Source organism: Grimontia kaedaensis (genome assembly GCF_023746615.1).
In the GTDB taxonomy this organism is placed as follows: domain Bacteria; phylum Pseudomonadota; class Gammaproteobacteria; order Enterobacterales; family Vibrionaceae; genus Enterovibrio; species Enterovibrio kaedaensis.
Map to the genome: position 1 here is coordinate 1,151,057 of NZ_CP082275.1, position 56,724 is coordinate 1,207,780.

Below are 56,724 nucleotides of genomic sequence, written 5' to 3' on the forward strand. Positions count from 1 at the left end.
TTGGAATCGCTTCTTCTAAAAAATGTTGCCGAAACGCTACACGGCCCCCAACCGATACTCACGCGGCGGTTTCCCGTCTTCTGCTTAAACACCCTGCAAAAGTAATTGGTGTCTTTAAATCCACAGCGGTGGGCGATTTCGTGCACTTTAAAGTTGTACTTCTTAAGCATAAATTTGGCGCGGTCAAGTCGGACGTAGGTGACGTAATCGGCGTATTTCCCTTCTTCAGTGCGTTCACAATCAGTGCTGTGGTTGCTGCACCGATGATGACCGCGACGACATACATCATTCGACTTTCGACAACTGGGCGGACAATCAGACCACCCCATGGTGCGTGGTTCAGAACTCCCGCCATAAAGCCCAAGATGTTACCGACCATACCGCCCAGTACCGCACCCAGAATCGCTCTAGAAGCGCCAGCCATGGATTGCAGACCTTCGTTCATGAATGCCATGAATGCTGCTGATTGGTTGACCGATAACCCATACCACCAGTGCAGACACGATGAAGGTACCGCCGATAGGGATAATAAAGTAGGTAGACAGCGCTTTAAGCTTGTTGGAAAGAGGGATGCGCTTCAGTTGCAGAACGACGTAACCGGCGATGAAACCCACCACGATAGCGCCAAGGAAGCCAGCTTGAACCTGGTTAGCCAGGTAAGTACCAATCATACCCGGTGCCAGTGCCAGTGCAGAGTGGTCAGCGATAGAGTAAGCAATGTAGCCACCCAGAACCAGTACAAACAGGGTGAAACCTGCGATACCCATGTCCCACAGACCTTCCAGGAATACACCTTCTGGCACTGCACCTTTGCCGTTCAGCATCACTGACAGAGCCAGCAGAACAACACCTGCAACAACGAATGGAAGCATGTGGCTGGTGCCGGTGAGAAGGTGCCGTTTTAGTTCAGCAACATTCGTTTTCATGATTCAGACCTTTAAGTTCGAGTTATTAGATTTGTGTTTTGAGTTGGTCTGATTATGCTCCCGGCATTTTGCTTAATATATTGGACAAATAAGCCCTTTACTGGAGAAATGTTGCATCTTGATTCGACTGAGAAGGCAATCACATATCGCTATAGATCAGTATCTTACGAGGCTGAAAATGAGAGAGCGATAGCAGATAAGTCGCATGAAATATGCTCCCTAGGTAGAAAAACAAGTTAACCCTTTTTAAAACAATGTGCTCCATCACAGATGAAAGATGTGTGGCGGCCTTGCAATGTCATATGCAAAGGCTTTATGCCATAGTTGGCGTTCGATTTTCTTGGGGACTTCAGAACGTTATGACACTGCGCATCGCACTCATTGGTGAATGCATGGTAGAGCTTAGTCGCCAAGGCGATGCGCTTGTGCAAGGAATGGGTGGAGACACGCTGAATACCGCGGTTTACCTGAGTCGGTTGCTTCCAGAAGCGGACATTGCCTATCTCACTGGCTTAGGCTTAGATGCCTTCAGTGAAGAGTTGCTCGCACGCTGGAAAGCGGAAGGCATTAATACCCAATACGTTCATCGCAGCGCAACCAAACTTCCAGGCCTTTACAGTATTTCCACTGAACCAAATGGCGAGCGGCGTTTCCATTATTGGCGTAATGACTCCGCGGCAAAGTTTTGGCTAAATGAAACCGACACTGAGTCGCTTAAAGCCAGCCTGAAGGGCTTTGACCTCATCTATTTAAGCGGTATCAGTCTGGCTATTTTGCCGCGTGAAGCGCGACAGATACTGTTCTCTCTTCTTTCCGTTATCAAACCTCATTGCAGGGTGGTGTTCGACAATAACTTCCGGCCCGCGCTTTGGGATTCGTTTGATGAAGCTCAGGCTGCCTATCGAGAAATGTTAGCGCTTACTAACATTGCTATGCTGACATTTGATGATGAGCAGTCGCTCTGGGGAGATGAAACGGTAGAAGCGTCATTGCTGCGTACTCAAAGCCTTGGTGTCAGCGAAGTGGTTTATAAGCATGGTGCTAAACCTTGCGAAGTGTTCACCCACCAGAAACGCACAGAAGTCTCAGCAGAGAAAGTGATTCAGGTGGTCGATACGACAGCAGCGGGGGATTCTTTCAGTGCAGGGTATCTCGCTAAACGATTAACTGGCGGTGGCGTGGAAGCGGCCGCTCACGCTGGTCACAAGCTGGCTGGACAAGTGATTCAACATCATGGTGCAATCATTCCATTAAGCGCCATGCCCACGATTTAAGGTAGAACGATGACTGAAATTGAAAAGAAACTTGATGCCATCAAAGTGGTGCCAGTAATTGCTATCAGCGACGCATCAAAAGCGGCGAAGCTGGCAGAAGTGTTGATTGAAAACGGGTTGCCGTGCGCAGAAGTGACTTTCCGCACCGAGCAGGCGGCGCAGGCCATACGCAACATGAGAGATGCATTTCCTGACATGCTGATTGGTGCAGGTACCGTGCTCAACAAAGAGCAGGTCGATGCTGCTATCGAAGCGGGTGTCGATTTTGTGGTGAGTCCGGGCTTTAACCCGACCACGGTAAAGTACTGCCAGGAAAAAGGTATGGCGATTGTACCGGGCGTGAATAATCCAAGTCTGGTTGAACAGGCGATGGAAATGGGTTTGAAAACCTTGAAATTCTTCCCTGCTGAAGCCTCTGGCGGTGTTGCCATGCTGAAAGCCATGTCAGCAGTGTATCCAGTGAAGTTTATGCCGACTGGCGGCGTGAGCCCCAAGAATGTGAAGGACTACTTAGCGGTATCTTCCGTGATTGCTTGTGGCGGAACCTGGATGGTGCCAAATAACCTGATTGATGAGGCTCGCTGGGATGAATTGGCCGTGCTGGTTCGGGAAGTAGCTGGCATCATTGCTTAACCGATAATTGAATAAAAAACAGCGCCTGCGGGGCGCTGTTTTTGTCTCAACCAGAAACGAAGTAAGTGAGAAATCCACCTATCCCGAGCAGTATTGCCCCCGCACGTGTGTTCGACCGGAAGAACAGGGAAGTGGGCTGCAACTGGGATTGCCTTCCCGTAATCATCGCTGTTACCAATGATTGTCCTTTTGCACTGTATGTTGCGATGGCGGCTAGGTGCACACCAACTAATCCAATCAATAAATACGCGCCATAAAGGTGGAGAGCAGCCAGAAGGTCAATGTCATACAGCCAGCTTTCGTCGCTGATGTAATCATCAAAATACCCCGCTTGGGCCATCCCTATAAAACACTGAAACACCAACAATGACAGCATGATAATAACCATGAGTCCGCCGGCAGGGTTATGGCCGACGCCGTCATGCTCCTCTTTACCGAGGAGGTAGTTCACGGCTGAACGCGGTGATTTTACAAAATGCAGGAATTGACTGGTCTTGCTGCCTACTAAACCCCATAGGATTCGCCAAACCAGCAACGCAGCGAGTGCGAGGCCAATGGTCAGGTGTGGACCCTCTTGAAGAAATCCGGTTACACACATCGCCGTAAACAATACGGCTTGTAGCCAATGATAAATGCGAGTCGGTGCGTCCCATATCTTCATGATTTGTTCCTGATTTTCCCGGAAAATGTAGGCTTGGAGTTTAACGCGAAACGTTACAAATTTTCTGTCGAGTTTTAACAGAAATAGCCATAAAATTGTTAGGTTTTATGATGTTATTCGTCGATTCAACAGCATTACAGGGATAAAGTCGTGAAAAGAATTGCAACAAGAAGTAAAGCAATCGGGTTGGTCAGTGCTCTGCTGATGGTGGCTGGTGCAGCGATGGCGCAGGATTTTTCTGAAGTGATTGATAATCGCCAGCAAAACTTCCTCTCTATCGCAGACACATTCAAAAGCTTGAAGAAAGCCGAAGATGGCAGTGACTCGGATTGGGAAATCATCCGCAATCTGGCAATCAAAAACGCCGATACAGTCGGCGCGCTGAAAGGGATGTTCCCGGAAGGCAGTAGCTTTGACAGCCGCAGTAAGCCAGCTGTTTGGACGAAGTGGGATAAGTTTGAATCTGGTCTTGATGGTCTGCAAACCAGCTTTGTTTCGATGGCTGATGCAGCCGTAGCGCAAGATGATGATGCTTTGGAAGCGGCAATCAAAAGTGCTGACCGCTCTTGTAAAGCGTGTCACCGAGGTTTTCGTACTAAGCGTTAATCAGGTATAACGAACAGACAAAAACAGCGCCTTTTGGCGCTGTTTTTCTTTGAACCGAAGTGGTTAAGAAAGTGAGCTGATCGCAGCTTTCATTCTACGCACTGCCTCTTCCAGCGTTTTACGGGTACACCCGAAGTTCAGCCTGACGAACTTACGGTTACCAAAATCCAACCCAGGTGAAAGACCCACGCCTGCTTCCTCAAAGAAACGATGAGGATTGTCGACAGCCAATTCACTGCAATCAATCCAGGCAAGGTAAGTGGCTTCGATGTGCTCCAGCTTCATGCCGGGCAGGGCGTTTATTTCCTGCATCAGGTAATCGCGGTGGCCTGCCAGATAGCAAAGTTGCTCTTGAAGCCAGGCTTCGCCATGTTGATAAGCTGCTTCGGCAGCGGTGAAGGCCAATACGTTAACCCCCGGTACGATACCGCGCTTGATCTTACTAAAGCGCTGGCGAAGTTTCGCATTCGGAATAATGGCAATTGACGCACCAAGCCCAGCGATGTTGAAGGTTTTGCTCGGTGCCATGAGCGTCACGCTGCGCTGTTCGGCACTTTCACTAATGCTTGCGAATGGAATATGTTGCTTGCCTCCGTCGAGAATCAAGTCGCAATGGATTTCGTCTGAACACACAAACAAATCATGTTTCTCCGCAAACGCTAGCGTCGCTTCCAATTCCTTGCGTGTATACACCGTTCCACCCGGATTTAGCGGGTTACACATTTGAAGTAAGCCGCCTTTACCAGAGAGTTGCTCTCCAGCTTCTTCCAAATCCGGCATCCAGCGGCCATCTTTTAGCTTGACTGAGGCTTTCACTAACGGGCGCTCAGCAAACTTGGCGGAAGAGATGAAAGGTGGATAGATTGGACTAGGGCTGATGATGGTTTGGCCTTCATCTGTTAAAGCACGGGCGGCGATGTTAAGTCCGCAAACCAAACCGGGAAGGTAGACTACCCACTCAGGTTGAATGTCCCAGTTGTAGCGGGATTTCATGCGGTCGACGAAAATCTCAGTCAAGGTATCTGACGCATGGGTATAACCAAACACGCCGTGTGATACGCGCTCTTGGAGTGCATCGATGACCGCTGGTGGGGATTGGAAATCACTGTCAGCAACCCACATTGGAAGGATGTCCTGGCCTTTATATTTGTCCCATTTGTCGCTGTGGCTTTTTGTGCGGTCGACTTCTTTATCAAAATTAAATTGGTGGGTTGATGCGTCCATTCTCAGTGTTCCTTAGGGGTCAATAACCCTAGCTTACTGAAACTGGATGGAAATGGGAAAGGGCAGAGTTCGTCTGAAACAAAATCGGGCTGAAGCCCGATTGATGTATCTTTATTGAACTTAATGTCCTGGTGTGTAGGTGCCGGAAAAATTTTTCGCAGCGTAAGCGACACGCTCTTCTGGGGTGGTGAGATGCGCTGTTTCTCCCATGGCTTCGATATGACGAAGTCTTGGCAGCAGTCCACAACCATTGGCAATTTGAATCGCCAGACCAGGACGGGCATTGAGCTCCAGCACCATCGGGCCCTTTTCTTTGTCGAGCACCATATCCGTGCCGAGATAGCCAAGGCCTGTCATTTCCCATGCGCTTGCAGCGAGAGTCAGCAATAGCTCCCAGTGCGGGACATGGAGCTCACTCAGTAGACGACCTGTGTCAGGGTGATGCTCAATAGGGCGGTTGAACTGCACAGCACGCAACGCTTTGCCTGTGGCGATATCAATGCCCACGCCCACTGCACCTTGGTGAAGGTTAGCTTTACCATCGGAAGCGGCAGTAGAAAGACGCATCATCGCCATCACAGGGTAACCTTTGAATACGATAACGCGGATATCCGGCACACCTTCGTAGCTGAAACCATCAAACACGTCATCGAACTGAATAAGGTTTTCTACGACAGCGACGTCGTTCTTACCACCCAGCGAGAACAAACCCGCCAAAGTGTTGGTGATGTGGCGTTCTACTTCTTCTTTGCTGACCTCAGCGCCAGATGGCTTTTTGTAAACGCCATCTTTGTTTGAGGTTACCACCAGAATACCTTTACCACCTGAGCCCTGAGCGGGTTTTATCACAAATCCTGGCCAGTCTTTAACCATCTCGTGGATAGATGGCACATCGTGCTGTTCACTGATCACACCAATAAGCTCGGGTACCGTTGCACCGGCTCGCTGTGCAATCTGTTTGGTTTTCAGCTTGTTATCCACCAGAGGGAACAAACTACGCTTGTTGTATCGGCCGATATAGCTGATATTCCGGCGGTTCATTCCCATGATGCCTGCACTGTGTAGCTTAAAAGGCGATGTGTATTTCTTTAGGAAATCCAGCATGCCTTAATCCTTCACCAGTGGCTTGAATCGCTTCAATTCGCTCAGGCGGTAGCCAGTGTAGTTACCCAACATCAGGATCAGTGCAAGAATCACCAACTGAATACCAACGAAGTTAAAGGTAAGATGGCGCACGAAATCATTGGTCATTGCAAGGTAAACCAACACGGCAGTCAACAGCGAGCCACCACCTTGAATAAGCACTTGCTTCGCACCTTCTTCTTCCCAAAGGATCGACATACGCTCGATGGTCCAGGAAAGGATAATCATTGGGAAGAAGGTGATTGTCAGGCCTTCAACCAATCCAATCTTGAACGCGACGACCGTGAAGACAGAGATAATCATAATCACCGTGATAATCACGGCAGATATCCTCGCCACGAGCAGGAGGTTGAGTCTTGAGAGGTAACTTCGGATAACCAGACCCGTCCCGACAATCAGTAAGAAGCCCACCAGACCGGGTACCAACTGGGTTTGAACAAAGGCAACAGCGATCAGCACGGGCATGAAGGTACCTGAGGTTTTCAGACCCACCAGCACGCGAAGCAATACCACAATCAGGGCCCCGATTGGGATCAGCATGATGGTTTTGAACATTGCCTGTTCTTCAATAGGCAGACTGTGAATTGAAAAATTCAACAGGCTTTCGGCCTGTATTTTCTCGTCGGTTGCCTGTTGAGGGCTTATATCCTGCGCGATGATGGAGAAGCTGACCTGGCTGTTGGTGCCACCCATGACTTCAAGTAAAGGTGTGCCTTTTTGATTCCAGATCAATAGATTGTCGAAAGAATCTTCTGTTCCGGTATCTAGGTTAAACAGCTGCCACTCTTCATTATCCCAAATTTCGACCATTGGAATAACGCTTTGGCGACGACGTCCGTCTTCCAGTTGCAACGCCCCGACAACGCGGGCATGGATACCTTCCAAAGAAAGTATCGCGACAATAGCCTGAGCTTTGCTCATCTCTTTGGTGAGTAGGGCTGCGTTTTGGCTTTCTTTGTCGTTGAACTGTTTGATGAGCTCACGTGCGAGTGTCACATTGTCTGCGGAGCGTTGTCTTGCTTGTTCTAGAAGGGCATCTGCCGCCGTTTGTATAGGGCCATCAAGCACGGCAGGGGTGACTTCACCGAGAGGAGGCTCAGTAGGGTAGTTGGCATTTTCATCAACCAGCATTTGGTTTTTGAAATAGAGGATTTGTTGCCCGCTCGCTTCGCGCTTGCTCCACTCCGCTCTGCGTCCATCTTGGGTATTGATCAATGCAAACCCGTAGCCCGGTGAGCTGGTGTTTTCATTAATGAGGGTAAAGCCTTCCTGTGTATCCGGCGTTGCCAGTGATACTTTAACTGGCTCGCCTTTGGCTTCGAATTCAACGCGGGCTTCCACTTCCCACACTTGGTGTTTTTGTCCCGCTGTCCACGGCACACCGTAGACGTTATGGCGGTAGATACTCATGCTCATGCCGACAATGATCAGCAGGCTAATGAGTAAATAAAAAGGAACGCGTGAAGTCATTCTTTCCTCGTTAATGGCACTGTGGGTTGAAGTTCAGTGCGCTATTTCTTTTCGGCAACAAACTTTGGATGGATGTAAGACTGAGAGACGTCAACGACGGCTATGTCTTTAAAGAATTCGCGGCCCAGAAGAACCGGGAATTCCATGTGCGAACGGTCTGCCAGCGTAAATTGCGTTTTTTCATGCAGCTCACCCAGTCTGACACGCAGTTCTATAACCGGACGACGCTCCAGACCTTCAGTGGAAGCTTGACGGATCTTCACCCAGCGGGTCACCGGTGCTTCAATCGTTGCCAGCGGTTCGGACTCACCCTCGCCATTTTGGGTATGCGCAAGACTGAAGCGGACCCAAGTTTTACCGTCGCGTTCAAACTCCTGAATGTCAGTTGCATTCAGGGAAGACGTCGTTGCGCCGGTGTCTACACGGGCCTTGTAGTTGGATCCAGCTGCATCAATCCAAACCCATTCTTGCTCACCTAGCACAGCTTTATCGGATTTTTGTGGCACAGGCACTTCTTTCTCGACGTATACCACTTGCGGTTCAGCTCGGTTCGCAGCTTCGCGGGCTTGATTCTGACGCATGATTTTGAGTGTGTCAGACATATCAGCAACCTGTTGTTCAAGGGTTGCGATTTGTTCTTGCTGTGTTTGAACACTTTGGTTTAGCGACGAGTAGTCACTCTGAATGTTGGTCTCTAGGTTACTGATTGCATTCAGGGTTTGCTGGTGCTGTTCCTGAGATGTAATGCTGCAGCCAGAGAGGACAGCAGAGAAAAGAATCAGCAATCCGCCGCGAGTTAGCATGTGTAGCTCCGTGCTGGGTGGTTAAGGCGTTGAAAATAGGAGTGTAGTTTATCCCGAAAAAAACGAAGCGAGAAGGGAGATTTGTCATATCTGAGTCAGGATTGTCAATTATCGGAACATTCTGATTCGTGACGATTTTTCTACCATGTATGTATAGCAATCAGGTCAATTTAAAGCCGGATTTGTGAAGATTCATTGGACTTTTTGCGGTAATGAGACAGGCCTAGCAACAAAACACTGAGACTGATTTTCTGGACATCATGAATCTAGCAGGCAGTCATTGAGCTGCCTGTTAGATCCATGAAAAAAGCAGTCTCAGTCTGGGTTACGTGCAACCAAAATGGCGCGTTTTGGCGCTGGATAACCTTCAACAGTTTTTGTTGGATCATTCGGATCAAGATAATCGGGTAGCGAATTGTGCGTCATCCAATCTGTTGTGCGCTGCTCGTCAGTAGTGGTGACACACTCATCAACAATCCGAACGTCCACGAAGCCCACTTTCTCCAGCCACACTTTCAGTGCTTTCGCGGAAGGGAAGAAGTAGACATTGTGCATTTGTGCATATCGACTAAATGGCACCAGCACCGCGTTTTCATCGCCATCAATCACCAAGGTTTCTAATACAAGCTCGCCATTTTTCACCAATTGGTTTTTCAATTGGATTAAGTGATCAAGTGGTGAACGACGATGGTACAGCACGCCCATGCTGAATACGGTATCGAATGCTTTCAACTCAGGCAGCTTTTCAATACCCAGTGGAAGCAGGTGGGCTCGTTGGTCGTTGCCCATCATTCGGCGAATCGCTTCGAACTGAACGAGAAACAGCTCAGAAGGATCGATACCCACTGTCAGCTCCGCACCTTCACCCAGCATGCGCCACATGTGGTAGCCGTTGCCACAGCCGACATCCAACACATAGCGGCCTTTCAGTGGAGAGATATGCGGTAGCACGCGATCCCATTTCCAGTCCGAGCGCCACTCAGTATCTATATTGATGCCATGAACACTGTAAGGACCTTTGCGCCACGGGTGGAAAGCGCGCAGCAGGTTTTCAATCTTCGCGCGCTGTCCGGCCGGCAGTTCGTCTTCTGTACCAATGGTCACGCTGTCTTTCAGGTCAATCGTAGAAGGCGCATCCATTGGGATCTTCTTCAGCACGCGCATCCATTTTGGCAGATCACCATGTGGCTGGTTTTGCCACTCCGTCAACTGCGCTGGCAATACATTCAGCCAGTTCTGCAGACGGTTTTTTGCAATCAATTGGTAGAAGTCAGAAAAATCGAACATAGGTATCGTCTTTTGGTTTTTCGTGTTGCGCCAGCTTACCTAACGCGATGAGTTTGTTGAGCTAGGGTCAACAGACCCTAGTAGTTACTTGATGGCAAACATGGAGCCGAAATTAAAGCACTGGAACCACACCGCCACGCTACTGAAACCGATATCACTCAAGCGTTGCTTGTGGGTGTCGATGCTATCTGGCTTCATCACGTTCTCCAATGCGCTACGTTTTTGGCTGATTTCCAGCTCGCTGTAACCGTTAGCGCGTTTGAAATCATGGTGCAGGTCGATGAGTAGCTCGTTCGCGGTTTCGTCGGCAAAGTTGTATTTCTCAGAGAGAATAAGAATGCCGCCTGGCTTGAGGCCGGCGAAGATCTTCTCAAGAAGCGCCTGACGGTCCTCTGGGGTCAAAAACTGCAAGGTAAAGTTAAGCACAACCACAGAAGCGTTTTGGATATCGACATTACGGATATCGTCTTCGAGGATTTGTACATCAGTGTCTGAGCGGTAAGCATTCACGTGAAGTTTGCAGCGTTCGACCATTGCAGGAGAGTTATCAACGCCGATAATGGTGCAGTTTTGCGCTTTAATATGACGGCGCATAGACAGTGTTGCTGCGCCGAGTGAACAACCCAAGTCATAAACACGGCTACCATCAGTGGCGAAGCGTTCAGCCAGCATGCCAATTGCAGAAATGATGTTGCTGTAGCCCGGTACCGAGCGCTGAATCATATCCGGAAAAACTTCGGCGACGTTTTCGTCGAAGGTAAAGTCACCCAGTTTTTCGATTGGCGCAGCAAAAATATTGTCGCGATTTGCCATCTGAACCTGCCTAAAAAAGAACCGTTTACCGTCGATCTCTGTGTTCCTGAGATTCGGTATTACTACACTCGTTGACGCCAGTTTCCATCCAGCATCCAAAGGGCGCGTATTGTAGAGAATTTTGCCTCGCTTGTCTCTATCCCGCTAGTTCTGAGCTCAATGTATGGATTGCCGGACCATTGAATTTCGTCAAGTTGTCAGCTTTTAAATTCAGCGACCGTTTTCCGTTTTGTCATGTTCCATGCTATAAGTGAGCTGATCTTGTTCAGGAAGTGATTATGTTAGAGCAAACCATCGCTAGTCATATTTCGGCGCTGAAAGATATTGATGAATCAACGCTGACCCGCAAGCAACTGGCTATCCGCGATAGAGAAAAAGAGCTATTAGAAATTGCGCGTTCAATTGTTGCGCGGAAAGGCTTCGCCCACTTAACGATGGACAAGGTAGCTGCTGCTAGCCCTTACTCAAAGGGTACGGTATACAATCATTTCAACAGTAAAGAAGACTTGATTGCAGCGCTGGCGATAGAAGCATTGAGTCGTGAGCTTCCCATTTTGCGTGCGGGTTTAGATTTTAATGGCAGCACCCGTGAAAAGTGTGTCGCGATGCATGCGGGTTATTCCATTTTTTCGCGAATGGAGCCTATCCTCGCGATGTGTATATTGGTTAGCCGCACGCCAGCTGTGACTGAAAAAAGCGCGCCAGAACGATTGGCAAGGCTGAATGAACTTGAAGAAATCGCGGTGTCTATTGGCGATACGTTTATCGATATGGGCCTTGAGTCAGGTGATTTAGTTCTTCAGGAAGGTGTCACCACTGACACTATCGTGTTTGCAAACTGGGCTATGGGATTTGGCACTAATGCACTTGTTCACAACGCTCAGCACAGCACTTGTGTAGCGAGGCAGCTCTCTTCCAATGTAGTGCTTCAGAATGTTAATTTTCTGTTGGATGGAATGGGGTGGAAACCTCTTTCTTCAGAGTTCGATTATACAAAAACTTGGGATCGCGCCCTCAAAGAGCTCTATGCGGACGAAGTGGCTTCACTAAATTAACAACCGTTCACAGCCATCAACAGAATTCATTGTGACGATTCGTCAGAAAACACTTCACACAGCTTGAAAATTACCCTATATTGACGATGTGTCAAAAATGACACATCGTCATTTTTTAGCTGTATTTAAATGAACCGCGCTGATGCGCTTTTTTGTTAAAAACGATTTGACGAAACGTCAAATCTGTATCGTGATCTGTCAGAGTTGTATTTAGCCAAATGTTCCAGTGTGTATTTGGCTTTTTAAAGCAGATTTATTGACGAATCGTCACAAATGGAGTGTGTGATGAAAAGAGATCTGTCTAATTGGCCAACTGTGAGGCCGTGGCTGTTTTTAATCCTCAGTGTTTTGCTTTCTTTAATCGCTGCGTTTGGTGCATCCAATTTGTACTTTCGAGGTGATTATCAAATCTTTTTTGATGAAGGAAACCCTCAACTACAAACATTTAAAGAGCTGGAAGCCACTTTCAACAAAACCGATACCCTATCTATCGTAGTTGCACCTGCTAATGGTGATGTCTTCACCGAAGAAAATCTGTCACTGGTGAAGCAGTTGACGGATGAGGCGTGGCAAACCCCTTATGCCAGCCGCGTCGATTCCATTACCAACTATCAACATACGTCCGCCGAAGAAGATGACCTGCTTGTAGAAGATTTGGCGGCAGATTACATCGAGTTGGATGCTTCACGTCTCACTTACATGCGAGATGTCGCATTGAACGAGCCGCGACTCGTAGGTTCAAGTATTTCGAAAGATGGCAGTGTTGCTGTCGTGACGGTTACATTCCAACTTCCTGACGGTGACCAAAGTGTTGAAATCAATGAAATCTCTGTTTTTGCTGACCGCTTGCTCGACAGAGTTGGTCAAACGCATAGCGATGTAGAGTTCCATCTTGGTGGGATCATTGCGTTAAACAATGCTTTTGCTCTCGCTGCTATGGATGACGGCAATACATTGGTACCCATGATGTTCTTGGTGATTCTGGTCTTTCTGGGTTTCATGTTGCGTTCGTGGAAGTTTGTTTTCGCCACGCTGGTGGTCATCGTACTCACTATTGCCAGCACAATGGGATTACTTGGCTGGGTGGGGCACTACCTCAATAACGGCACCGTGAATGTACCAACTCTGATCATGACGTTGGCGGTGGCGGACTGTGTTCACCTGATCACATCTTATGTTCACGCGCTTCGTGAAGGGAAAGAAAAATCCGAGGCTATCAGGTATGCCTTGAAGCTAAACTTCCTTGCACTATTGATCACCTCGGTCACTACATCGATCGGTTTCCTGATGATGAATGCCTCAAATTCACCGGTACTGAGAGACATGGGTAACCTTGCGGCGGTTGGTGTGATGATTGCGTTCTTCCTCTCCGTTACCTTGCTACCTGCATTACTACAACTGATGCCTGTAAAAGTGAAGCAATCGCAAAGTTCGGGTAACAAGATTATGGGTTGGATTGCAGATTCAGTGATTCGATATCATAAGATGATTTTGCCTGTGAGCGCTGTGGTTGTTGTGCTGAGCGGTATGCTTATGGTTCAAAATCAGGTAAACGATAACTCGGTGGAATACTTTGGCCCTGAAAACACCTTCCGTCAGGCAGCTGATTTCATCGAAGAGAACATTAGCGGCACCAACGCAATCAGCGTTTCCATTAAATCTGGTCAACCTCAGGGAATTACGCAGCCTGAGTTTCTGGAAGCGGTGAGTCAGTTTACCGACTGGCTTCGTGCCCAGCCTGAAATCAAGCATGTCGCATCTATTTCTGATACGTTCCAGCGCCTGAATAAAAACATGCACAGTGATGATGACGCTTACTATCTGTTGCCGACCGATCCCGAGTTAGCCGCGCAATACCTGCTTCTCTATGAAATGTCGTTACCTTACGGCCTAGACCTGAACAATGAAGTCAATATTGATAAGTCGGCAGTGAAATTAATTCTGACAGTGGCCAATCTCGGTAGTGTGGAAATGATTGAGCTAGAGCAGCGAATGACTCGATGGTTCTCAAATAATGCGGGACCGTATGAGATGAGTCCTTCTGGTCCTAACCTGATGTTTGCCCACATTGGCGAAACCAATATGGAGAGTATGCTCAAGACCTTGCCGATAGCACTGGTGCTGATTTCTGGTCTGCTGGTCTTTGCGCTGCGTTCATGGCGACTGGGCGCGATCAGTCTTGTGCCTAACCTTGCTCCTGCCATTATCGGTTTTGGTTTGTGGGCTGTGATTTCAGGTGAAATCAATCTGGGACTTTCTATTGTCGTGACTCTTACGCTTGGCATCGTAGTGGATGACACGGTTCACTTCCTCTCCAAGTATCGCTATGCGCGCCTTCAAGGACGCAATGTAGAAGAAGGTATCCGTTACGCATTCAGCACTGTTGGCCGCGCACTTTGGATCACCACCGTGGTGCTGGTGGCAGGTTTTAGTGTGCTGGCGACTTCCGTATTCCGCTTGAACGCTGATATGGGCATGTTGAGTGCCATGGTCATCTTCATTGCACTGGTGGTCGATTTCATCCTTCTCCCTGCGTTATTGCTGGTTGCTGACCGTAAGCCTTACGCCTGTGAATCGGAAAACCTGGTGACACAACCCGCCCAATAGACGAACAGACAAAAGACAAAAAGAATCAAGGAGAGAACTATGAGTATGATGAAGAAGTTAAGTCAGGCGGTGTTGGTGTCATTAAGCCTGTTGAGCGTATCAATGCCGCTGATGGCGGATGAAGCTCGCGGTTTGGAAATTGCTCAAGAGCGCAAAAAGCGTGATGAAGGGTGGGGCGACAGCGCTTCTACCCTGACGATGGTGCTGCAAAACGCCAATGGTGATACCAGTGAGCGCAAACTGCGCATCAACACATTGGAAGTGGCAGATGACGGAGATAAAGGCCTGACGATTTTTGATGAGCCGCGCGATGTGCGTGGCACGGTATTCCTGAACTATTCACACGTGACAGGCCCGGATGACCAGTGGCTATATCTGCCAGCGCTTAAGCGCACTAAGCGAATTGCATCGCGCAACAAATCAGGTCCATTTATGGGCAGTGAGTTTGCCTATGAAGATCTGAGCTCATTTGAGCTGGAAAAGTACCGTTTCAATTACTTAGGTGATGAGTCTGTCGAAGGTCTGGATAGCTTTGTGTTAGAGCAAATTCCGACTGACAAATATTCAGGCTACACCCGTCAGAAAGTTTGGTTGGATAAAGAGCACTACCGCCCGTTGAAAATCGAGTTTTACGATCGTCGTGACACTTTACTGAAAACTCTGACCTTCGCTGATTACCAGAAGTATCTAGACCAGTATTGGCGTGCGCTTGAAATGGTGATGAAAAATCACCAGACCGGAAAAGTGACGACACTGACCACCAGCAAACTGGCGTTCAATACCGGTTTGGAAGAGAAAGACTTTTCCAAATCCAGCCTAAAACGTGCACGCTAGGAGGCTGGATGAAATCAGCAGTATTGGGGACAGCACTGGCGCTGACTGCGCTTCCCCTTTCTGCCTTCGAGCATTTTGAGGCAGAAGGCGAAATCTCATTCCAGCAACGTCAGTTTGCAGAAACCGGGTTGATGGGACAAAGCAAAAGCCAGACTTCGGTGGCAATAGAGCCAGAGCTTTATTGGGAAACCGAAGAGGGCAACTCGAGTTTTGTGTTCTCACCGTTTTTCCGTTGGGATTCAATGGATGACGACCGCACTCATGGTGATGTTCGCGAAGCCTTGTGGCGGCACTATGATAGCAATTATGAAATTCGTGCGGGTGTCGGCATTGTTTTCTGGGGCGTGACAGAATCACAACATTTAGTCGATGTGATTAACCAAACCGACGCAGTCGAAGCCATTGATGGTGAAGTAAAACTCGGGCAACCCATGGTGAGCATAGGTTGGGAGTTTGATGACGGCCTGCTCGATTTGTACCTGCTTCCGTACTTTCGGGAACGAACCTTCGCCAGCAATGATGGCAGACTGGCTTTCCCGGGATTGGGCGATACAGAAGCGCAATACGAATCGCGACATGAAGAGTGGTATCCGGATGTGGCGGGGCGTTACTCGCTAATGTGGGACCAATGGGACTTCGGTGTGAGTGCTTTTCATGGCACTAATCGTGACCCTTATTTCGTGCAGGGTTTGTCGAATACTGTGCAACCGTATTATGCCTTGATGAGTCAGGTTGGACTGGATGTACAGGCAATTTTCGGAGACTGGCTGTGGAAAGCAGAAGCTATTCGAAGATTCAGCTTAGACAATCACACGGCGTTTACTGGAGGCTTTGAATACACCCATGTTGGTGTAAACGACGGCATAACCGACCTTGGTTTTTTGGTGGAATACCTTTATGACAACCGAGGTGAAAAAGCACCAGTGGCAGGTCAGAATGATTTGTTTACGGGACTTCGTTGGGTGTTGAACGATTTAGACGGTACCGAGTTTCTGGTTGGTGGCACGCTGGATTTGGATAACTCTGATTCGGTCACCGTGAGGCTCGAATCCAGTGGGCGTTTCAGTAACGACTGGAGCTGGACAGTCACAGGTTGGATGTTTGATTCTGACACTCCATCTGACCCTGTTTACTCGCTCCGCAAAGACGATTTTCTGGAAGCGGAAATCAGTTGGTATTTTTGAACAGGTCCTAGGTTCTAGGAAGAGCGGGTCCTAGGAGAGCAATGCGGTTGATGTTTAGCCTAGGCCTCTAAAACGTGTGTAGAACCGATCTATAGCAAATTCATCTGGCTACTGTTAGGTTGCTCCGGTATTAAGGGTGCCAACGGTGGCAAGGTAATGTGCTCACACAGCTTTTCGTAATAACGCGCCGCTAACTGCGGCGCTTCGTCGTTGTTGGCGGTGTGGATAAAGAGATAAGGCGTTTTACCTTCATTTATCCAGACCGGGATCTTCTTCAGCCAGTTGGCGAAGAACTTATCGTTTCGCTCTAGGGTTGGGTCGCCGATAAAGCGCACCATGGGGGTTTCTGCCGTCGAAATGGCATGCACTGGCACTTTGGGTTTCTTCTGCTGGGCATCGACCAAGGCGTCGGTATCGGGTGGAACCGCGAAAACAGGGCGGCTGTCCATGATGATGCGGTTGGCGCCAAGCTCCATCAGCATCGCATTCAACGCGCGTTCTTCTTCACCTTTGGCAAAAAACGCGAGATGACGAACTTCCACACCCAGTTTAAAGCCTTTTGGCATTGCGCTCAGAAAACGTTTGAGGTCGGGCAAATTCTCAGGCCCAAATGCTGCAGGAAGCTGAATTTTCCAAAGGCCAATGCGCTCGTGGAGTGGCTGCATCAGAGTAATAAATTCTGAGACCATTTCATCGGAATGGCGCAGCATCATTTGGTGCGTCACGGGTTGGGGAAACTTAAAGGTAAAGCTGAATGCATCGCTGGTGGCCGCTTTCCAGTTCGCTACCGTGGCGTGGGAAGGACTCGCGTAAAAGGTGGTGTTTCCTTCCACTGAATTGAACACTTCTGCGTAACGGGCCAGTCGTTCGCCGCTTTTTGTGCCTGAAGGATAGAACACACGTTGCCATGAATTGTGTGACCATTGAGTCATACCAAGGCGGATTGGCGGTGAAGTCAGTTGGGAAAGCGGCGTTTGCAAACCTAAAGTCCTTTCTGTTGTTTGAACGGCTATTGTGGAATTAACTCTGGTGAGAGGTCAATCTTTGCTGCTTTTTTGCGCAGTTGCGACGATTTCCCTCCTTAGTCTGGTTACGATTTACCGCAGGCTCATTTTTTCCTTTATAATGCTCCGTCTTTTTGAAATATTTAGAGGTTCGCTGGTGCAGTTTTTCCAGCGGGCATCAGCAGTGAAAGCTGCAAACCCTCATTCGATACTTTGCGTCTTGTGGCGTAAAAGGACAGTAAGTAACAGATCGGGAAATTCATATGCGCACCCAATATTGTGGTCACCTGAACAAAGCCCTCGCAGGGCAAACTGTAGAACTATGCGGCTGGGTTAACCGTCGTCGCGATTTAGGCGGTCTTATCTTCATCGATATGCGAGATCGTGAAGGTATCGTTCAGGTAGTTGTAGACCCAGATATGAAAGATATCTTCGAGGTTGCTAACCAACTGCGTAACGAATTCTGTATCAAGATCACCGGTGAAGTGCGTCTGCGTCCTGACAGCCAAATCAACAAAGGTATGGCGACGGGTGAAGTAGAAGTGCTGGCGCGTGGCGTTGAGATCATCAACCGTGCAGCCCCACTTCCACTGGACTTCAACCAGAACAACTCTGAAGAACAGCGTCTGAAACACCGTTACCTTGACCTGCGTCGCCCTGAAATGAGTGACCGTATCAAGCTGCGCGCAAAAGCGTCGAGCTTTGTCCGTCGTTTCCTGGATGACAACGGCTTCCTAGACATCGAAACACCAGTACTGACCAAAGCGACCCCAGAAGGCGCGCGTGACTACTTGGTACCAAGCCGCGTTCACAAAGGTAGCTTCTACGCGCTGCCTCAGTCTCCACAGCTGTTCAAACAGCTGCTGATGATGTCTGGTTTTGACCGTTACTACCAAATCGTTAAGTGTTTCCGTGACGAAGACCTGCGTGCAGACCGTCAGCCAGAATTTACCCAAATCGATATCGAAACATCGTTCATGAACGCAGAACAAGTGCGCGAAGTGACTGAGCGAATGGTTCGCGACATGTGGCAAGAGCTGCTTAACGTTGATTTGGGCGCTTTCCCACAAATGACTTTCGCTGAAGCGATGCGTCGTTTCGGCTCTGACAAACCAGACCTGCGTAACCCGCTGGAAATGGTTGATGTGGCAGACCTGCTGAAAGACGTTGAATTCAAAGTTTTCTCTGGCCCTGCAAACGATCCGAAAGGCCGTGTTGCAGTTATCCGTGTACCGGGTGGTGCTGAGCTTTCTCGTAAGCAAATCGACGACTACACCAAGTTCGTTGGTATTTACGGCGCGAAAGGTCTGGCATGGATGAAAGTGAACGACCGTGCAGCAGGCTTTGAAGGTGTTCAGTCTCCGGTTGCCAAATTCCTGAACGAGGAAGTGGTTAACGCAATTCTTGACCGCACTGGCGCAGAGTCTGGAGATATCATCCTGTTCGGTGCTGACAGCAAGAAAGTGGTAACTGAAGCGATGGGTGCACTGCGTTTGAAGCTGGGTACTGACCTTGGTCTGACTGACACCAGCAAGTGGGCGCCACTGTGGGTTGTTGATTTCCCAATGTTCGAAGAAGACGACGAAGGTAACTTGCATGCGATGCACCACCCGTTCACGTCTCCACTGAATGTGTCTCCTGAAGAGCTGAAGGCAAACCCAGAGAGCGTAAATTCTAACGCTTACGACATGGTTCTGAATGGCTACGAAGTGGGCGGTGGTTCTGTTCGTATCCATAACCCTGAAATGCAAACAGCGGTATTCGACCTGCTGGGTATCGATGCGGAAGAGCAAAAAGTGAAGTTTGGCTTCCTGCTTGAAGCATTGAAGTACGGTACACCGCCACACGCGGGTCTGGCATTCGGCCTTGACCGTCTTGTTATGCTGCTATGTGGCACCGAAAACATCCGTGATGTTATCGCGTTCCCGAAAACCACTGCAGCAGCATGTCTGTTGACTGACGCACCAAGTGAAGCAAACCCGGCAGCACTGGAAGAGCTTGCGCTGGCAATCACTGCAGCAGCTAAGAAAGAAGAAAACGACGCATAAATCGTTACTCTTTAAGAACAATAAGGCCAGATTATCTGGCCTTATTTGTTTCTGAAACCAGGTTATAAAGCCAGCAGATATGGTCTTTCTCTCAGAAAGGTTTTATCTGTTTTGCTATAAAACCATGACTGAATAATAACGTCGGTGGTGTGTCGGCCATCGATAAAGGAGTGAAAAATGGCAGGTCATAGTAAGTTCGCCAACATCAAACACCGTAAAGCGGCGCAAGATGCCAAGCGCGGTAAAATTTTCACCAAGCTAATTCGTGAAATCGTGGTGGCGACTAAAGAAGGCGGTCCTGAGCCAGAGAACAACCCTCGTTTGCGCGCTGCGATTGATAAAGCGCTGTCAAACAACATGACCCGAGACACCGTTAACCGCGCTGTTACGCGTGGTGCGGGTGGTGAAGGCGAAGAGAACATGGAAACCGTGATCTATGAAGGTTACGGTCCTGCGGGTACTGCGGTCATGGTTGAATGTATGACAGACAACCGTAACCGCACCGTATCCGGTGTCCGTCATGCGTTCTCTAAAGCGGGCGGAAACCTCGGCACTGACGGAAGCGTGAGCTACCTGTTCGATAAAAAAGGCGTGATTTCTTATGCGCCAGGTCTGGATGAAGACTCAGTGATGGAAGCAGCATTGGAAGGTGGTGCGGATGACGTTGAGACTCATGAAGATGGCTCTATGGACGTTTACACAACGCCCGCGGAGTTTGGTGCGGTGAAAGATGCGTTGGATGCCGCTGGGTTTGAAGCGCAAAACGCAGAAGTTACGCTCGTTCCTTCAACTAAAGCAGATTTGGACGAATCCACAGCACCTAAACTGCTTCGTTTGATTGATGCACTTGAAGATCTTGATGACGTTCAAGAGGTCTACCACAACGGCGATATTTCTGACGAAGTCGCAGCAACACTGGAATAATCATACGTGGCTATTATTCTCGGGATTGACCCGGGTTCGCGGATCACTGGCTACGGCGTGATCCGCCATCAAGGCAGGCATCTGGAATATCTTGGCAGCGGTTGTATCCGAACAGATTCTGAAGATTTGGCCGGGCGATTAGGCCAGATTTATGCAGGTGTCAGCGAAGTGATTACCCAGTTTCAGCCGGATACGTTTGCCATCGAGCAGGTGTTTATGGCGCGCAACGCAGATTCGGCACTTAAGCTCGGTCAGGCACGCGGAAGCGCTATTGTTGCCGCGGTAAATGCGGGGTTACCTGTTTCTGAGTATGCTGCCCGTTTGATCAAGCAGGCCGTGGTCGGTAAAGGTAGTGCAGATAAGAAGCAGGTTCAGCACATGGTCGTCCATATGCTGAAACTGCCATCCACCCCTCAAGCCGATGCGGCGGACGCCCTGGCAGTAGCGATTTGTCATGCCCACACCAACCATACGCTGGTGGCTATGGCTGGGCAGGCGAAGAGCGCGAGGCGTGGCCGTTATCGCTAGCTCGAGAGTTCATTGTAGGAAGCAGCCACTTGGCTGCTTTTTTATTTGTCATTCACTACGAATGGCGAGCACCAAAAGCAGATGAAAATTGTCGTCAAGGCCTAATGTTTTATTGGATTGAACGTCTCAACCTTAGCATGAAATTGATTAGAGAAATTCCCGTTCTTTTCTATCGTTGTTAGTTGATATCAATGTTTTGAATAGGAACAAATATGAAATACCTCAAAACAGGCTTGTGTGTCTTTATCGCGTTTGTGTTTATTCAATCGCTGTTCTTTAAGTTCTCGGGCTCACCGGAAACGGAGTTTATCTTTGGCACTTTGGGTGAATGGTCTGGGCTAGCTTGGTTCGGTAAATACGGCGCTTATATGGTAGGTATCTTGGAATTGATAGCCTCTATCCTGCTGTTTACCCGTTTTCACGCATTGGGTGCTTTTTTAGCAGTTGGTACGATGACGGGCGCAATTTTCTTCCACTTGTTCACACCAATCGGTGTTGCGCAGCCAGCGTTTAATGAAGCAGGTGAGGTTGTTGGTAACGATGGCGGCACATTGTTTGTGATGGCATGTTTGGTCTGGCTGTCAGCGGCATTCTTGCTTTATCAAACAAGAAAAGGTGACCGTGAAGAAGTCGATTAATATCGGTTTACTCTCTCGCTGATAACCGCAACTTGCTGTAACGTGTTACGCAGTCAGCGAAAAAAGCGAGAGAGTGATTATCTTGTCCCAGCAAAATTCCCAGCAGTCTTCAAGTACCCGCTCAGTCCTTAAATGGATTGCTGCTTATCTTCTGCCTTATCGCAGTAAAGTCATTGCTGCTGTCTTCTTTCTTTTCCTTGGCTCTTTGAGCTGGCTGGCGCTTGGGCAGGCTGTGAAGCTTGTGGTTGATGAAGGCTTTCTCTCAGGCAATGCCACCGAGTTGAACAAACTGGTTCTGGTTATCCTCGGTATTACGGTGGTCAGTGGCTTTGCAACCTTCTGTCGTTTCTATCTGATGAGCTGGCTCGGCGAACGCGTCAGTGCGGATATCCGCATGACTGTGTATCACCATCTTCTCAAACTTTCACCTTCGTTTTATGCCAAAGAAAGAACCGGTGAAGTCATCAGTCGATTTACCGCAGACACGACGCTGCTTCAGACAGTCGTCGGCTCCAGTCTTTCAATGGCACTCCGCTCTGGCGTGTCCGTGATCGGCGGCTTAGTGATGATGGCGTTTACCAGCATTACGTTGACTGGACTTGTGTTGCTCGCGGTGCCAGTCGTCTTGGTGCCGATTTTCGTGTTGGGGCGAAAAGTGCGTCGATTGGCTCGTGTGAGTCAAGACCGGGTGGCCGATCTTGGCGCCCATGTGGATGAAACGCTACACGAAATTCGCACTGTCCAATCTTACAACCATGAAGAAGCTGACACGCATCATTTCAATGGTCGCGTAGAGTCGGTTATGGATGCTGCCAAAACGCGTATCCGCTACCGAGCGACCTTAATGGGCTCTGTGGTATTCCTCTCTATTGTGGCCATTGTGCTGGTCACTTGGGTTGGCGCATTGAGTGTTTTGGACGGCTCATTGACCGCAGGCCAGCTGTCAGCCTTTATGTTTTATGCCTTGTTAGTGGCGGGTGGTGTTGCCACCATTGGCGAAGTGATCGGGGACATTCAACGTGCAGCAGGTGCGACTGAACGCCTGATTGAATTATCCCAAATGGAGCAGGACATTCAGGAGCCACAGAGCCCCTGCCAGTTAACGGAACCCGTCTCAGGCTTCGTCCGTTTTGAACGTGTCTCTTTCTCCTATCCCGGTGACGAAAACCTTCCGGTATTTCATTCACTCTCTTTTGATGTGAAAGCGGGCGAGCGCATCGCGTTGGTTGGCCCAAGCGGAGCTGGGAAAAGTACTGTTTTTGCACTGCTTCAACGCTTTTTTGATGTTCAGGAAGGGCACATTGATATTGATGGCGTCAGCATTTCAGACCTCTCGATTGAAACCTTGAGAAAGCAATTTGCTCTGGTGCCGCAAGAGTCAGTGATTTTCGCGACCAATGTGCTTGAAAACGTGCGTTATGGTGCGCCGAAAGCCAGCGAAGAAGCCGTGATAGCTGCCTGTAAAGCGGCGAGAGCGCATGACTTTATCGTGGAGTTTCCTGATGGTTATCATACAGAATTGGGCGAACGTGGCGTGCGTTTATCGGGTGGTCAGAAGCAACGTATTTCAATCGCTCGCGCGATATTGGCAGACCGTCCAATACTATTGCTGGATGAGGCCACCAGTGCGCTGGATGCCGTGAGTGAACACAAGGTGAAGTCTGCACTTGATGAACTCATGTCGCACAAAACGTCGATAGTGATTGCTCACCGTCTGGCGACAGTGGTCAATGCAGACAAGATTCTGGTAATGGATAAAGGGCAAATTGTCGCCACAGGAACACATGATGAATTGATGGCTTCGTCGCCGCTTTATCGCGAATTTGCTGCGTTGCAGTTGGTGTCTGCTACTGAGGAAATACCAGCAAAAATTGTCGGCGAATGACGGGTGAATTCCGCAACTTATCTGAGTGACTTTACAGATTAGTCGTTAGTCTGATGCAGTGTTGAAAATAACTCGAAAGGATAGGATTCAAAGATGAAAAAGCTATTGGCTGTATTTGCAGTATTGTTTGTGATTGCTGGCTGTTCACCGGAAGTGGGCAGTGATGAGTGGTGCAAAGAGCTAAAAGAAAAACCAAAAGGCGACTGGTCGACCAACGAAGCGACTGATTTTGCAAAACACTGCATTTTCTAATGCGAAACACTAAGCCTCAACCTGACACTAAAAAGCGAGCGTGGTTCGCTTTTTTTTATTCCTATATTTGCTAAGTCGCCTCTGATGATGAATTCCCCATCAAAGTGATCTCAGTCGTACCATTTGACGTTCCTATTATGGTCACTCACGTTTAGTGGAGTTGGGTATGTCGGAGCTTGCCATAGACCTAGCGCGAATTCAGTTTGCGTTCACTGTGTCTTTTCACATCATATTCCCTGCCTTTTCTATCGGGCTTGCCAGCTATATCACTGTGCTGGAAGCATTACACCTGAAAACCAAGCAACATCAGTACCTTGAGCTTTCAAAGTATTGGACAAAGATCTTCGCCGTTACGTTCGGCATGGGTGTAGTGAGCGGTATCGTCATGAGTTACCAGTTCGGAACGAATTGGGGCGTATTCTCTGACAAGACAGGACCAGTGCTTGGACCTTTGATGGGTTATGAAGTGCTTACCGCATTTTTCCTTGAGGCGGGTTTCCTCGGCATCATGCTTTTCGGTCGCGAGCGAGTTGGTCCTAAACTCCATTTCCTGGCCGTCGCAGTCGTCGCATTCGGCACCTTGCTGTCCGCGACTTGGATACTGTCAGTAAACAGTTGGATGCAAACCCCAGCAGGTTTTGACTTCAATGACAAAGGCCAATTTATCGTCACAGACTGGTTCGAAGTCGTGTTCAATCCTTCCTTTCCGTATCGCCTCGTCCACATGGTCATTGCTGCGTACCTGACAACGGCTTTTATGGTGGCGGGTGTCGGCGCTTGGCATTTACTGCGCGCACCACACAATGAGCTGGGAAGGATAAGCCTTTCGATGGGCATGTGGATGGCGGTTTTGGTCACGCCGATTCAAATAGTCGCCGGTGACCTTCATGGGCTCAACACGCTTGAACACCAGCCGATGAAAGTAGCGGCGATGGAAGGACACTTCGAAACCCAGAAAGGCGCGCCACTTATCCTGTTTGGTATCCCAAATGAAGAGACCGAAACGGTCGACTACAAAGTCGAAATTCCAAAATTGGGCAGCATTATTCTTACCCATTCTATTGATGGCGAGATCAAAGGTCTCAAGTCTGTCCCGCCAGAAGAGAGGCCACCAGTTGCTACCGTGTTTTGGAGTTTCCGAATCATGGTGGGTATTGGTTTCTTGATGCTGGGCTTGGGGTTGGTGTCCCTGTGGCTACGTTACAAGAAAACCTTGTACGAAACGGCTTGGTTCCTAAGGACCTGCGTATATGCTGCACCTTGCGGCTTTATAGCGATATTGGCGGGATGGGTGACTACCGAAGTGGGACGTCAGCCATACACGGTATACGGATTACTCCGAACCTCAGAATCCGTGTCGCCGATTGATGCTAGTGCGGTCGGTGCTTCGCTCGCTGTGTTCGTGCTGGTCTACTTCGTGATATTTGGTGCGGGTATCTACTACCTACTTAAACTGATGAGAAAATCGCCGACCAAATACGAGCAGGACTTGGATGGGCGAATTGTCACCCGGCTTTCACATGGTAACTCAAGCAAAGATATTATCGTGAATCCAGAGCCCGCCTCAGGTAAGGAGTCATAATGGATTACGCACTTATCTGGGCGGTGATAATTGCTTTTGCAGTATTCGCCTATGTCATACTCGACGGCTTCGATCTCGGCGTCGGTATACTTTTTCCTTCATTAAATGATGATGAGAAAGATGCCGCGATGAACTCCATTGCACCCATTTGGGACGGTAATGAAACTTGGTTGGTTCTGGGTGGGGGCGGACTGTTTGCAGTCTTTCCGTTGGCGTATGCCATCATTATGCCTGCTGTCTACGCGCCTATTATTGCGATGTTAGTTGGTCTGATCTTTCGTGGTGTTGCGTTTGAATATCGATATCGTACCAAGAAGGGTCGCTACCTGTGGGACTGGTCTTTCGCGGGTGGTTCAATGGTGGCAACCTTTTCTCAGGGAATGATTCTCGGCACATTGTTGCAAGGAATCGAAGTTGCAGATAGACAATACGCTGGGGGCTGGTTTGACTGGCTGACGCCTTTTTCCCTCTTCTGCGGTCTTGCAGTAACAGCAGGATATACCTTGCTCGGTGGCTGCTGGCTGCTAATTAAGACTTCTGGGAGTATCGAAAAAAAACTCTTTCCAAAGTGCAAAAAACTCACCTTCCTGTTCCTCGGAGCCATCGGTGTGGTGAGTGTTTGGCTTCCGTTTATCTCCAGCGATATCGCCGCGAGATGGTTCACTTTCCCGAATGCCACGGGCTTTTTCCTTATTCCTGCCATTTCAGCGTTCGCGGCTTACCAACTTTGGTATGCCTTAAGTTTGCGTCGCGCTGGAGCAGCTTACTGCTGGACACTCATGATATATCTGATGGCATTTGCCGGTTTTGCCATCAGTATATTCCCTTACATGGTGCCAAGGGCAGTGACCCTTTGGGATGCGGCGGCACCAGACAATAGCCTTGCATTCTTGTTCGCTGGCGCTGTAGTTTTGCTGCCAATCATCATCATTTATTCTGCATATTCCTACTGGGTGTTCCGCGGAAAGGTCAGAGCTGACGAGGGGTATCATGAATAAACAGGGCAAAGCTTTTGCATGGTTTGTCGGCCTTTGGTTTGCGGGTGTGCTTGCTGTGACGGCACTTGCCTACTTCATTCGTTACACCATGCAGTGGGTTGGATTAGTCTGATCGTATAGCCATTTCAAGTACACGCTCGGCTTTAAAACTGGATATTTATCCAGTTGTTCATTATCCTAACCACAATTATTAGCAACAATTTGAGTTTTGATTGTGATTGGCCGATTACGCGGAATTTTGCTTGAAAAGCAACCCCCTGAAATCCTGCTGGAAGTTAATGGCGTTGGTTATGAAGTCAGCATGCCTATGAGCTGCTTCTATGAATTGCCAGAAGTGGGTGAAGAAGCGATTATTTACACTCACTTCGTCGTACGTGAAGACGCGCAACTCCTCTACGGGTTTAACACCACCATCGAACGTGCTTTATTCCGCGAAGTCATCAAAGCCAATGGCGTCGGTCCTAAACTGGGTCTGGCGATTCTTTCCGGTATGACGGCAACTCAATTTGTCGACAGTGTCGAACGTGAAGATGTCTCAACGCTGGTCAAAATCCCTGGGGTAGGTAAGAAAACCGCTGAGCGTCTGGTGATTGAAATGCGCGATCGCTTGAAAAACTGGCATGCATTCGACCTCTTCACACCGCATGCCGATGCGGCGGCCCGCCGTGCGTCAAGCAATGAAACTGTCGTTGCCGCATCGAATGCTCCGAAAGATGAAGCGATCAGCGCGCTTATCGCGCTGGGCTACAAAGCTGCACAGGCCGAGAAAGTGGTCAAGCAAGTGGCCGTTGATGGCATGAAGAGCGAAGCGATTATACGTGATGCGCTGCGTTCAATGGTCTAATAGGGTGATTTGGAATGATTGAAGCTGATCGACTGATGGGCACGGTACCCCCGAGCCGCGAAGACGACGTCATTGACCGCGCTATTCGCCCAAAGATGCTGTCGGATTATCAAGGTCAGGATCATGTCCGTGATCAGATGGAAATCTTTATTCATGCGGCGCGTAAACGTGAAGAAGCCCTCGACCATTTGCTGATCTTTGGGCCTCCAGGTCTGGGTAAAACCACTTTGGCAAATATTGTTGCCAACGAGATGGAAGTGAATATCCGCACAACCTCCGGGCCTGTGCTGGAAAAAGCCGGTGACTTGGCGGCGCTGCTGACCAATCTTGAACCAAACGATGTGCTTTTCATTGATGAAATTCACCGCTTGAGCCCTGTCGTGGAAGAAGTGTTGTATCCAGCGATGGAAGACTACCAACTGGATATCATGATTGGTGAAGGCCCGGCTGCGCGTTCTATTAAGATCGACTTGCCACCATTTACGCTAGTAGGCGCAACGACACGTGCTGGCTCATTGACCTCTCCACTGCGTGATCGTTTCGGCATCACTCAGCGCCTTGAGTACTACAATATTGCTGACCTCAAAGGCATTGTTAAACGCAGCGCGAATTGCCTGAATCTGGATATGGATGAAGAGGGGGCGTTTGAAATCGCTCGTCGTGCTCGTGGGACACCACGTATCGCGAACCGTCTGCTTCGCCGGGTCCGTGACTATGCGGAAGTCAAAGCTGATGGTCGTATCAATGCGGATGTGGCATCAAAAGCCTTGGATATGCTAGATGTTGACAATCAGGGCTTCGACTATATGGACCGCAAACTTCTCACGGCGATTATCGAGAAATTTGATGGTGGTCCGGTTGGTTTGGATAACCTCGCCGCGGCAATTGGTGAAGCCAAAGACACCATTGAAGATGTTCTTGAGCCTTATCTTATCCAACAAGGTTACCTGCAGCGTACTCCACGAGGTCGTATAGCAAGTCAGCGTGCTTATCTTCATTTTGGATTTGATATGCCTGAGTGAGCAAGCGCCACTATTTCCCTCTTTATCAAAGGCTGGCTTAGTGTCAGCCTTTGCTATTTTTCCTCTCTGAACAATACTTCTAGTGCAATATATCTGTGTTAGTAGCTCGCATGTCTTAGCACGTACTAATTAGCGTTTTGTTTTGATCTCGATCTTGAATACAAACGATTTGAACATCCGAAATTGATTATTTTGACAGCAATCAATGTGAGATTGCTCCAAATGCTTTGAAGCGCATCGCGAGAATGGTTAGTATTAGCTAGCGCTATATTAGGAGTTGCTTAACAAAATCCTAACCAGTGCGGCACATTCGTGCAACATAAAAAAGGATGGCTGTTTACACGGTCCTCGTAAGGAAGCTCAGTTAAGCGCGGGCTATAAGGCTCGCAGGTGATTAAGCATTTACTTAACGATACGTAAGTGTCGTGCGTCAGTCAGCCTGACGATGAAGGAGTTACTATGTTAACTGATATTGTTGATCTGTCGCGGTTCCAGTTTGCACTGACTGCGATGTATCACTTCTTGTTTGTCCCACTGACTCTGGGCATGGCGTTTTTGCTAGCCATTATGGAGTCTCTGTATGTGATGACCGATAAGCAAATCTACAAGGACATGACCAAGTTCTGGGGTAAGCTGTTTGGTATTAACTTCGCGTTGGGCGTCGCTACTGGCCTGACCATGGAGTTCCAGTTTGGTACTAACTGGGCATACTATTCTCACTATGTCGGCGATATTTTTGGTGCTCCTCTGGCTATCGAAGCGCTGATGGCCTTCTTCCTGGAATCTACTCTTGTCGGTATGTTCTTCTTCGGTTGGGACCGTCTCTCCAAGCGCCAACACCTTACTGTCACATGGCTAACCGCCATTGGCTCCAACTTTTCTGCGCTTTGGATTCTCGTCGCTAACGGCTGGATGCAAAACCCTGTGGGTGCAGAGTTCAACTTCGAAAGCATGCGAATGGAAATGGTGAGCTTTGCTGAAGTTGTACTTAACCCGGTTGCGCAGGTGAAATTTGTTCACACCGTGGCGGCAGGTTACACGACAGGTGCCATGTTCGTTCTGGGTATCAGTGCTTACTACCTGCTGAAAGGTCGTGACGTTGCGTTTGCACGACGCTCTTTCGCGATTGCTGCATCATTTGGTATGGCGGGCATTCTGTCTACTATTGTGCTGGGTGATGAATCTGGCTATGAGCTGGGCGACGTTCAGAAAGTCAAACTGGCCGCAATCGAAGCGGAATGGCATACAGAGCCGGCACCAGCTGCCTTCACCGTATTTGGTTTCCCTAATCAAGAAACCATGGAAACCGATTACGCGATTAAAATCCCATACGTGATGGGTATCATCGCGACTCGCTCTTTCGATAAGGAAGTAACAGGTCTACATGACATCATTGATGAGCACGAAGCTCGCATTCGTAACGGTATGATTGCTTACGGCTTGCTTGAGAAACTGCGTGCAGGTGAAAAAACCGCTGAAAATCTGGCTGCGTTTGACGACGTGAAGAAAGACCTTGGTTTCGGTCTGCTGCTGAAACAACAAACACCAAACGTTGTTGATGCTACAGAAGCGCAAATTAAGCAAGCGGCAAAAGACTCTATTCCACAAGTAGCACCGCTGTTCTGGAGCTTCCGCATAATGGTAGCGTGTGGCTTCGCCATGCTGTTCATCTTCGGTATGGCGTTCTATCAAACTTGTCGCCAGAAAATCGATGAAAAACCATGGCTTCTTAAGCTGGCGTTATTTGGTATTCCATTGCCATGGATCGCCTGTGAAGCGGGTTGGTTCGTTGCTGAGTACGGTCGTCAGCCTTGGGCGGTGGGTGAAATTCTGCCAGTACACATGGCAGCATCTAATCTTCCTGCGTCAGAAATCATCACTTCACTGGTTGCGATCGTTGCACTGTACACAGTGTTCCTAATTGCTGAAGTATACCTGATGGTTAAATTCGCGCGTTTAGGCCCTAGCAGTCTAAAAACAGGCCGTTATCACTTTGAAAAGCTAAAGAGCCCGGAAACGGATCTTGCGCGTCAAGTTGAAGCATAAGGAGAGCGTGAGACATGTTTGAATACGAGATTTTACGTCTGATATGGTGGGCACTGATTGGTGTGCTGCTGATCGGCTTCGCGATTACTGATGGCTTTGACATGGGTGTCGGCGCATTGGTGCCAGTTATTGGTAAAACCGATAACGAGCGTCGCGTGATGATTAACTCCATTGCGCCTCACTGGGATGGTAACCAGGTATGGTTGATCACCGCTGGTGGCGCGCTGTTCGCAGCGTGGCCTTTGGTGTATGCGGTGTCATTCTCAGGCTTTTATTTAGCGATGATTCTGACGCTAGCGGCATTGTGGCTCCGCCCAATTGGCTTCGACTACCGTTCAAAAATTGAAGACCCACGCTGGCGTAAAACCTGGGATAAAGGCATTTTTGTGGGTAGCTTCGTGCCGCCTATCATCTTCGGTGTTGCATTTGGTAACCTGCTGCAAGGTGTTCCGTTTGAACTGAACGAGTTCTTGATCCCAACTTACCGAGGCTCTCTCTTTGGCCTGCTGAATCCGTTTGCGATTCTATGTGGTTTGGTCAGCTTGTTCATGATCGTGACGCAAGGCGCGACTTATCTTCAGATGAAAACCACAGATGCGCTGCACGTTCGTGCACGTAACGTGGCACAGATCTCTGCGATTCTGACTGCGGTATGTTTTGCACTTGCTGGCTTCTGGGCTCAAAGCATTGAAGGCTATGTGATCACCAGCGAAATCATGACCAATGCAACGTCGAACCCATTGAATAAAGAAGTGATGACCCTAACCGGTGCACTGTTTAATAACTACGAAGCTTACCCACTACTATGGGCTGCACCGGCGTTGGCAGTATTCATGCCAATGTTGGTTGCCGTATGTGCGCGTTTCGAGCGTGACGGTTTTGCGTTCTTGTTCAACAGCTTTGCGATTGCGGGTGTGATTTTGACGGCTGGCTTTGCGATGTTTCCATTCGTAATGCCTTCTAGTTTGTTCCCATCGCACAGTCTTACGATGTGGGATGCGACGTCGAGCGAGTTGACGCTGAATATTATGACTGGCGTTGCGATTGTGATGGTGCCAATCATCCTGTCTTACACCGCGTGGTGTTACTACAAGATGTTCGGCCGTCTTGATGACAAGTTCATCGAAGAAAACAAAACCTCACTGTACTAAGAGAAGGAGTTAACCATGTGGTATTTCGCTTGGATTCTGGGTGTATTGCTGGCGTGCTCGTTCGGTATTATCAATGCGCTTTGGTTGGAACACACCGAAGCCATGGATCGTGACAGTGAAGAATAAGTTCACGACTATGCTAGACGGTCTGCATGACCGTCTCCATATCCGTGTGCTCATGCTGTTATCGCTGGCAATGGCGCTAACATGCGGCGGGTTAGTCATGTGGGATCCTCAGACTTTCGCAGATAAGATTGGTGGCTTCACTGTTGCCAATGGTCCTGCACTGATTTGGGCAACCTGTACCGGAATGATCCACGGTATGGCGTTCAAACCGCGATTCTGGCTTTGGCAGCTCGTTTTCTTTCCACCGTTTGCTTGGGTAGTTATGAGTTTTGTGCTTGTAAAAGCATTTCTATGACATCCCGTTGTAACACTCTGTTACCGACAGCCCGGCCTAAAACAGCTGGGCTGTTTTATTTTGCGCCATTCGTGACCAGCCTCGTCGCTTGGTGCTTTTATTACACTGAGTAAGTCAGTTATAGTATTTCGCTAAACCTTACTATGGATTTCAGGTAATTATCAGGATGAGGACTCTCCATCCGTTCTGCTGGCCTGTTCGCATCTACTACGAAGACACTGATACTGGTGGGATCGTCTATCATGCGAACTACCTCAAATACTTCGAGCGTGCGAGAACAGAACTTCTGCGCAGCATCGGTGTCCATCAACATACGTTATTTGAAGAACATACGGCGTTTGTCGTACGTCATATGGACATCGATTTCCTCAAAGGCGCAAGGCTTGACGAAGAACTTACCGTTCAAACAACGGTACCTGAAGTTCGTCGGGCGACCCTCACATTCTGTCAAGATTTGGTGAATTCAGAAGGCGATGTGTTGTGTCGTGCCACCGTTAAGGTAGCCTGTGTCGATTCTGAGAAAATGAAACCGAAATCCATCCCTAAATCGATTCAATCGGAGATTTTAAGTGAGCGCTGAACTTTCAATTCTTGATCTGTTCTTGCAGGCGAGTCTGCTGGTTAAAGCAGTCATGTTGGTTCTGCTAGGCATGTCTGTCGTGTCTTGGGCAATGATCATAAAGCGTTCGCAGGTGCTTTCAGAAGCGTCATCGAAAGCGGAGCGTTTTGAAGACCGATTCTGGTCCGGGATGGATTTGTCTCAACTGTTCCAGGAAGTGCAGGCGCGTAAAGACAATCTGTCAGGCAGTGAGCAAATCTTCTACTCTGGCTTTAAAGAATTTGCCCGTCTTCACCGTAGCAACGGCAAAGTGCCTGAAGCTGTGATGGAAGGCACCTCCCGTGCCATGCGCGTTTCTCTCTCTAAAGAAGTGGAATCGTTGGAAACCAATCTTCCATTCCTCGCAACGGTCGGTTCAATCACGCCATACATCGGCCTTTTTGGTACTGTGTGGGGCATCATGCACGCATTTATTGCGCTGGGCGCTGTTAAGCAAGCGACCCTTGCCATGGTTGCACCGGGTATCGCGGAAGCACTGGTTGCAACTGCAATGGGTCTGTTTGCTGCTATTCCAGCGGTGATGGCGTACAACCGATTTACTGCGAAAGTGGGCAAGCTTGAGAACAACTACATCAACTTCATGGAAGAGTTTTCGAGCATTCTTCACCGTCAGGCGTTTGCTTCACCGAAGGAGTAACGTATGCCTTACCAGCGTAAACGGCGGAAAATGAACGCCGAAATCAACGTGGTGCCATACATTGACGTGATGTTGGTACTCTTGATTATCTTCATGGTGACAGCGCCTTTTGTTACGCAGGGTGTAGATGTGGATCTTCCACAAACATCGAATGCTAAAACGGCGGCAGAGCTTGCAAAAGAAGAAGACAGCGGCGCATTTATTATCGTAGAAGTTGATCAGAACGGCGGTTTGGGACTTTCCGTGAATAACGGAGACATGCAACGCGGTCTGTCACTTCAGGATCTACTTATCCGCGTGAAGGCAGAGCTAGAAATTAACCCTAAATCACCTGTGCTTGTTGGTGGTGATGGGCGCGTGCCGTATTCAGAAATCATTCTCACCTTGGATACATTGAACCAAGCTGGGGTTTCATCAGTCGGCTTGATGACGGAACCGCTTGATTCATGAGAGATGGAATGAAGAAAACTCAGAAGTCGAGTTACACGGGCGCAACTTTCGTTTCTGTGTTGCTACATGCTGCATTATTTGGTGGCTTACTTTGGGGGGCGGACTTTACGAAAGTCTCGCACCAACCTGCAGGGCAGAGTATTGAAGCTGTTGTTATAGACCCAAGTGTGGTGAACGAGCAGGCGAGAAAAATTCGCCAGCAGCGCGATGAAGCCAAACGTCAGGAAGACGATCGTCTTCGTCGTTTGGAACAGCAAGCTGATTTACTTGAACAGCAGCGTGAGCAGGAAGAAAAACGCCTACGTGAGTTGCGAGCTGAAAAACTGGCTGCTGAAAAAGAGGCCCGTGAAGCGGAAGTCGAGCGCAAGCGTATTGCTGATGCCAAGCAAAAAGCCGCTGAAGAACAGCGCAAAGCCGAAGAAGCTACACGTATTGCTCAGGAAAAAGCGGCTGCAGCCGAAGCTGAGCGTGTTCGTCGCGTAGAGGAGCAACGCAAAGCGGAAGAAGCGGCGAAGAGAGCAGAGGCAGACCGCCAACGTGCCGTTGAAGAGCAGCGTAAAGCTGAGGAAGAGCGTCAACGTAAACTGGCTGAAAAGCAGCGTGCTGAAGAAGAAGCCCGCAAAGCTGAAGAAGAACGCCAGCGTAAGTTAGCCGAGAAGAAAAAAGCTGAAGAGGAAGCCCGCAAAGCTGAAGAGGAACGTAAAGCAGCAGAGCGAGCGGCTGAAGAAGCACGCCAGAAGCAACAGCAGCAGGAGGCTGCCCTTAACGAGCTTTTTAGCGGTCTCGAGTCGGAATCCGCCACGCGCGATACGGCTCGAGGACGTTTTGTGAATGATGAAGTTGCCCGCTATGGCTCCATCTACACACAAATGATTAAGCAAAATTTGCTGGTAGATGACAATCTCCGCGGGCAGGAATGTATCGTTAAAATGCGCATTTCTGGCACTGGTTTGTTACTGGACGTGTCTGAGGTGGGCGGTAATCGTTCACTCTGCCGTGCGACCAAAACTGCAGTTTTAAAAGTGTCATCTTTCCCAATGCCAGATGACAAAGATATCGCAGCTGAGCTCCAGAATATCGAGCTGACTGTGAAACCAGAGTAAGAGGGATCCTTCATGTTGAAACGAGTACTCTTCGGAGCAGTAGTGATGATGCTAGCCGTGATTCAACCTGCACATGCAGAGTTGAAGCTGGTCATCACCGAAGGGGTAAACTCCGCGCGCCCAATTGCCATTGTTCCTTTCAAATGGGAAGGTGAGGGCAAGCTTCCTACGGATGTTTCAGCGGTCGTGGCTTCGGATTTACAGCGAAGCGGCAAGTTTAGCCCAGTACCAACCGACAAAATGCCACAAACGCCATACAACGATGAGCAGGTGGACTTTAACGACTGGACTGCAATGGGTGTGGATGCGCTGGTTACAGGCACCATCAGCCCAACGGCGGATGGCAAATACCTGATCAATTATCAACTGATTGATATCGTTCGCGGCCAGTTAACCGGCGGTCAAAGCAAAGGGCTGTCTGCAACTGGCGAATTGGTGCTGACTAAAGATCACCTGCTGTTGAACAACCGCAAAGTGGTTAGTGATAAACAGCTTCGCCAATATGCCCACCGTATTTCCGATTTGGTTTATGAAAAGCTAACGGGCGAAAAAGGTGCATTCCTGACGCGCATTGCATACGTGGTTATCGACGACAAAGCTGAACACCCTTACCAACTTCGTATTGCGGACTACGATGGATACAACGAATTGCTGGTACTTCGTTCCAAACAGCCGTTGATGTCTCCAGCATGGTCTCCTGATGGCAAGCAATTGGCTTACGTGAGTTTCGAGAACGGTCAGGCGCAGATTTTCCTGATGAATATCTACACCGGTGAACGTGAAATGATTTCGTCATTCCCACGTCACAACGGTTCGCCACGCTTCTCTCCGGACGGCAGCAAACTGGCGATGGTACTGTCGAAAACTGGCAGCCTTCAGGTTTACGTGTTGGATTTGAAGACCCGCAAGATGGACCAGATTACCAAAGGCCGTGCGAATAACACCGAACCATTCTGGGATCCAGATGGGCAGTCTTTGATCTTTACCTCAGACCGGGGTGGTAAACCACAGATTTATCGAGTAAATTTAGCCGACGGTTCTACCAATAGGATTACTTGGCAAGGTAGCCAGAACCTCGGCGGTCAGCTTACCCCGGATGGTAGATACCTGGTGATGGTTCACCGCTCGGACTCAGGCTACAACATTGCAAAACAAGATTTGCAAACGGGTGCTGTTGAGATTCTAACGAAAACTATGTTGGATGAATCTCCAAGCCTGGCGCCAAATGGCAGTATGGTCATTTACAGCTCAGTTTACGGGCGTAATAACGTGCTTTCTTTGGTGTCCATTGATGGACGCTTCAAAGCAAGACTACCAGCTACCAATGGCCGGGTGAGAGCCCCAGCATGGTCCCCGTTCCAATAAATATTTGCGCTTATTTGATATAAGGAAAACAAGATGCAAGTTAATAAAGTACTTAAGGGTTTGGCTGTAGCGCTGCCTATGTTTACTCTGGCGGCATGTAGCTCAAGCGACAGCTCTACCGACAGCACTGGCACCGAAACTAACAGCGGTTCACAAACTACTGTTGTGACTCCAGTAGATGGCGGTCAAGGCGGCCTGACTGAGCAAGAGATCCGTAACAACGAATTGCGTCAGTCTCAAACTGTTTACTTCAGCTTCGACGACTACTCTGTTCTGCCACAGTTTGAAGATATGCTGGATGCACACGCAGAATTCCTGCGCGCTAACGCAGACATCAAAGTGGTTGTAGAAGGTCACGCTGATGAGCGTGGTACTCCTGAGTACAACATCGCGCTGGGCGAGCGTCGTGCAAATGCAGTGGCTAAGTACCTGCAAGCACTGGGCGTACCAGCATCTCAAATCTCTATCGTAAGCTACGGTGAAGAAAAGCCACTGGTTCTTGGCCAGGGTGAAGAAGCTTACGCGAAGAACCGTCGTGCGGTTCTGGTTTACTAATTAAAGGTAAATCTTATGAACAGTAACACTTTGCGTGCTCTATCGCTGGCGTTACTGGTGAGTGCGGCAGCCCCTGTGGCTGCCGCACCTGCTCCGGTGACTGAGTTGGGCGGTAGTGGTAGCTCTGTTGAGCGCTTGGAGCGAATGCTGGAAGCTCGAAACCAGATGCAAATCGACATGCAGCGCCAACTGGACCAGATGGCGAGCGAACTCGACGAGTTGCGTGGCACGGTCGAAAGAAACAATTACGAATTAAATCAGATGCTGGAACGTCAGCGCGATCTCTACCGTGAGATTGATTCGCTGAGAAATGCGAAACCTGCACCTGCTGTTGAAGCTAAGCCTCAAGAAAATGCTTCAACGGAGAATTACTCGGCGAATCAGTCTGAGAATGCGGAATATGATGCGGCAGTAAATCTCATCCTTAAAGAGAAGAACTACTCAGGCGCGACAGAGGCGTTCAACGCATTCCTAGCGAAATACCCTCAGTCAATTTACAAGCCAAACGCGCACTACTGGCTGGGACAGCTGTACTTCTCAAAAAGCCAGTTAGATGATGCGAAGAAAAACTTTACAGCAGTCAGCCAGTTTGCGAAATCAAGTAAACGTGCAGATGCACTGTTGAAGTTAGGTATCATTGCTCAGCGCCAGAAAGAAGCCGCAACGGCGAAAAGTCTTTTTGAACAAGTTGTGAAGGAATACCCCGGCACAACCACGGCAAAACAAGCTGAGAAGCAGTTGAGCCAATAAGTTCTAAAAGCGTCGCTTAAGAAAGCCAGCATGATTGCTGGCTTTCTTATATCTAAAAAGACGCATTTCGGCGTAAACGATCTGTCATAAAAGATGAAAACTCGATACCAAGCTGGGTATAATGATCGGATTGGAAGCCAAATCTGAGTAAGTTGATGAGCCAGATTATTAATACTGCAGAGACAGTATATCCTTTCCCTCCGAAGCCGGAGGCCTTGTCCGAGCAACAGAAAACTGACTACATCGCGAGCATCAAGCAACTGCTTAAGGAAAAAGATGCGGTGATGATTGCTCACTACTATACCGACCCTGAAATCCAGGCGCTGGCCGAAGAAACAGGTGGTTTCGTTGGTGACTCTCTGGAAATGGCGAAGTTTGGTAACAAGCACCCTGCCAAGATCCTTCTGGTTGCTGGCGTTCGCTTTATGGGCGAAAGCGCCAAAATCCTTACTCCGGAAAAGACCGTTCTGATGCCAACGCTTGAAGCAGAGTGTTCATTGGATTTGGGCTGCCCAGAAGATCGCTTCACCGAATTTTGCGATGCCCACCCTGACCATACTGTGGTGGTTTACGCCAATACTTCTGCAGCCGTTAAAGCTCGTGCGGATTGGGTGGTTACCTCATCTATTGCGTTGGAAATCGTTGAACATCTCGATGCTGAAGATAAGAAAATTATCTGGGGTCCTGACCGCCATTTAGGTTCATACATCGCCAATAAGACCGGGGCAGAAATGCTGCTTTGGCAAGGCGAGTGTGTGGTGCACGATGAATTCTCCGCAAAAGCGTTGAGAGACATGAAAGCTGTCTACCCAGACGCTGCGATTCTTGTTCACCCAGAATCCCCAGCCAGTGTTGTAGAGCTTGCAGACGCTGTCGGCTCGACCAGCCAGCTGATCAAAGCAGCGAAAGAGTTACCAAACAAGCAACTTGTTGTCGCCACAGACAAAGGCATCTTTTTCAAGATGCAGCAGATGGTGCCGGAAAAAGAGTTGATTGAAGCGCCAACCGCCGGTGCTGGTGCAACATGCCGAAGCTGTGCGCATTGCCCTTGGATGGCAATGAACGGCTTGAAGGCCATCGAACTGGCATTGCGTGAAGGTGGCGAAGAGCATGAAATCTTCGTTGACGAAGCGATCCGAGTGAAATCTCTGATTCCACTAAACCGTATGCTGGACTTTGCTGCTTCTCTACAATTGCAGGTTAAAGGCAACGCGTGAGGTCAAAGAGAATAGGCCTCTTAAGAAAAGAGCTGCCATTGGCAGCTCTTTTTGCTTTGTGTTTTCAAATTATAGCGTTGGCATAGAGAATGAAGTGCTCTCACGCACACTGGCCGAAGGCCAGCGCTGGGTGATAGTTTTGCGTCGGGTATAAAACTTCACGGAGTCTGGTCCATACGCGTGCAGGTCACCAAAGAGTGATTGCTTCCAACCGCCAAAGCTGTGATAAGCCACAGGAACGGGCAGGGGAATGTTGATCCCGACCATGCCCACTTTGATATGATCTGAGAAGTAACGCGCCGCTTCACCGTCACGGGTGAAAATACATGTGCCGTTGCCATATCTATGCTCGTTGATGAGTGTCATGGCTTCTTCCATGGAATTCACGCGAACGACCTGCAGCACTGGGCCAAAGATCTCTTCCTGATAGCTGACCATGTCTGGTCGAACATTGTCGATGAGTGTTGCACCGACGTAGAAGCCATTCTCATAGCCTTTCACTTCAGGGTTTCGTCCATCAACCACAAGTCTTGCGCCATCTTTCTCGGCAGAAGCGATATAAGCTTCGACTTTCTCTTTGTGCTCTTGAGTGATCACAGGGCCGAAATCGTTGTCGTTGTCGTAGAAGGGTCCAACGCGCAGTGATGAAAGCTTCTCTGCGAGACTACCGACCAATCTGTCAGCCGCATCATCACCGACTGCTACTGCCACAGACAGTGCCATACAGCGCTCTCCGCTAGAGCCAAATGCAGCACCAAGCAGCTGGTTCACTGCGTTTTCCATGTCGCAATCTGGCATGACAATCGCGTGGTTTTTCGCGCCGCCGAGAGCCTGACAGCGCTTGCCAGCCTGACTCGCCTTCTCGTAGATATATTGCGCAATCGGCGTGCTGCCAACAAAGCTGACGGCTTCTATGCCTTTACTTTCAAGCAGTCTGTCTACGACGGTTCTATCGCCTTGAATGACCTGCATGACACCGTCTGGCAATCCAGCTTCTTTTAGCAATTCAGCTATATATAGTGCTGCGCTAGGGTCGCGTTCAGACGGTTTCAGGATGAAGCAGTTACCGCAAACCAATGCCATAGGGAACATCCAAAGCGGTACCATGGCGGGGAAGTTGAAGGGGGTAATACCCGCAACGACACCGAGTGGCTGGTGCTCAGACCAAGAGTCGATACCTGCGCCGACGTTTTTGCTGAACTCACCTTTCAACAATTCAGTGGCGGAACAAGCATATTCGACATTTTCGATACCACGTTGAAGCTCGCCCATTGCGTCATGCTTAATTTTCCCATGCTCTTCACCAATTAATCGACAAATGGTTTCCTTGTTGTCTTCGAGCAACTGCTTGTATCGAAACATAATACGCGTGCGTTTAATGACTGGTGTGTTGCGCCACTCAGGGAACGCAGTGTTTGCGATGTCGACTGCCTCATCTACTAGCTCAACGGGCGCTAACAATACATCCTTTGCGTGCTCACCCGTTGCTGGGTTGTACACTGCTTGCTTTCTGGAACAAGTTTCTCTGATCTCTCCACTGATCAAATGCCCGATATCCGTCATTTATCTTTCTCCTATTTCCAGAGGCTGATGTAGAGTGTTTTCATCTCGTCTTCAGAAGGCACTCTTGGGTTATTCCCTGGAGAGCCGGATCCAAAAGCCTGCTGAATCATGGTGTCGAGCACGGCGTCAAAATCACCTTTTGCAACACCAAACTCTTCCAAAGAGGGGACTTTCAGTTCTTCATTGAGTGCCAGCAACTCTTGTTTCAGGCGGCTATTGGCTTCTTCAACACTGGCAGACTCATCAACCAATCCCATCGCTTTCGAGCACTGCGCGTAACGTTCAGGGCAAGCCGGAATGGAAAAGGCGGTAATACTTGGCAGCAACATGGCATTGGACAATCCATGTGGTACATGGAAAAACGCGCCAATAGGCCGACTCATACCGTGAACCAAGGCAACTGAGGCATTGGAGAAGGCAATGCCTGCGAGCGTGGAACCCATCATCATTTTCTGACGCGCATCAACGTTTTGGCCATCGTGATAGGCCTTGCGAAGGTTTGGAGCGATAAGGCGCATTGCCTCCAAGGCGTTGTAATCACTGAACGGGTTTCCTTTCTTACTCACGTAAGCTTCGATAGCATGAGTAAGTGCGTCTATCCCTGTATCCGCGGTAATACGAGGGGGCAGGGACATGGTCAATTTGTAGTCCACCAAAGCAGCGACAGGAAGAAAGCCCAGGCCAATACAGAGCATTTTTTCGTCGGTTTCTGAGTCCGTGATGATAGTGAACTTGGTCACTTCAGAGCCAGTACCCGCTGTGGTCGGAATTGCTACCACCGGAATACCGGTTTCATTGACGATGCGAGGGGCTTTGTAGTCACGCATAATGCCGCCGTGGCTGGCAAGCATACTAATCGCCTTGGCGCTGTCGATGGCGCTGCCGCCTCCAAGGGCGACAATACAGTCGGTTTGACTATCGCGTGTCACTGAGACCGCTTCTTCAATCGATTGTGAGGTTGGCTCCGGAATGGTATCAGCGTAGATATGGCTTTGAATCCCAGCTTCCGACAGCAGTTCTGTCACCATGGCGGCATAGCCCATCTGTACCATGGTTTTGTCTGTAAGGATCAGGACGCGAGATGCGTTAAATCCTTTCACGATATCCGGCAGCCGTTTGGTTGCGTCTTCGCCGAACTCCATCATCCGTGGCATAGCAACTGAAGTGCTCATTTTAAGGCTCCTACTGTATTGGTATCTGGTTTCCGGGTAATGGCGCTATATAGGGTCACCACTGGGAATGTAAGTGCGATGAAGATATTGCTTCCCTCTATAGAATTAAGTTCTGATCTGATTGCAATGCTCCTCTCTAAAACGCTAGCAAATTAATAAAAGCCATGGTTTTTATTAATTTTCCTTCTCTACGTTTTAAATTTACTTATTTGCGACTTATATATGTCGCATTTGGGTAAGTAGGACGTGTTTTACTTGAGGTAGTAACCTTTCACAATTCAATGCTTTCCATCAATTAATAAATTTATAGCCATTGGTATAAAAATAATTATGCATTAAAGCTGTGTGTCACTATTTTTACATTTTGACCATTTCTTTCTGTGTTGATTGGGTGTACATAGTGAATTTATAAAAATGAAAAGTCGGCACTTTTTGATGTCGGCAAGGTGGATTTTTCTCAAAAAAACCGGTTGGTTTTAACATGATGCAAGGAACACAACACATGAAGAAACGGCTACCTCCGCTGAACTGGCTTAGGTCGTTTGAAGCTGCGGCAAGGCATCTTAGCTTTACCCATGCCTCACAGGAATTACACATAACGCAGGCCGCTATGAGTCAGCAGATCAAAGCACTGGAAAGCCAGCTCGGTACTATGCTTTTCGTCAGGTTACCGAGAGGTTTAGAGTTGACTGAAGCAGGCGCGGCGTACTTACCTGTGCTTCATGAATCTATTGAGAAAATGAACGAGGTGACTGACGAGCTGTTTGGTAAAGGAAGAAATAAGCTACTGAATGTTAGAGTTAATCTTGTCTTTTTTGTTAACTGGCTCGCTCCGCGTTTGCCCGATTTTTATGAGCGGTATCCGGATATCAACCTGAAGATCACCAGCAATATCTGGGTGAACAGCCAACAGAAGGCGCCTGATTGTGATCTAGAGATTATCTACGGCAACGGCCGATGGCAGCAGTATGAAGCTCGCAGGCTTACATGGGATCTGCTCCAACCGGTTTGCAGCCCAAACTACGCTTCCCGTTTCCAACGAAAACCCGTTCCTGAAGATATCGTCAATGAAAATCTGATACACGTTATCGGTTACGAAGACGGCTGGAATAGATGGTTTCAGTCGATTGGTATGCCATACACCGAATTTAACCTTGGCAGTCAGTTTGATACTTTAATCAATGCCTTTGAAGTAGCGGCTAACGGCGGTGGTATAGTTTTGGGGAGGAGTAGTTTACTTCAAGGGTATTTCGAAAGTGAAAAGCTTATCTCCTTATTTGAACAGGAAGTTTTAACAACAGAAGCTTTCTATTTGGTTAATCACAAATCCCGTTTCTTACATCCTCATGCTGAAGCTTTTATTGACTGGGTGATGGAAGAGGTTAATAACGATGAAGTAAATAATATACATCGCCCACTTTATAACTAGTCATTCCTAGTTGCATTAAAAAATTTATGACGAGACTAAATTTAAATTAATGGTCGCTAAAGTTTAAAGTTATTAACATCCGGCAATGAATTCACCTTTCGGTGGTTCTCATTCAATGATTATGTCTCTTTAGCAAGGAGCGAGATAAATGAGAAATGCATTGCCGTTTTCAGGTCTAAATGTTGTCGATTTTGGTCAGTATGTTTCTGGCCCAGCCGTCGCTATGATCCTTGCCGACTTAGGGGCCAATGTGGTTCATATTGACCCGCCTAACGGACCACTTTGGAAACATTCGGCCAACGCTGTTCTTAATCGGAATAAAACCAATATTCGGCTGGACCTAAAATCTGGCTTGGATCTCGATAGGGCTTTGTCCTTGTGTTCACAGGCTGATGTAATCATTGAAAACTTCCGTCCTGGCACTATGAAGAAGCTGGGTATCGATTTAGACACCCTGCGTGAAACAAACCCCAGCTTGATTACGCTTTCTCTGCCTGGCTTCGCTTCCAATGACCAACTACGCAAACAATGGAAAGCAACGGAAGCTGTGATTGCTGCTTCTTCTGGCGCCTTTAACGATATGGGTTACAACCGGGTATTAATGGGGTGTGATCCGAGCTTTTCCCCACTCACGCTGGGTTCTGCATACGCTACCATGTTGGCGGCAAGTGGTGTTTCATTGGCACTGTTTGATAGAGAAAAAAGTGGCCAAGGAGATCATATTGAAGTGCCAGTGGCTGCTGCTCTGATGGAAGGCCTTTCTTACAACTCCATCAATATTGAGGGCATGCCAGAGCGCTACCACACGATGCGGGAAAAAGAGATTGCCCGTCGCCGCGACGCAGGGCTCCCTATGGACGTCTCCTACGATGAGCTTCAAGAGTACCTCGACCCCTTTTTTCGTACCTACAAATGCAAAGATGGCCGCTATTTCTATGTGGTCTGTCCGTCACACCGTAACCATGCCCGTCGCTGCCTTGAGCTTGCTGGCATTTATGATGAGCTGGTGGCTGAAGGTCTACCAGACGTCGAAAACCTCTATCTTCCGCATTCTCAATGGGAAGCTGAAACGTCCATTGGTGTTTACCCTTTACCTGCGAACTGGGCTGCCAAAATCTCTGAGAAAATGAAGCGTGTCTTCATCACCAAAACATCTGAAGAATGGGGCAAGCTCTTTGGCGAAGGGGGAATTCCAGGCGCACCGCACCGCTCGACGCAAGAGTGGGTCAATGCACCTTATTCGCTGGAAAGCGGCCTTATCGTAGAAGTGAATGATCCTGAATATGGAGTAATGAAACAGCCCGGCCCTCTGGTGTGGTTTGAAGAGTTGGGTGAAGAGCTATGCGAGATAGTCCCGCGGAAATTTGCTGAATATCACGATGCGGAAAGGCTTTTTAGCCAAGCTGGACTGCCCAAGAACTGCGGAGCTTCGCCCAATGTCGAACCCGACCGCCAATGGCTCAAGGGCGTTCGTGTTCTCGACCTGACAAACGTCATTGCAGGGCCACATTCCACTGCGTTTTTGTCGCGATTTGGGGCAGAAGTAATCAAACTGGATCCGACCAAGCCAATGTATGATCCGCTGATTGGTGTGTTCTTCAGTTATCTCTCCAATATCGGGAAGAAGAGCTTGCTGCTCGATATGCTGACTGACGAAGGCAAACCCATTTTCGAAGCTTTGGTGAAGACCTGCGATATCGTCGTTATCAATGCGCCTTCACGCCAGGTTGAACCACTAGGGTTGAACGAAGAGCGCTTAAAAGCGATTAACCCAGACGTGATTTTCTGCCGCTTGGATTGTCTTGGAGGGCCTAAGCGCGGAGAGAAAACGGATTACATTGGCTATGACGATATCATTCAAGCAAACAGTGGCATCATGACCCGCTTTGGCGGCGCGGAAACACCGGAAGAACATGCTCATATTGGAACGCTGGATGTGAATTGTGGTTTCGCTGCTGGGCTCGCGATGTCGGTTGCTTTGTATGTGCGGGCGAAAACAGGACAAGTACTGCGCCCCAGAACGTCACTGTCATCGACGACCAATTTGGCACAGATTAAATACAGTCATGATTACGAAGGTGCGCCGCCGCGCGATGAGCCATCTGGTCGTGAAGCATTGGGTTATGATGCCTTGTCACACTTTTATCAAACTCATGATGGCTGGCTATATCTTGATGCGACGGAAGCCGATATCAATAAACTCGAAATGCTTGAAGAGCTCAGAGGTATTTCTACGTGCGACGAGGCAGGGCGCAAGGCCATGCTTGCGAATCAATTCAAACGTAAACCTAATGATGTTTGGCTTAATAAACTATCCCAGTTAGATGTTGCGGCAGCGCAAACACGCAGCATTGAATGGCTCAGAAAGCGTTACAGCCGCCCACAAGATGGGCAGGTTGGGTTTGATTCTGGCAGTTATGCGTTTTCGACCCATGACGAACACCCTAGTGGCTATGTAACGACCATGGTTGATCACTATTCGATTCGCCCGAAAGAAGCAAAGATTATCGCAGCCCCGCAAACTGAACGTTTCGGGCGTTCTAGCCGGAGAGTTTTAGGTGAGCTTGGATTTGGTGAGTCAGATATCCAGAGTTTGATAGACAAAGGTATTTTGAGTGATGGCTGGTCAGAAGAATTCCTGCCAAGCTGATACTAAAGGTCAGCAGACCCTAGATACATATTAGAGAGACTAAAAAGCCGTCGTTAAGACGGCTTTTTTCAATTTATTGGGTTTAGCGAAGCTGCCAAACGCGGTAGGTTTTACCTTTGATTTTCCCGCTGGAGAGTTTCTTCAAGGCTTTCTTCGCCACGTTGCGCTCAACGGCAACATAAGAACGGTAATCGGTGACTTTAATTTTGCCGACTTGTTTACCTTCAATGCCATTTTCTCCGGTCAACGCGCCAAGAATATCACCGGGGCGAACCTTGCTTTTCTTACCACCGTCAATGTGCAGTGTCACCATGGCAGGAGTGCGCGGCACGTTGTTCAATACGCTGGAATCCGGCAACGCTGAAGGTTTGATATCGCGCTCAAGATGATCTTCCAGCAATGCAACACGGTAACCATCCTCATCACCGAAGAAGGTATACGCAGCACCTTCGCTGCCTGCACGACCCGTGCGGCCGATGCGGTGAATATGAACTTCGGTATCGAACGCCATGTGGTAGTTAATCACCGCATCTAATGCTTCGATGTCCAAACCACGTGCAGCAACATCCGTCGCCACCATGATGTTGGTGCTCTTGTTAGCAAACTTCAAAAGCATTTGGTCGCGGTCGCGTTGCTCTAAATCACCATGTAGCGCAACCACAGAGAAGCCTTCGTTATCCAGTACTGCAGCCACGTCTTTCACGTCGCGCTTGGTGTTACAGAACACCACCGCACTTTCAGGCTGATGCTTCAGCAGCAGAAGCTGAAGTGCTTCCATACGCTCGCGATTATTTGCACAGCGGTAGAAATGTTGGGTAATGCTGGTGTCATCATGGTTTGATTCCACTTTCACCATCACTGGGTTTGCCATGATTTGTTTGCTGATGCTTTGGATTTGCGCCGGATAAGTAGCACTGAACAGCAGCGTTTGGCGGTCAGAAGGTACCTGGTCAAAAATAGCATCGAGCGCAGGTTGGAAACCCATTTCCAGCATGCGGTCAGCTTCATCCAGAATCAGAGTGTTCACTTCTTCCAGAGATAGGCGGCCTTTTTCCATGTGGTCCAGAATACGGCCAGGTGTGCCTACAATAATGTGCGCACCATGTTCCAGTGAGCCAATTTGAGGGCCAATAGGAACACCGCCACACAGTGTCAGCACTTTGATGTTATGAATACCACGTGCCAGCTTGCGGATTTCAATGGCGACTTGATCGGCCAGCTCTCTGGTAGGGCAGAGCACGAGTGATTGAACGCGAAAACGTTTAACGTTGAGTCGGTTCAGCAATCCAAGACCAAAAGCTGCTGTTTTGCCTGAGCCTGTTTTTCCCTGACCGATGACATCTTTCCCATCAAGTATGGAAGGTAGGCTCTGGGCCTGAATTGGCGTCATGGTTTTGTAGCCAATGTCATTGAGTGTAGAAAGCAATTCATCTTTCAACGGAAGTGTTGAGAATACTTGATTCGTCACAGGGAGAGTCTCGTTGTCAGTGCCGTTTGAGCGGCGAGTATATTCAGGGGCGCGACTATATCAGGAATGGTTGAAAACTGCGCGAAAACTTTGAAATAAAAAAAGCGGTCATAGACCGCTTTTTAGTGATACTAAAGTAATGGCGGATTATTGCGTTTCAACCATCTGCATGGCGCGCATCATCAGGCCACAAAGCATCACAGGCATGCCATTGAATACTTCTTCAAACTGCGCAAGTTCCGCAGCACCTTGTTCTTCCATCACGGCTAATGCAGCCTCTGGATCAAACAGCAGACTGATAGAAAGCAGGACACCGCCCAGAAGCGCGTTTTCTTGCGAATCTTCAGGCATCAGCGTTTCCCAGTCATCACGGCACAGTGTCCAGCCCTGCAGCATGCCTTCACAGTATTCGCGTGTAGCATCATTAACAATCTCGCTTTCGCTCAGCGCACAAGCTTCAGGCCACTGCCATTCGTTTGAAAGCAAAGCACCACGCTGTTCGTTCCACATCTCTACGATGATGTTTGCGAATTGTTCGAGTTGTTCATGGCTACCGAACGGCGCTTCTTCTTCACCACCCCACATAAATGCAAGCCATTCACTTGGGTCGATAAGGTGCGGGGCTGCGGCCATTGCAGTCACAAAGCCTTCTGTTTGCGTGGCGGAAAGCAGTTTTGGCTCCAATCCGTTTTCGGTAATAAATTGTGATAGCGAGATAGACATGAAAGGCTCTCTTTTCCTATGGAGGCTGACATTCTAACAGTCTGAGCTAAAAACGGAGAAAGAAAAGCGGTGAGAGCTTGGAAATCACACAATGTCGCTTGAATCTTAAACACTTGCATGGTTTTTTCAGAAATCTTATTGACCTTAAATCCGTGCTTCCCTATAGTAGCGCTCCGTTGAGGCGATAAGCCCAACGACAATATGGTGAGGTGTCCGAGTGGCTGAAGGAGCACGCCTGGAAAGTGTGTATACGGCAACGTATCGAGGGTTCGAATCCCTCCCTCACCGCCATATTCAAAACCCAAGCAGAAATGCTTGGGTTTTCTCGTTTCTGGCTCATGAAAATATGCGAGGGAGGGTGAGAGCCCTCAACTAGGGTTCGCACAGCGGCGGAGCCGCGCAACATCGGCTTGCCGATGGCCCCGAAGGGGTGAGGAACGAAGTGACGAATAATCCCTCCCTCACCGCCATATTTAAAACCCGAGCAGAGATGCTCGGGTTTTCTCGTTTCTGGCTTATGAAAATATACGAGGGAGGGTGAGAACCCTCGACTAGGGTTCGCAAAGCGGCGAAGCCGCGCAACATTGGCTTGCCGATGGCCCCGAAGGGGTGAGGAACGAAGAGACGAGTAATCCCTCCCTCACCGCCACTTAACTGCTTGATATAGCAGTATCTTATTTTTCAAATTTCCTTATTGTGACCAGATTGTGACCGATTCCTTCAGTTACAGCTTCACTTGCTCATATGCCTAATTCTGCGATTTCCTTTTGTTCCGATCGGATCGGTCTCCGATGAGATGCCGCTGTTCGGGACTCAAGCTACGACAAATTCATTTTCAAACGGCGCGGTTCACTACATAGCGGCGGTTTAAAGCGTTTGGATTAACCGGTAGCGACTTTCTTTTCCCAGGTCGATCGAGCACCAAAACGCATTTAACCACGCGGCAATATGCTCGGATCGTTGATAGCTGGGTAGAGAGCATCTGCCTCGACAGTGCTGACTACGGTACACATACGATGAGGAGAACCAAGCCTACGCTCATCTACCAGCGGTCTGGCAATCTACGACCGGTTCAACTGTTACTGGGTCATAGCAAGTTGGATAGCACCATCCGGTATCTAGGGGTAGAAGTGGACGATGCCCTAGAACTGTCAGAAGAGACGGAGGTTTAAGGTGGGGGGGGGGGGCGCACCATCGTGAGCACAGTTCATGTTCAGGAGAGGTGCGCCCGGCATCTTACGGGGCTGCTTATGCGCCCATTTCTGACATCGAGAGCAGGTGCACTGGGTTTCTGCTGAAGCAGGTTAAATTCCGTAAACCAGACATGCTCACCCTTTGAGGGTCATCGTCTCAGAGTATTTTGGTGGAGCTGGTGTTTCTGCAACAACGTGGAAAGGATGTTCGTCCCTTTGTTTCCTTCAGGCTCGGCCATTGGCTGGAATCGGCTGAGTCACATCAGAGGTGAGTCGATTAATTCCTTACCCATCACATCAGCAGCTTGGTTTAGAAGCTCTACGCATTGGTCGACCAGTGGGCCGTCAAATCGGAAAATGAGCCCTGAAATACTAAGCGCTCCCTTGAGGACACCGTCTGGTGTCAGTACTGGCACGGCTATGGCTGCTAGGTCCGGGTTTCGCTCACCCTTCGATAGGTACCAACCCTGCTCTCTTATCGCTTCAAATGGTTGCCCTTCAGCACCGGTGTAGGCCAGTAGTACGCGGCCCGCAGCTCCTCTTTTGATCGGAATCTCCGATCCTTCATTGATGTTATGACAGACCTCTCTTTTGGCATTTTCCCGGTACAGGCAGATACGGCTGTCACCGCTCTTGATGTAGAACGCGGCTGTTTCGTTTACAGCATCCCGTAGCTTTTCGAGCATCGGGCGGATAACGGTCTCGCTGTCGAAGCTCTTTTGGTAGATCGAGCCAAGTCGCCAAAGGGAAGGGCCAAGGCGGTAGCGGCCATCCAGCTGCTTGGAGATAAAGCCAAAATGCTCAAGCGATCCTATTAGCCGGAGAATCGTGCTCTTGTATAGACCGGTTTTATCGGAAATCTCCTTCAGCGTCAGAACACTCTGCTTATCACTGAAAGCATTTAGAACCGCCAGGGCTCTCTCAACGGCTTCTACGCGATCTTTTGCCATAACTTGAACCTCAAAGATATCTCAGCTGATTTTAACAGAATAGAACGCTATTGCATCTAGCATAACTTGTGATGTAGGATAGAACGCAGTTCTACAGAAGAGAACGCTACTATACTGTTAACAACAAAAGCACTTAGGTGTGCTGGAGGAAAAACAATGAAGGCTACCTCTCTGAAGTCAGCTGCTGCCGCTGCACTTATCCTTGGTTCCACCTTTGCTGCTGTTAGCGCAAACGCAGCCGATTTGGTTGTCAATGCGGTTTCGCCGACTTCTGACGACTACGCACTTTCCGTTACCTGGTCGAATATTCTGGCGAAGTCTGGAAGTGACAGCAGCATGACCGTAGTCGATAACGGAACTGTCAAAGGCCTACGAAAGCTGGCCAAGGGCCAAGTTGATGTGGCTGTCATTGGTGCTCCTCACTATCAGGACGCTGTTAATCGTTCTGGTAAGTTCAAAGCGGATCCTGAATCTCTAGTGAGCAATTACAAGAACGTCCGTGCTCTGTTCGCTATCAAGACCAGCGCGGGGCAGTACGTTGCTCGCGATGATGCCGGCGTAAAACAGTTCGGCGATTTCGCGGGAAAATCACTGGCGATCGGCCGGCCAGGAGGGAATGCGGGTCGTGTGACCGCGGCGATGCTTTCCGCCCATGGATTGGATATAAAAGGTGGTGATGTAGATGGTCAGCACCTCAAATATGGTCCTGCGCTGGAGCAGATGGCTAACGGCTCCATGGATGGCACGTTTGTTTGGGGTGGCCTTCCCCATGCCGCAGTTGATAACGCCTCGCGTACCATGGATCTGCGTTTTGTATCTCCTGATCCGTCCAAGATGGACACTTTTCGCAAGGCCATCACCAACGGCAAGTACTACGTACTGAAGAAGGTACCCGCCAAGACCATTGCCAAAGCATACGACGGGCGGGTCAAGGCAGATTCTGATATCTATTTCTGGACCTTCCCGATGATGTATGTGGTGAACAAGGATCTGAGCAACGATGTGGCTTATGAGATCACTAAGGCGCTGTGGGAAAACATCAGCGAAGTGAATGAAGTAAGCCTGGCGCTTTCTCTGATCTCCATTGACGGTGCCACTGAAGCCCTCTCGGCCGATCTTCACCCAGGTGCGGCCCGCTACTTCAAAGAAAAAGGCTTGATCAACTAACAACCTTTTCTTTGGCTTTGTGAGGAGGGTCTCGCTATGGGTACTTTTGGACAGTCAGCCGGATCTCAAGGCTGCGTCGAGGGTGGGGCTCTCCCCACTCTTCAATCAGCACGGATGCTGCTTGGTCAGCTCTGCTGCGTTGCATTGGCGGTTTTTATCCTATGGACAACCGCCTTCGGAAAATTTCCAGCCCAGGTGCAGTATGGGGTAGCCCTGCTGCTGGGGCTGGTTGCCATTCTCGCCTTTAAACCATTCCGACTTGTCGGTGTTAAACAATTTGGCCTCTTGGATCAGCTAATCACCCTGTTCTTTATCGTCCTGGCTGTCTCCAGCGGTATCTACTTTCTCCTCAACTACGAGGCGATTGCCGATATGCGCGAGGGACTACCCAATAACGCCGATCTGATTTGCTACGGGGCCGGGACCCTGGTGGTGTTGGAAGGGGCTAGGCGTGCCGAAGGATGGATTTTGATCAGCGTTGTCTTGGTCGCGCTTGTTTATCTCTTTTTCGGCCAGTTTTTCCCTAGTGTACTCGAGCATCGTCCCATGGATCCGGAAGAGGTGCTGGAAGTCTCTTACAGCTACCAGGGTATCTATGGCGTTGCATTGGGTGCGGTCGTGGATGTTGTATACGTCTTTGTCATCCTCGGGGTTGCGTTGCGCATCACCGGGGCTGGGGATTTCTTCAACTACATCGCAATGCGCTTTACCCGCAAGTATAAGTCGGGGCCTGCTCAGTGCGCGATCTTTGCGTCTGCCATGTTTGGCTCCATCAATGGATCTGCCCCTGCCAACGTATCCGCGACCGGGGTGTTGACGATTCCGATGATGAAGCGGGCGGGCTTCCCCTCGGCATTCGCTGGTGGTGTGGAGTCCACTGCGTCTTGCGTGGGGCAGATCATGCCGCCGATCATGGGTGTGGGGGCCTTTATCATGTCGGAAATTACCGGCATCGCCTACACCGACATAATGATCGCGGCCTGTGTCCCGGCGTTTCTGTTTATTCTGTCATTGGTATGTGCCGTGGCTTTTGAGGGCGGGCGTATCGGCCTGAAGGAACGCCAGGACGATCAGGACCTGAGTTTCAACCAAGAGCGATTAGCACAAGGTTTGACCTTGGTTGTCGGCTTTGGGTCTCTGGTGACCATGCTGCTGATGGGGTACTCACCCACCTTCTGCGGTTTGACTGCCACCGGTATTGTTCTGGTGATGTCCAACCTGTTTACCGCGACTCGGATGCGCTTGGCCGACGCGAAAGCATTTCTTATCGATGGGGGGCGGGACGGTCTGTCCGTGCTCGTATCCTGCGCTGCCATCGGCATCATCATTGGAGCAGTATCGACAACTGGGTTGGGAATCAAGCTTAACCAAGTTATCGTGGCCCTCGGCTCCCATGACTTATTGCTGGCGCTGGTAGTGGCCGCCATCTGTTCCATTGTTCTTGGCATGGGTTTGCCGACAGCGGCTTCCTACCTGATGGTGGTCTTTGTAGCCGGGCCGGCGATTATGAAGCTGGGGGTGCCCGAACTTCAAACCCATCTATTTGTTTTCTATTACGCCGTTCTATCGGCCATAACACCGCCGGTCGCATTGGCAATATTTGCTGCTGCGGCGATCTGCGGTGCCGGACCTATGCAGGTGGCGGGGAAAGCGTTGAAGCTGTCAGCCGTGGCTTTCGTCATACCCGTGGCCTGGATCTATCACCCGGAAATTAATCTTCAGGACCTTTCTTCCGAAACGGCACTATCGACTCTTTCGTATGTGCTGGCGCTGATCATCGCTACGGTGGGAGTTTCCGCCGGCCTGATTGGCTATTTCCGGAGCCACCTATCCTGGCTGGAGCGGCTAGTCCTAGTTATAAGCGCCGGTCTGGTTATCAGTTCGGTATCTGAAATTATCTATCTTGGGACGGCGCTTCTAGTTGGCGTGCTTGTCTTCAATTTTTTGAGGAGCCCAAAACATGTGTAAAGCTCTAAAATCGATTCGCGTACTCGACATGACCAATGTGCTGGCTGGGCCCTACTGCTGCCATCAGCTCGCCCACATGGGGGCTGAGGTCATAAAGGTGGAGATGCCAAAGAGCGGGGATTTGGCTCGTCAGTTAGGGGCCGATGCTGAGCTGAATCGCCAGAAGATGGGGATCTCCTTCCTGGCTCAAAATGCCGGTAAGAAATCAATCACGCTCGATCTCAAGCAGAATAGAGGCAAAGCGATACTGCGCCAATTAGTGAAGACAGCTGACGTTCTGGTGGAGAACTTCCGGCCGGGGGTGATGGATCGACTGGGGCTGGGTTACGAGCAACTCAAAGAGGAAAACCAGAGGCTGATCTATTGTGCTATCTCCGGCTATGGAGCCGACGGTCCCATGAAGAAGCTTCCAGCCTACGACCAGATTATCCAGGGGATGTCTGGGGTGATGAGCATTACCGGTGCGCCGGAAAATGCGCCCTACCGGGTGGGCTATCCCATTGCAGATACCATCGGGGGGATGACCGCAGCCTTTGCCGTCTCGTCCGCCATTGCGGGGCGCGGTGAATCCGGCGAAGGCTGCTTTATCGACGTTTCCATGCTCGAGTCCACGCTGGCGACCATGGGTTGGGTTGTTTCCAACTACTTGGTTGGTGAGAAAACTCCCGCGCCAATGGGTAACGACAATTTCACCGCCAGCCCGTCAGGCACCTTCAAGACCCAGGACGGCCTGATCAACATGGCCGCCAACAAGCAGGAACAGTTCGAATCGGTCTGCCAAGTAATCGACCGGCCCGAGTTGATAACCGATCCTCGCTTCGCCACCCGTCAGGCGCGCCTGGACAATCGCAATGCACTCACTTCGTTCATTGAAGGTGAATTTGCGCGTAAGCCGGCCAGTGAATGGGATCTGTTGCTGAACGGCGCCGGGGTGCCCGCCGGTCGTGTTCTCAGCGTGCCGGAAGCTCTTTCATTGCCCCAGGTTCAACAACGTGAACTCCAGGGAAGCTTTGATAACGTCTCTGGCATCGAGCGGGAGATCAAGATTGTCAGGACCGGATTCAAAGTCGATGGCAAGCGTCCCAAAGTCGATAGCCCTCCGCCTTCTTTGGGTGAGCATACCGAGGCTATCCTGAGCGAGTTGGGTTATGACAAAGAGGCACAGTATTCGCTGGTGGCGGAGGGGGTGGTATGAGCATTTCGAGACCCTCAGAGGGGATTGGTCGGGAAGTGTCCGATTGGTGGAAGACCGACGTCATCGAGATGGAGCCGGGTGTCATCCGTTACCACGGCTATCCCATTGAACAGCTGATCGGCAATCTCAGTTTTGCACAGATGATCTGGCTGATGGTGAGGGGCGATGTGCCGAGTCAAGGGCAGGCTGAGCTGCTCGATGCAGCCCTGATGTCTGCCGTCGATCATGGTCCTCAGGCGCCCAGTATCGCCATTGCCCGCATGGCGGCTACCTGTGGCGTCGGACTCAACAACGCGATGGCATCTGCCGTGAACGTGTTGGGCGATGTGCATGGGGGGGCCGGTGAGCAGGCCGTAGATATTTATCAAAACGTAGCGAAGCGCCTGGATCAGGGGGCGCGCCTGGAAGACGCGGTTTGCGCAGAGTTGGATCTATATATCGAACATCACGGAAAGTTTATCCCGGGATTTGGCCACCGCTTTCATCCTGTCGATCCCCGGGCTCCCCGGCTAATGGAGATCGTGCGTCAGGCCGCCGAAAAGAGCGTGGTCAGTGGACGTTTTGCAGCTATCGCCGATCGTATCGAGACGGAGCTGGCCGTGCGCAAAGGCAAACGTATTCCCATGAATATCGACGGGGCTACAGCTGTGATCTACGCTGAGCTCGATATGCCTGCGCCGCTTGCCCGGGGACTGTTTTGCCTTTCTCGTTCGGTGGGCATTTTGGCCCATGCCTGGGAGCAGACTGGTCAGGGTGGGCGCAATAAGGGGCCCATTCCGAGAAACTTGCTTTGGAGCTACACCGGACCCGAGAAACGGGATCTGATCCAGAATTAGAAGGGGTATATTGCATGAGTCTGTACGCGCCTCCCAAAGATCTATCGACGGCCATTTTCAGCGAAGTTCCCGAACGTTTCCGGCAGCCGGATAAACCCTCAGACTGGGTCGCTGCCAACAAACCCGGGCAACAGGTCCACAGCTTTCTCGAAGGTCCTTCCTTCGACCGGCAGGGGAATCTCTACGTAACCGATATCCCTTACGGCCGAATTTTTAGAGTCACCCCGGGCGGAGAGTGGGAACTGGTTGTCGAGTATGATGGCTGGCCCAATGGGCTAAAGATCCATCGGGATGGTCGTATCTTCGTCGCGGACTACAAAAACGGCATCCTGCTCTTGGATCCAGAGTCACGTGCGATATCGCCCTTTCTCACCCACAATCGCAGCGAGAGCTTTAAAGGGGTAAACGACCTGATCTTCGATTCGAAGGGGACCCTCTATTTTACCGACCAGGGTCAGACCGGTATGCACGACCCCACGGGTCGGGTGTTTCTCTACTGCTTCGAAACAGAGCAGCTGACGACATTGATCTCCAATGGGCCAAGCCCCAACGGCCTGGTGCTGAGTCCGGACGAGAAAACTCTCTATGTTGCGATGACCCGCGGTAACGCAGTTTGGCGTCTTCCCATGCTGCCGGGTGGGACGACGTCTAAAGCAGGTGTCTTCACCGCAATGGCGGGTGGCGTTAGTGGTGCCGATGGCATGGCGGTCGATTCTGAAGGCAACCTATTTGTATGTGATGCGGGGAATGGATGCGTATGGGCCTTCTCCCGATTTGGAGAACCTCTGTACCGTATCCGCAGTTGTACCGAGGGGCGCACCATTACCAACCTGGCCTTTGGCGGTGAAAAGAATAGTTCGCTATTTATCACCGATTCCTCAACCGGGACTATTCTGCGGGCGGATCTAGATCTCCCAGGGCAGCCGATGTACTCCCATATGGCGGATGAGTAAAAGGGTTCGGGTAGATGCCACGAATTGCAGTTGTTTCGAATAATCCCTCCCTCACCGCCATATTCAAAACCCGAGCAGAGATGCTCGGGTTTTCTCGTTTCTGGCTTGTGGGCGTTCTATTCAGCGCATTAAGGCTAGGTAACTTCCATACACTTCATAGAGAAACCGCAAAGCGAAACCACCTTCGTAGACACCTGTAATATGAAGGGGGGCCCAAAGCATACCTGCTATGGCAATCACGCCGAGAAACTTCCAGCTCGGAGGTTCTTTGAAAGAAGCATTTCCTGAGATGATCGACAACAGTAAAATACATGTCATCGAGAATATATGCATGCTAAGCCAGCGACCCCAATCAATACCTACGAAGTAGAGTGGCGCAAAGGGAAGACCGCTTATCAGTGCTAAATATAAATACTTCCTTTCGTTTAGTCTAAATAGCAGCATCAGTAAGGGGAGTGCTGCTCCAATGTATGCGAGCGGGAAAATGACAGCCATATCTATCACGGATATTGTACTGAAGCGTGTTTTTACGTCGCCAAGATCTTTGTTGAGCCAATTGATAGACCCCTCGCAAACGTGGTTTGACACGCCTCTTTCAAGCAATGGTGCACAAACGCGTGCAACGTCATCAACCTCTTTGTTGGATAGGTGGTAGTACAAAGCATGGCAAGCTAGTAACGCTGACAAAATGGCTAGCACTAGTAGAAATTTGGGTTGAGCTGAGGTGCGATACCAGATGGAAAGACAAAGTAGAACCAAGGGAAGGAAAAGCACATTTACTTCATGACCATACACGGCCAACGAAAACAGCAAAGTCCCTAACATTGCCCAGGCAACGCTATTTACTCTAAAAGCATAGAGAAGGGTGAGTAGGGCAGTGAAAGCGACAAGCTCTTTT

The 56,724-nt window shown here is 49.5% G+C and carries 52 protein-coding genes, 1 tRNA gene, 2 other RNA genes and 2 pseudogenes (1 of these 57 running past the window's edge); 41 read left to right on the forward strand and 16 right to left on the reverse strand.

Going from position 1 to position 56,724, the window contains the following annotated elements; genetic code table 11:
* Positions 1 to 36: 36 nt before the first annotated feature.
* Positions 37 to 212: pseudogene (locus K6Q96_RS05495) on the reverse strand (helix-turn-helix transcriptional regulator); the annotation flags it as partial.
* Positions 213 to 407: 195 nt separating this feature from the next.
* Positions 408 to 926 (reverse strand): PTS sugar transporter subunit IIC, encoded by a 519-nt coding sequence (locus tag K6Q96_RS05500; RefSeq protein WP_251878468.1) that lies wholly within the window; start codon positions 924 to 926, stop codon positions 408 to 410.
* Between the two features lie 359 nt (positions 927 to 1,285).
* On the opposite strand from K6Q96_RS05500, the gene kdgK reads away from it, so the two are divergent.
* Both kdgK and K6Q96_RS05510 read left to right on the forward strand, forming a co-directional pair.
* On the forward strand, positions 1,286 to 2,200 hold the full coding sequence (gene kdgK, locus K6Q96_RS05505; protein ID WP_251878470.1) for a 2-dehydro-3-deoxygluconokinase: 915 nt from the start codon (positions 1,286 to 1,288) through the stop codon (positions 2,198 to 2,200).
* 9 nt (positions 2,201 to 2,209) lie between these two features.
* Positions 2,210 to 2,833: a bifunctional 4-hydroxy-2-oxoglutarate aldolase/2-dehydro-3-deoxy-phosphogluconate aldolase gene (locus tag K6Q96_RS05510; protein ID WP_062662438.1), complete on the forward strand. Its 624-nt coding sequence runs from the start codon at positions 2,210 to 2,212 to the stop codon at positions 2,831 to 2,833.
* 46 nt (positions 2,834 to 2,879) lie between these two features.
* Here K6Q96_RS05510 and K6Q96_RS05515 read toward each other — a convergent pair whose 3' ends face one another.
* A complete protein-coding gene (locus K6Q96_RS05515) occupies positions 2,880 to 3,494 on the reverse strand; it encodes a cytochrome b/b6 domain-containing protein (protein WP_251878472.1) in 615 nt (204 codons plus the stop codon).
* Positions 3,495 to 3,644: 150 nt separating this feature from the next.
* Here K6Q96_RS05515 and K6Q96_RS05520 point away from each other — a divergent pair, with 150 nt between their 5' ends.
* Positions 3,645 to 4,100, forward strand: a complete 456-nt coding sequence (locus K6Q96_RS05520; RefSeq protein WP_251878474.1) for a c-type cytochrome — start codon at positions 3,645 to 3,647, stop codon at positions 4,098 to 4,100.
* A gap of 63 nt (positions 4,101 to 4,163) precedes the next feature.
* Here the strand turns inward: K6Q96_RS05520 and K6Q96_RS05525 are convergent, their stop codons facing one another.
* From K6Q96_RS05525 to cmoA, 6 genes are all read right to left on the reverse strand, one after another.
* On the reverse strand, positions 4,164 to 5,324 hold the full coding sequence (locus K6Q96_RS05525; protein ID WP_251878475.1) for a MalY/PatB family protein: 1,161 nt from the start codon (positions 5,322 to 5,324) through the stop codon (positions 4,164 to 4,166).
* Between the two features lie 120 nt (positions 5,325 to 5,444).
* Positions 5,445 to 6,428, reverse strand: coding sequence for an alpha-L-glutamate ligase-like protein (locus tag K6Q96_RS05530; protein WP_251878477.1), 984 nt, complete (start codon positions 6,426 to 6,428; stop codon positions 5,445 to 5,447).
* A 3-nt stretch (positions 6,429 to 6,431) separates the two neighbouring features.
* Positions 6,432 to 7,937, reverse strand: coding sequence for an inactive transglutaminase family protein (locus K6Q96_RS05535; RefSeq protein ID WP_251878479.1), 1,506 nt, complete (start codon positions 7,935 to 7,937; stop codon positions 6,432 to 6,434).
* Between the two features lie 41 nt (positions 7,938 to 7,978).
* A complete protein-coding gene (locus tag K6Q96_RS05540; RefSeq protein WP_251878480.1) occupies positions 7,979 to 8,740 on the reverse strand; it encodes an ATP-dependent zinc protease family protein in 762 nt (253 codons plus the stop codon).
* A gap of 315 nt (positions 8,741 to 9,055) precedes the next feature.
* Positions 9,056 to 10,027, reverse strand: coding sequence for a tRNA 5-methoxyuridine(34)/uridine 5-oxyacetic acid(34) synthase CmoB (gene cmoB / locus K6Q96_RS05545; protein ID WP_251878482.1), 972 nt, complete (start codon positions 10,025 to 10,027; stop codon positions 9,056 to 9,058).
* Between the two features lie 84 nt (positions 10,028 to 10,111).
* Complete coding sequence (gene cmoA / locus K6Q96_RS05550; RefSeq protein WP_251878484.1) at positions 10,112 to 10,840, reverse strand: carboxy-S-adenosyl-L-methionine synthase CmoA; 729 nt, start codon at positions 10,838 to 10,840, stop codon at positions 10,112 to 10,114.
* A 278-nt stretch (positions 10,841 to 11,118) separates the two neighbouring features.
* Between cmoA and K6Q96_RS05555 the strand changes: the two genes are divergently transcribed.
* From K6Q96_RS05555 to K6Q96_RS05570, 4 genes are all read left to right on the forward strand, one after another.
* On the forward strand, positions 11,119 to 11,895 hold the full coding sequence (locus K6Q96_RS05555) for a TetR/AcrR family transcriptional regulator (protein WP_251878485.1): 777 nt from the start codon (positions 11,119 to 11,121) through the stop codon (positions 11,893 to 11,895).
* Positions 11,896 to 12,168: 273 nt separating this feature from the next.
* Positions 12,169 to 14,502 carry an efflux RND transporter permease subunit gene (locus K6Q96_RS05560; protein WP_434802160.1) on the forward strand — a complete coding sequence of 778 codons (2,334 nt, stop codon included), beginning with the start codon at positions 12,169 to 12,171 and terminating at the stop codon, positions 14,500 to 14,502.
* Positions 14,503 to 14,541: 39 nt separating this feature from the next.
* The gene (locus K6Q96_RS05565; RefSeq protein ID WP_251878489.1) at positions 14,542 to 15,336 is read left to right on the forward strand and encodes an outer membrane lipoprotein-sorting protein; all 795 of its coding nucleotides are present in this window, start codon (positions 14,542 to 14,544) and stop codon (positions 15,334 to 15,336) included.
* An 8-nt stretch (positions 15,337 to 15,344) separates the two neighbouring features.
* A complete protein-coding gene (locus tag K6Q96_RS05570; protein WP_251878491.1) occupies positions 15,345 to 16,520 on the forward strand; it encodes a hypothetical protein in 1,176 nt (391 codons plus the stop codon).
* 89 nt (positions 16,521 to 16,609) lie between these two features.
* Here the strand turns inward: K6Q96_RS05570 and K6Q96_RS05575 are convergent, their stop codons facing one another.
* A complete protein-coding gene (locus K6Q96_RS05575; protein WP_251879601.1) occupies positions 16,610 to 17,452 on the reverse strand; it encodes a DUF72 domain-containing protein in 843 nt (280 codons plus the stop codon).
* 335 nt (positions 17,453 to 17,787) lie between these two features.
* On the opposite strand from K6Q96_RS05575, the gene aspS reads away from it, so the two are divergent.
* The 23 genes from aspS to nadA all read left to right on the forward strand — a co-directional run bounded on the left by aspS (position 17,788) and on the right by nadA (position 38,559).
* Entirely contained in the window at positions 17,788 to 19,572 is a 1,785-nt protein-coding gene (aspS, locus tag K6Q96_RS05580; protein ID WP_251878493.1) for an aspartate--tRNA ligase, read from the forward strand.
* 177 nt (positions 19,573 to 19,749) lie between these two features.
* Positions 19,750 to 20,496, forward strand: a complete 747-nt coding sequence (locus K6Q96_RS05585) for a YebC/PmpR family DNA-binding transcriptional regulator (RefSeq protein WP_062662412.1) — start codon at positions 19,750 to 19,752, stop codon at positions 20,494 to 20,496.
* 6 nt (positions 20,497 to 20,502) lie between these two features.
* A complete protein-coding gene (ruvC, locus tag K6Q96_RS05590; RefSeq protein ID WP_002538460.1) occupies positions 20,503 to 21,024 on the forward strand; it encodes a crossover junction endodeoxyribonuclease RuvC in 522 nt (173 codons plus the stop codon).
* A 212-nt stretch (positions 21,025 to 21,236) separates the two neighbouring features.
* On the forward strand, positions 21,237 to 21,662 hold the full coding sequence (locus K6Q96_RS05595) for a hypothetical protein (protein ID WP_251878495.1): 426 nt from the start codon (positions 21,237 to 21,239) through the stop codon (positions 21,660 to 21,662).
* A gap of 73 nt (positions 21,663 to 21,735) precedes the next feature.
* Positions 21,736 to 23,547, forward strand: a complete 1,812-nt coding sequence (locus K6Q96_RS05600) for an ABC transporter transmembrane domain-containing protein (protein ID WP_251878497.1) — start codon at positions 21,736 to 21,738, stop codon at positions 23,545 to 23,547.
* Positions 23,548 to 23,640: 93 nt separating this feature from the next.
* A complete protein-coding gene (locus tag K6Q96_RS05605) occupies positions 23,641 to 23,799 on the forward strand; it encodes a DUF3012 domain-containing protein (protein WP_251878499.1) in 159 nt (52 codons plus the stop codon).
* Between the two features lie 166 nt (positions 23,800 to 23,965).
* Positions 23,966 to 25,381 (forward strand): cytochrome ubiquinol oxidase subunit I, encoded by a 1,416-nt coding sequence (locus tag K6Q96_RS05610; RefSeq protein ID WP_251878501.1) that lies wholly within the window; start codon positions 23,966 to 23,968, stop codon positions 25,379 to 25,381.
* Entirely contained in the window at positions 25,381 to 26,379 is a 999-nt protein-coding gene (gene cydB, locus K6Q96_RS05615; protein ID WP_251878502.1) for a cytochrome d ubiquinol oxidase subunit II, read from the forward strand. The genes K6Q96_RS05610 and cydB (K6Q96_RS05615) overlap by 1 nt, the downstream gene beginning before the upstream one ends.
* Positions 26,372 to 26,491: a DUF2474 family protein gene (locus K6Q96_RS05620; RefSeq protein ID WP_251878504.1), complete on the forward strand. Its 120-nt coding sequence runs from the start codon at positions 26,372 to 26,374 to the stop codon at positions 26,489 to 26,491. Before cydB (K6Q96_RS05615) ends, K6Q96_RS05620 begins: the two co-directional genes overlap by 8 nt.
* 102 nt (positions 26,492 to 26,593) lie before the next feature.
* Complete coding sequence (ruvA, locus tag K6Q96_RS05625; protein WP_251878506.1) at positions 26,594 to 27,223, forward strand: Holliday junction branch migration protein RuvA; 630 nt, start codon at positions 26,594 to 26,596, stop codon at positions 27,221 to 27,223.
* A 14-nt stretch (positions 27,224 to 27,237) separates the two neighbouring features.
* Positions 27,238 to 28,245, forward strand: coding sequence for a Holliday junction branch migration DNA helicase RuvB (ruvB, locus tag K6Q96_RS05630; protein WP_251878508.1), 1,008 nt, complete (start codon positions 27,238 to 27,240; stop codon positions 28,243 to 28,245).
* A 459-nt stretch (positions 28,246 to 28,704) separates the two neighbouring features.
* Positions 28,705 to 30,291 carry a cytochrome ubiquinol oxidase subunit I gene (gene cydA / locus K6Q96_RS05635; RefSeq protein WP_251878510.1) on the forward strand — a complete coding sequence of 529 codons (1,587 nt, stop codon included), beginning with the start codon at positions 28,705 to 28,707 and terminating at the stop codon, positions 30,289 to 30,291.
* Between the two features lie 14 nt (positions 30,292 to 30,305).
* Positions 30,306 to 31,442, forward strand: coding sequence for a cytochrome d ubiquinol oxidase subunit II (gene cydB / locus K6Q96_RS05640; RefSeq protein WP_251878512.1), 1,137 nt, complete (start codon positions 30,306 to 30,308; stop codon positions 31,440 to 31,442).
* A gap of 15 nt (positions 31,443 to 31,457) precedes the next feature.
* On the forward strand, positions 31,458 to 31,568 hold the full coding sequence (cydX, locus tag K6Q96_RS05645; RefSeq protein WP_039849945.1) for a cytochrome bd-I oxidase subunit CydX: 111 nt from the start codon (positions 31,458 to 31,460) through the stop codon (positions 31,566 to 31,568).
* Positions 31,569 to 31,578: 10 nt separating this feature from the next.
* Positions 31,579 to 31,863: a cyd operon YbgE family protein gene (locus K6Q96_RS05650; protein ID WP_002538444.1), complete on the forward strand. Its 285-nt coding sequence runs from the start codon at positions 31,579 to 31,581 to the stop codon at positions 31,861 to 31,863.
* Positions 31,864 to 32,029: 166 nt separating this feature from the next.
* A complete protein-coding gene (ybgC, locus tag K6Q96_RS05655; protein WP_062662388.1) occupies positions 32,030 to 32,443 on the forward strand; it encodes a tol-pal system-associated acyl-CoA thioesterase in 414 nt (137 codons plus the stop codon).
* On the forward strand, positions 32,433 to 33,119 hold the full coding sequence (gene tolQ, locus K6Q96_RS05660; RefSeq protein ID WP_046306749.1) for a protein TolQ: 687 nt from the start codon (positions 32,433 to 32,435) through the stop codon (positions 33,117 to 33,119). Before ybgC ends, tolQ begins: the two co-directional genes overlap by 11 nt.
* 3 nt (positions 33,120 to 33,122) lie before the next feature.
* Entirely contained in the window at positions 33,123 to 33,569 is a 447-nt protein-coding gene (gene tolR / locus K6Q96_RS05665) for a protein TolR (protein ID WP_251878514.1), read from the forward strand.
* An 8-nt stretch (positions 33,570 to 33,577) separates the two neighbouring features.
* On the forward strand, positions 33,578 to 34,672 hold the full coding sequence (tolA, locus tag K6Q96_RS05670) for a cell envelope integrity protein TolA (RefSeq protein ID WP_251878516.1): 1,095 nt from the start codon (positions 33,578 to 33,580) through the stop codon (positions 34,670 to 34,672).
* Positions 34,673 to 34,684: 12 nt separating this feature from the next.
* Entirely contained in the window at positions 34,685 to 36,037 is a 1,353-nt protein-coding gene (tolB, locus tag K6Q96_RS05675; protein ID WP_251878518.1) for a Tol-Pal system beta propeller repeat protein TolB, read from the forward strand.
* 33 nt (positions 36,038 to 36,070) lie between these two features.
* Positions 36,071 to 36,592, forward strand: a complete 522-nt coding sequence (gene pal / locus K6Q96_RS05680) for a peptidoglycan-associated lipoprotein Pal (protein ID WP_251878520.1) — start codon at positions 36,071 to 36,073, stop codon at positions 36,590 to 36,592.
* A 15-nt stretch (positions 36,593 to 36,607) separates the two neighbouring features.
* Positions 36,608 to 37,342 carry a tol-pal system protein YbgF gene (gene ybgF, locus K6Q96_RS05685; protein WP_251878522.1) on the forward strand — a complete coding sequence of 245 codons (735 nt, stop codon included), beginning with the start codon at positions 36,608 to 36,610 and terminating at the stop codon, positions 37,340 to 37,342.
* A gap of 155 nt (positions 37,343 to 37,497) precedes the next feature.
* Positions 37,498 to 38,559 carry a quinolinate synthase NadA gene (nadA, locus tag K6Q96_RS05690; RefSeq protein WP_251878524.1) on the forward strand — a complete coding sequence of 354 codons (1,062 nt, stop codon included), beginning with the start codon at positions 37,498 to 37,500 and terminating at the stop codon, positions 38,557 to 38,559.
* 69 nt (positions 38,560 to 38,628) lie between these two features.
* On the opposite strand, the gene K6Q96_RS05695 is transcribed toward nadA, so the two are convergent.
* Positions 38,629 to 40,122, reverse strand: coding sequence for a CoA-acylating methylmalonate-semialdehyde dehydrogenase (locus K6Q96_RS05695; RefSeq protein ID WP_251878526.1), 1,494 nt, complete (start codon positions 40,120 to 40,122; stop codon positions 38,629 to 38,631).
* An 11-nt stretch (positions 40,123 to 40,133) separates the two neighbouring features.
* Positions 40,134 to 41,294, reverse strand: a complete 1,161-nt coding sequence (locus K6Q96_RS05700) for an iron-containing alcohol dehydrogenase (protein ID WP_251878528.1) — start codon at positions 41,292 to 41,294, stop codon at positions 40,134 to 40,136.
* A gap of 502 nt (positions 41,295 to 41,796) precedes the next feature.
* Here K6Q96_RS05700 and K6Q96_RS05705 point away from each other — a divergent pair.
* Positions 41,797 to 42,723, forward strand: coding sequence for a LysR substrate-binding domain-containing protein (locus K6Q96_RS05705; protein ID WP_251878529.1), 927 nt, complete (start codon positions 41,797 to 41,799; stop codon positions 42,721 to 42,723).
* A 148-nt stretch (positions 42,724 to 42,871) separates the two neighbouring features.
* Positions 42,872 to 45,373 (forward strand): CoA transferase, encoded by a 2,502-nt coding sequence (locus K6Q96_RS05710; RefSeq protein ID WP_251878531.1) that lies wholly within the window; start codon positions 42,872 to 42,874, stop codon positions 45,371 to 45,373.
* An 82-nt stretch (positions 45,374 to 45,455) separates the two neighbouring features.
* Here the strand turns inward: K6Q96_RS05710 and dbpA are convergent, their stop codons facing one another.
* A complete protein-coding gene (gene dbpA / locus K6Q96_RS05715) occupies positions 45,456 to 46,841 on the reverse strand; it encodes an ATP-dependent RNA helicase DbpA (protein WP_251878533.1) in 1,386 nt (461 codons plus the stop codon).
* 147 nt (positions 46,842 to 46,988) lie between these two features.
* Positions 46,989 to 47,564, reverse strand: coding sequence for a UPF0149 family protein (locus tag K6Q96_RS05720; RefSeq protein WP_251878534.1), 576 nt, complete (start codon positions 47,562 to 47,564; stop codon positions 46,989 to 46,991).
* Between the two features lie 203 nt (positions 47,565 to 47,767).
* On the opposite strand from K6Q96_RS05720, the gene K6Q96_RS05725 reads away from it, so the two are divergent.
* The 4 genes and pseudogenes from K6Q96_RS05725 to K6Q96_RS05740 all read left to right on the forward strand — a co-directional run.
* A tRNA-Ser gene (locus tag K6Q96_RS05725) sits at positions 47,768 to 47,855 on the forward strand.
* A gap of 47 nt (positions 47,856 to 47,902) precedes the next feature.
* Positions 47,903 to 48,034, forward strand: a non-coding RNA gene (locus tag K6Q96_RS05730) — RtT sRNA.
* 47 nt (positions 48,035 to 48,081) lie between these two features.
* Positions 48,082 to 48,213, forward strand: a non-coding RNA gene (locus K6Q96_RS05735) — RtT sRNA.
* A gap of 250 nt (positions 48,214 to 48,463) precedes the next feature.
* Positions 48,464 to 48,736: pseudogene (locus tag K6Q96_RS05740) on the forward strand (tyrosine-type recombinase/integrase); the annotation flags it as partial.
* A 278-nt stretch (positions 48,737 to 49,014) separates the two neighbouring features.
* On the opposite strand, the gene K6Q96_RS05745 reads toward K6Q96_RS05740, so the two are convergent.
* Positions 49,015 to 49,707: an IclR family transcriptional regulator gene (locus K6Q96_RS05745; protein ID WP_251878536.1), complete on the reverse strand. Its 693-nt coding sequence runs from the start codon at positions 49,705 to 49,707 to the stop codon at positions 49,015 to 49,017.
* Positions 49,708 to 49,863: 156 nt separating this feature from the next.
* Between K6Q96_RS05745 and K6Q96_RS05750 the strand changes: the two genes are divergently transcribed.
* The 5 genes from K6Q96_RS05750 to K6Q96_RS05770 are packed head-to-tail and all read left to right on the forward strand — an operon-like array spanning position 49,864 to position 55,826.
* Positions 49,864 to 50,874 carry a TAXI family TRAP transporter solute-binding subunit gene (locus K6Q96_RS05750; protein ID WP_251878538.1) on the forward strand — a complete coding sequence of 337 codons (1,011 nt, stop codon included), beginning with the start codon at positions 49,864 to 49,866 and terminating at the stop codon, positions 50,872 to 50,874.
* 36 nt (positions 50,875 to 50,910) lie between these two features.
* Positions 50,911 to 52,842, forward strand: coding sequence for a TRAP transporter permease (locus K6Q96_RS05755; RefSeq protein WP_251878540.1), 1,932 nt, complete (start codon positions 50,911 to 50,913; stop codon positions 52,840 to 52,842).
* Complete coding sequence (locus tag K6Q96_RS05760; RefSeq protein ID WP_251878542.1) at positions 52,835 to 54,037, forward strand: CaiB/BaiF CoA transferase family protein; 1,203 nt, start codon at positions 52,835 to 52,837, stop codon at positions 54,035 to 54,037. Before K6Q96_RS05755 ends, K6Q96_RS05760 begins: the two co-directional genes overlap by 8 nt.
* Positions 54,034 to 54,873, forward strand: a complete 840-nt coding sequence (locus K6Q96_RS05765; RefSeq protein ID WP_251878544.1) for a citryl-CoA lyase — start codon at positions 54,034 to 54,036, stop codon at positions 54,871 to 54,873. Before K6Q96_RS05760 ends, K6Q96_RS05765 begins: the two co-directional genes overlap by 4 nt.
* A 14-nt stretch (positions 54,874 to 54,887) precedes the next feature.
* Positions 54,888 to 55,826: an SMP-30/gluconolactonase/LRE family protein gene (locus K6Q96_RS05770; protein ID WP_251878546.1), complete on the forward strand. Its 939-nt coding sequence runs from the start codon at positions 54,888 to 54,890 to the stop codon at positions 55,824 to 55,826.
* A 120-nt stretch (positions 55,827 to 55,946) separates the two neighbouring features.
* Here the strand turns inward: K6Q96_RS05770 and K6Q96_RS05775 are convergent, their stop codons facing one another.
* A protein-coding gene (locus K6Q96_RS05775; protein ID WP_251878548.1) for a hypothetical protein crosses the window boundary here: on the reverse strand, positions 55,947 to 56,724 show its 3' portion. Its footprint extends 398 nt past the window's final position; only the last 778 of its 1,176 coding nucleotides appear in the window; its start codon lies beyond the right edge, outside the window; the stop codon is at positions 55,947 to 55,949.

What these genes read in the sequence shown, in the direction of transcription:
- K6Q96_RS05500 (WP_251878468.1), bottom strand. Translation starts at nt 926, where the DNA reads ATGAAAACGAATGTTGCTGAACTAAAACGGCACCTTCTCACCGGCACC.
- kdgK (WP_251878470.1), top strand. Translation starts at nt 1,286, where the DNA reads ATGACACTGCGCATCGCACTCATTGGTGAATGCATGGTAGAGCTTAGT.
- K6Q96_RS05510 (WP_062662438.1), top strand. Translation starts at nt 2,210, where the DNA reads ATGACTGAAATTGAAAAGAAACTTGATGCCATCAAAGTGGTGCCAGTA.
- K6Q96_RS05515 (WP_251878472.1), bottom strand. Translation starts at nt 3,494, where the DNA reads ATGAAGATATGGGACGCACCGACTCGCATTTATCATTGGCTACAAGCC.
- K6Q96_RS05525 (WP_251878475.1), bottom strand. Translation starts at nt 5,324, where the DNA reads ATGGACGCATCAACCCACCAATTTAATTTTGATAAAGAAGTCGACCGC.
- K6Q96_RS05530 (WP_251878477.1), bottom strand. Translation starts at nt 6,428, where the DNA reads ATGCTGGATTTCCTAAAGAAATACACATCGCCTTTTAAGCTACACAGT.
- K6Q96_RS05535 (WP_251878479.1), bottom strand. Translation starts at nt 7,937, where the DNA reads ATGACTTCACGCGTTCCTTTTTATTTACTCATTAGCCTGCTGATCATT.
- K6Q96_RS05540 (WP_251878480.1), bottom strand. Translation starts at nt 8,740, where the DNA reads ATGCTAACTCGCGGCGGATTGCTGATTCTTTTCTCTGCTGTCCTCTCT.
- cmoB (WP_251878482.1), bottom strand. Translation starts at nt 10,027, where the DNA reads ATGTTCGATTTTTCTGACTTCTACCAATTGATTGCAAAAAACCGTCTG.
- cmoA (WP_251878484.1), bottom strand. Translation starts at nt 10,840, where the DNA reads ATGGCAAATCGCGACAATATTTTTGCTGCGCCAATCGAAAAACTGGGT.
- K6Q96_RS05555 (WP_251878485.1), top strand. Translation starts at nt 11,119, where the DNA reads ATGTTAGAGCAAACCATCGCTAGTCATATTTCGGCGCTGAAAGATATT.
- K6Q96_RS05560 (WP_434802160.1), top strand. Translation starts at nt 12,169, where the DNA reads ATGGAGTGTGTGATGAAAAGAGATCTGTCTAATTGGCCAACTGTGAGG.
- K6Q96_RS05565 (WP_251878489.1), top strand. Translation starts at nt 14,542, where the DNA reads ATGAGTATGATGAAGAAGTTAAGTCAGGCGGTGTTGGTGTCATTAAGC.
- K6Q96_RS05570 (WP_251878491.1), top strand. Translation starts at nt 15,345, where the DNA reads ATGAAATCAGCAGTATTGGGGACAGCACTGGCGCTGACTGCGCTTCCC.
- K6Q96_RS05575 (WP_251879601.1), bottom strand. Translation starts at nt 17,452, where the DNA reads ATGACTCAATGGTCACACAATTCATGGCAACGTGTGTTCTATCCTTCA.
- aspS (WP_251878493.1), top strand. Translation starts at nt 17,788, where the DNA reads ATGCGCACCCAATATTGTGGTCACCTGAACAAAGCCCTCGCAGGGCAA.
- K6Q96_RS05585 (WP_062662412.1), top strand. Translation starts at nt 19,750, where the DNA reads ATGGCAGGTCATAGTAAGTTCGCCAACATCAAACACCGTAAAGCGGCG.
- K6Q96_RS05595 (WP_251878495.1), top strand. Translation starts at nt 21,237, where the DNA reads ATGAAATACCTCAAAACAGGCTTGTGTGTCTTTATCGCGTTTGTGTTT.
- K6Q96_RS05605 (WP_251878499.1), top strand. Translation starts at nt 23,641, where the DNA reads ATGAAAAAGCTATTGGCTGTATTTGCAGTATTGTTTGTGATTGCTGGC.
- K6Q96_RS05610 (WP_251878501.1), top strand. Translation starts at nt 23,966, where the DNA reads ATGTCGGAGCTTGCCATAGACCTAGCGCGAATTCAGTTTGCGTTCACT.
- cydB (WP_251878502.1), top strand. Translation starts at nt 25,381, where the DNA reads ATGGATTACGCACTTATCTGGGCGGTGATAATTGCTTTTGCAGTATTC.
- K6Q96_RS05620 (WP_251878504.1), top strand. Translation starts at nt 26,372, where the DNA reads ATGAATAAACAGGGCAAAGCTTTTGCATGGTTTGTCGGCCTTTGGTTT.
- ruvB (WP_251878508.1), top strand. Translation starts at nt 27,238, where the DNA reads ATGATTGAAGCTGATCGACTGATGGGCACGGTACCCCCGAGCCGCGAA.
- cydA (WP_251878510.1), top strand. Translation starts at nt 28,705, where the DNA reads ATGTTAACTGATATTGTTGATCTGTCGCGGTTCCAGTTTGCACTGACT.
- cydB (WP_251878512.1), top strand. Translation starts at nt 30,306, where the DNA reads ATGTTTGAATACGAGATTTTACGTCTGATATGGTGGGCACTGATTGGT.
- cydX (WP_039849945.1), top strand. Translation starts at nt 31,458, where the DNA reads ATGTGGTATTTCGCTTGGATTCTGGGTGTATTGCTGGCGTGCTCGTTC.
- K6Q96_RS05650 (WP_002538444.1), top strand. Translation starts at nt 31,579, where the DNA reads ATGCTAGACGGTCTGCATGACCGTCTCCATATCCGTGTGCTCATGCTG.
- ybgC (WP_062662388.1), top strand. Translation starts at nt 32,030, where the DNA reads ATGAGGACTCTCCATCCGTTCTGCTGGCCTGTTCGCATCTACTACGAA.
- tolR (WP_251878514.1), top strand. Translation starts at nt 33,123, where the DNA reads ATGCCTTACCAGCGTAAACGGCGGAAAATGAACGCCGAAATCAACGTG.
- tolA (WP_251878516.1), top strand. Translation starts at nt 33,578, where the DNA reads ATGAAGAAAACTCAGAAGTCGAGTTACACGGGCGCAACTTTCGTTTCT.
- tolB (WP_251878518.1), top strand. Translation starts at nt 34,685, where the DNA reads ATGTTGAAACGAGTACTCTTCGGAGCAGTAGTGATGATGCTAGCCGTG.
- pal (WP_251878520.1), top strand. Translation starts at nt 36,071, where the DNA reads ATGCAAGTTAATAAAGTACTTAAGGGTTTGGCTGTAGCGCTGCCTATG.
- ybgF (WP_251878522.1), top strand. Translation starts at nt 36,608, where the DNA reads ATGAACAGTAACACTTTGCGTGCTCTATCGCTGGCGTTACTGGTGAGT.
- nadA (WP_251878524.1), top strand. Translation starts at nt 37,498, where the DNA reads ATGAGCCAGATTATTAATACTGCAGAGACAGTATATCCTTTCCCTCCG.
- K6Q96_RS05695 (WP_251878526.1), bottom strand. Translation starts at nt 40,122, where the DNA reads ATGACGGATATCGGGCATTTGATCAGTGGAGAGATCAGAGAAACTTGT.
- K6Q96_RS05700 (WP_251878528.1), bottom strand. Translation starts at nt 41,294, where the DNA reads ATGAGCACTTCAGTTGCTATGCCACGGATGATGGAGTTCGGCGAAGAC.
- K6Q96_RS05705 (WP_251878529.1), top strand. Translation starts at nt 41,797, where the DNA reads ATGAAGAAACGGCTACCTCCGCTGAACTGGCTTAGGTCGTTTGAAGCT.
- K6Q96_RS05710 (WP_251878531.1), top strand. Translation starts at nt 42,872, where the DNA reads ATGAGAAATGCATTGCCGTTTTCAGGTCTAAATGTTGTCGATTTTGGT.
- K6Q96_RS05720 (WP_251878534.1), bottom strand. Translation starts at nt 47,564, where the DNA reads ATGTCTATCTCGCTATCACAATTTATTACCGAAAACGGATTGGAGCCA.
- K6Q96_RS05745 (WP_251878536.1), bottom strand. Translation starts at nt 49,707, where the DNA reads ATGGCAAAAGATCGCGTAGAAGCCGTTGAGAGAGCCCTGGCGGTTCTA.
- K6Q96_RS05750 (WP_251878538.1), top strand. Translation starts at nt 49,864, where the DNA reads ATGAAGGCTACCTCTCTGAAGTCAGCTGCTGCCGCTGCACTTATCCTT.
- K6Q96_RS05755 (WP_251878540.1), top strand. Translation starts at nt 50,911, where the DNA reads ATGGGTACTTTTGGACAGTCAGCCGGATCTCAAGGCTGCGTCGAGGGT.
- K6Q96_RS05760 (WP_251878542.1), top strand. Translation starts at nt 52,835, where the DNA reads ATGTGTAAAGCTCTAAAATCGATTCGCGTACTCGACATGACCAATGTG.
- K6Q96_RS05765 (WP_251878544.1), top strand. Translation starts at nt 54,034, where the DNA reads ATGAGCATTTCGAGACCCTCAGAGGGGATTGGTCGGGAAGTGTCCGAT.
- K6Q96_RS05770 (WP_251878546.1), top strand. Translation starts at nt 54,888, where the DNA reads ATGAGTCTGTACGCGCCTCCCAAAGATCTATCGACGGCCATTTTCAGC.